36 protein-coding genes and 1 pseudogene (1 of these 37 running past the window's edge) are annotated in these 51880 nt (G+C 53.9%); 14 read left to right on the forward strand and 23 right to left on the reverse strand.

Annotated features, from left to right (window positions below; all coding sequences use genetic code 11):
• The 3 genes from CFLAV_RS37865 to CFLAV_RS16685 form a co-directional block, all read left to right on the forward strand.
• Positions 1-246, forward strand: partial view of a response regulator gene (locus tag CFLAV_RS37865; RefSeq protein WP_202796910.1) — the final stretch only. The gene continues 555 nt to the left of window position 1, outside the view; 246 of the gene's 801 nt are visible here — the last part of the coding sequence; its start codon lies beyond the left edge, outside the window; the stop codon is at positions 244-246.
• A gap of 128 nt (positions 247-374) precedes the next feature.
• Entirely contained in the window at positions 375-1934 is a 1560-nt protein-coding gene (locus CFLAV_RS16680) for an ATP-binding protein (RefSeq protein ID WP_160164599.1), read from the forward strand.
• Complete coding sequence (locus tag CFLAV_RS16685; RefSeq protein ID WP_007415952.1) at positions 1931-2395, forward strand: response regulator; 465 nt, start codon at positions 1931-1933, stop codon at positions 2393-2395. The genes CFLAV_RS16680 and CFLAV_RS16685 overlap by 4 nt, the downstream gene beginning before the upstream one ends.
• Positions 2396-2418: 23 nt before the next feature.
• On the opposite strand, the gene CFLAV_RS16690 is transcribed toward CFLAV_RS16685, so the two are convergent.
• From CFLAV_RS16690 to CFLAV_RS16705, 4 genes are all read right to left on the reverse strand, one after another.
• Complete coding sequence (locus CFLAV_RS16690; RefSeq protein WP_007415953.1) at positions 2419-3351, reverse strand: DNRLRE domain-containing protein; 933 nt, start codon at positions 3349-3351, stop codon at positions 2419-2421.
• 103 nt (positions 3352-3454) lie between these two features.
• Positions 3455-5113, reverse strand: coding sequence for a DUF1501 domain-containing protein (locus CFLAV_RS16695; protein WP_007415954.1), 1659 nt, complete (start codon positions 5111-5113; stop codon positions 3455-3457).
• Between the two features lie 4 nt (positions 5114-5117).
• Positions 5118-7268, reverse strand: a complete 2151-nt coding sequence (locus tag CFLAV_RS16700) for a DUF1800 family protein (protein ID WP_160164600.1) — start codon at positions 7266-7268, stop codon at positions 5118-5120.
• 188 nt (positions 7269-7456) lie between these two features.
• The gene (locus tag CFLAV_RS16705) at positions 7457-7783 is read right to left on the reverse strand and encodes a Cyclin D1-binding domain-containing protein (protein WP_007415956.1); all 327 of its coding nucleotides are present in this window, start codon (positions 7781-7783) and stop codon (positions 7457-7459) included.
• Between the two features lie 301 nt (positions 7784-8084).
• Here CFLAV_RS16705 and CFLAV_RS16710 point away from each other — a divergent pair, with 301 nt between their 5' ends.
• Positions 8085-8399, forward strand: coding sequence for a hypothetical protein (locus CFLAV_RS16710; protein ID WP_007415958.1), 315 nt, complete (start codon positions 8085-8087; stop codon positions 8397-8399).
• 13 nt (positions 8400-8412) lie between these two features.
• On the opposite strand, the gene CFLAV_RS16715 is transcribed toward CFLAV_RS16710, so the two are convergent.
• Positions 8413-9594, reverse strand: coding sequence for a L,D-transpeptidase family protein (locus CFLAV_RS16715; protein WP_007415959.1), 1182 nt, complete (start codon positions 9592-9594; stop codon positions 8413-8415).
• Positions 9595-9886: 292 nt separating this feature from the next.
• Here CFLAV_RS16715 and CFLAV_RS16720 point away from each other — a divergent pair, with 292 nt between their 5' ends.
• Complete coding sequence (locus CFLAV_RS16720; RefSeq protein WP_007415960.1) at positions 9887-11047, forward strand: tetratricopeptide repeat protein; 1161 nt, start codon at positions 9887-9889, stop codon at positions 11045-11047.
• Positions 11048-11053: 6 nt separating this feature from the next.
• Here the strand turns inward: CFLAV_RS16720 and CFLAV_RS16725 are convergent, their stop codons facing one another.
• From CFLAV_RS16725 to CFLAV_RS16760, 7 genes are all read right to left on the reverse strand, one after another.
• Entirely contained in the window at positions 11054-11374 is a 321-nt protein-coding gene (locus CFLAV_RS16725; RefSeq protein ID WP_007415961.1) for a hypothetical protein, read from the reverse strand.
• A gap of 276 nt (positions 11375-11650) precedes the next feature.
• Positions 11651-13501: an alkaline phosphatase family protein gene (locus CFLAV_RS16730; RefSeq protein WP_007415963.1), complete on the reverse strand. Its 1851-nt coding sequence runs from the start codon at positions 13499-13501 to the stop codon at positions 11651-11653.
• 236 nt (positions 13502-13737) lie between these two features.
• Entirely contained in the window at positions 13738-14820 is a 1083-nt protein-coding gene (locus CFLAV_RS16735; protein WP_007415964.1) for an alpha/beta fold hydrolase, read from the reverse strand.
• A gap of 428 nt (positions 14821-15248) precedes the next feature.
• Positions 15249-15575: an immunity protein CdiI family protein gene (locus tag CFLAV_RS16745; RefSeq protein WP_192812802.1), complete on the reverse strand. Its 327-nt coding sequence runs from the start codon at positions 15573-15575 to the stop codon at positions 15249-15251.
• 202 nt (positions 15576-15777) lie between these two features.
• Positions 15778-20019 carry a Calx-beta domain-containing protein gene (locus tag CFLAV_RS16750; protein ID WP_150107459.1) on the reverse strand — a complete coding sequence of 1414 codons (4242 nt, stop codon included), beginning with the start codon at positions 20017-20019 and terminating at the stop codon, positions 15778-15780.
• Positions 19925-23236 (reverse strand): Calx-beta domain-containing protein, encoded by a 3312-nt coding sequence (locus CFLAV_RS32510; protein WP_007415967.1) that lies wholly within the window; start codon positions 23234-23236, stop codon positions 19925-19927. Before CFLAV_RS32510 ends, CFLAV_RS16750 begins: the two co-directional genes overlap by 95 nt.
• 254 nt (positions 23237-23490) lie before the next feature.
• Positions 23491-23760, reverse strand: a complete 270-nt coding sequence (locus tag CFLAV_RS16760) for a hypothetical protein (protein ID WP_007415968.1) — start codon at positions 23758-23760, stop codon at positions 23491-23493.
• Positions 23761-23985: 225 nt separating this feature from the next.
• Here CFLAV_RS16760 and CFLAV_RS16770 point away from each other — a divergent pair, with 225 nt between their 5' ends.
• Both CFLAV_RS16770 and CFLAV_RS16780 read left to right on the forward strand, forming a co-directional pair.
• Entirely contained in the window at positions 23986-26358 is a 2373-nt protein-coding gene (locus tag CFLAV_RS16770) for a hypothetical protein (protein WP_150107460.1), read from the forward strand.
• A 542-nt stretch (positions 26359-26900) separates the two neighbouring features.
• Positions 26901-28550, forward strand: coding sequence for a hypothetical protein (locus tag CFLAV_RS16780; protein ID WP_040549170.1), 1650 nt, complete (start codon positions 26901-26903; stop codon positions 28548-28550).
• A 796-nt stretch (positions 28551-29346) separates the two neighbouring features.
• Here CFLAV_RS16780 and CFLAV_RS16785 read toward each other — a convergent pair.
• From CFLAV_RS16785 to CFLAV_RS16820, 8 genes are all read right to left on the reverse strand, one after another.
• Positions 29347-29697, reverse strand: coding sequence for a nuclear transport factor 2 family protein (locus tag CFLAV_RS16785; RefSeq protein ID WP_007415972.1), 351 nt, complete (start codon positions 29695-29697; stop codon positions 29347-29349).
• A 356-nt stretch (positions 29698-30053) separates the two neighbouring features.
• Positions 30054-34727 carry a LamG-like jellyroll fold domain-containing protein gene (locus CFLAV_RS32515; protein WP_007415973.1) on the reverse strand — a complete coding sequence of 1558 codons (4674 nt, stop codon included), beginning with the start codon at positions 34725-34727 and terminating at the stop codon, positions 30054-30056.
• Positions 34728-35671: 944 nt separating this feature from the next.
• Positions 35672-37525 (reverse strand): GH25 family lysozyme, encoded by a 1854-nt coding sequence (locus tag CFLAV_RS16800; protein ID WP_007415975.1) that lies wholly within the window; start codon positions 37523-37525, stop codon positions 35672-35674.
• 791 nt (positions 37526-38316) lie between these two features.
• Entirely contained in the window at positions 38317-38535 is a 219-nt protein-coding gene (locus CFLAV_RS16805) for a hypothetical protein (RefSeq protein WP_007415978.1), read from the reverse strand.
• 233 nt (positions 38536-38768) lie between these two features.
• Entirely contained in the window at positions 38769-40241 is a 1473-nt protein-coding gene (locus tag CFLAV_RS16810) for a sulfatase (protein ID WP_007415979.1), read from the reverse strand.
• Positions 40242-40314: 73 nt separating this feature from the next.
• Positions 40315-40446, reverse strand: coding sequence for a hypothetical protein (locus CFLAV_RS36965; protein ID WP_007415980.1), 132 nt, complete (start codon positions 40444-40446; stop codon positions 40315-40317).
• A gap of 112 nt (positions 40447-40558) precedes the next feature.
• A complete protein-coding gene (locus CFLAV_RS16815) occupies positions 40559-41569 on the reverse strand; it encodes a sialidase family protein (protein ID WP_007415981.1) in 1011 nt (336 codons plus the stop codon).
• Positions 41570-41586: 17 nt separating this feature from the next.
• A complete protein-coding gene (locus tag CFLAV_RS16820; protein WP_007415982.1) occupies positions 41587-42111 on the reverse strand; it encodes a hypothetical protein in 525 nt (174 codons plus the stop codon).
• 291 nt (positions 42112-42402) lie between these two features.
• Here CFLAV_RS16820 and CFLAV_RS16830 point away from each other — a divergent pair, with 291 nt between their 5' ends.
• Positions 42403-43929, forward strand: a complete 1527-nt coding sequence (locus CFLAV_RS16830) for a hypothetical protein (protein ID WP_007415983.1) — start codon at positions 42403-42405, stop codon at positions 43927-43929.
• 181 nt (positions 43930-44110) lie between these two features.
• Here CFLAV_RS16830 and CFLAV_RS36535 read toward each other — a convergent pair whose 3' ends face one another.
• Positions 44111-44452, reverse strand: a complete 342-nt coding sequence (locus tag CFLAV_RS36535) for a hypothetical protein (protein WP_007415984.1) — start codon at positions 44450-44452, stop codon at positions 44111-44113.
• Positions 44453-44635: 183 nt separating this feature from the next.
• Between CFLAV_RS36535 and CFLAV_RS16845 the strand changes: the two genes are divergently transcribed.
• A complete protein-coding gene (locus CFLAV_RS16845; RefSeq protein ID WP_237712411.1) occupies positions 44636-45523 on the forward strand; it encodes a prepilin-type N-terminal cleavage/methylation domain-containing protein in 888 nt (295 codons plus the stop codon).
• 480 nt (positions 45524-46003) lie between these two features.
• On the opposite strand, the gene CFLAV_RS16855 is transcribed toward CFLAV_RS16845, so the two are convergent.
• On the reverse strand, positions 46004-46285 hold the full coding sequence (locus tag CFLAV_RS16855) for a hypothetical protein (protein WP_040549176.1): 282 nt from the start codon (positions 46283-46285) through the stop codon (positions 46004-46006).
• Positions 46286-46998: 713 nt separating this feature from the next.
• Here CFLAV_RS16855 and CFLAV_RS16865 point away from each other — a divergent pair.
• Positions 46999-47322: a hypothetical protein gene (locus tag CFLAV_RS16865; RefSeq protein WP_007415990.1), complete on the forward strand. Its 324-nt coding sequence runs from the start codon at positions 46999-47001 to the stop codon at positions 47320-47322.
• Between the two features lie 72 nt (positions 47323-47394).
• Positions 47395-48507, forward strand: coding sequence for a hypothetical protein (locus CFLAV_RS16870; protein WP_007415991.1), 1113 nt, complete (start codon positions 47395-47397; stop codon positions 48505-48507).
• 699 nt (positions 48508-49206) lie between these two features.
• Here the strand turns inward: CFLAV_RS16870 and imm48 are convergent.
• Positions 49207-49659: an Imm48 family immunity protein gene (gene imm48, locus CFLAV_RS16880; protein ID WP_007415992.1), complete on the reverse strand. Its 453-nt coding sequence runs from the start codon at positions 49657-49659 to the stop codon at positions 49207-49209.
• Between the two features lie 406 nt (positions 49660-50065).
• Here imm48 and CFLAV_RS35545 point away from each other — a divergent pair, with 406 nt between their 5' ends.
• The 3 genes and pseudogenes from CFLAV_RS35545 (at position 50066) to CFLAV_RS34980 (ending at position 51500) form a co-directional block, all read left to right on the forward strand.
• The gene (locus CFLAV_RS35545; RefSeq protein WP_007415994.1) at positions 50066-50218 is read left to right on the forward strand and encodes a hypothetical protein; all 153 of its coding nucleotides are present in this window, start codon (positions 50066-50068) and stop codon (positions 50216-50218) included.
• Positions 50219-50491: 273 nt separating this feature from the next.
• Positions 50492-50918, forward strand: a pseudogene (locus tag CFLAV_RS16890) (VOC family protein); the annotation flags it as partial.
• Positions 50919-51293: 375 nt separating this feature from the next.
• Positions 51294-51500, forward strand: a complete 207-nt coding sequence (locus CFLAV_RS34980; protein ID WP_150107462.1) for a hypothetical protein — start codon at positions 51294-51296, stop codon at positions 51498-51500.
• Positions 51501-51880 lie beyond the last annotated feature (380 nt).

Raw genomic sequence — 51880 nt, forward strand, 5'->3', positions numbered from 1 at the left:
GTCAATTCACGAGACATTGATATCGTCCTGATGGACATCATGCTTCCAATGATGGACGGCTATGCCACGACGAAGGCCATCCGCGAGATCGCAGGATTCGAGAATCTGCCCATCATCGCTGTCACGGCGAAAGCGATGAAAGGTGACCGTGAGAAGTGTATTGCGGCAGGCGCCTCAGATTACCTTTCAAAACCGGTGGACACAGAGCAATTACGGGCTATCCTACGGTTGTGGCTCCATCGTTAGTAAGTTGTTGATAAGGAATTATCTCCGAAATGTTGGAGCACATGATTAACAACACGACAGGAACACAAGAGTCTTTACACCGGTCGCCGGAGCCTTCACAACGCAACGACGTCCATAAAATATCAATTTTGAAAAAAGCCAACATTCTTATTGTTGATGATCGCGCCGATAAAATGCTGGCATTGGAGGCGGTGCTGGAGCATCTGGGCGAGAACCTGGTCAAAGCCAGGTCTGGAAAAGAGGCTTTGAAGTGCCTTTTGCAGCAGGAATTCGCCGTCATCCTGATGGACGTTTCCATGCCTGACATGGACGGCTTTGAAACGGCTGCCCTGATCCGCAAACGCCAGCAGACGGAGGACACTCCAATTATCTTCGTTACCTCCATCAGCGATACCGAGAATCAAATCGCCAGGGGATACTCCCTTGGAGCGGTGGATTACATTCTTACTCCCATCGTTCCCAGTGTTCTGCAGGCGAAGGTTTCCGTTTTTGTTCAGTTGTTCAAAAAGACTGAGCAAATCAAAATTCAAGCCGAGCAACTGCGGAAAATCGAGGAAGCAGAACATCAGCGCAAACTGGCGGAGACGGCGGACCGGTTGGAAAGGGAAACCAAGCGGAATCGCTTTTTCACCCTTGCGGTAGACATGCTGGCAATCGCTGATTTCAACGGTTACATCCTGCAGTTGAATCCTTCATGGGAGAAAATCCTGGGTTACAGCGAATCGGAACTCAAAGCGAAATCCGGAATTGAGCTTATCCATCCTGAGGATCATCTTCAAATGATCGCGCAAATGGAGAGTCTGAGGGCGGGCAAGACCTGTTCTTTCGAGGGACGCTACCGTCGCAAGGACAACTCCTACTGCTGGCTGGCATGGACTGCGGCTCCGTTCGCTTCGGAAAAGTTGATCTATATTTTTGCCCGGGACATTACTGCGCGTAAAGAGGCTGAAGAAAAGATTCAGAAACTGAACGAAGAATTACAGGGACGGGTGTCGGCGCTTACCGAAATCAACAAGGAGTTGGAGGCGTTTAATTATTCCATCTCGCACGATATGCGCGCTCCATTGCGCTCGATGCAAGGCTTCGCGCGTGCATTGTTGGAAGACTCAGAGAACAAGCTCACCCCGGCCAGCCAGGATTTTGCACAACGGATTGTTAATTCCGGCCGCTACATGGATAACCTGTTGCAGGACCTCCTGGAATATAGCCGTTTAAGCCTGATGGAGTTGAAGCTTTGTAATGTCGATATGGAATCCATCCTCAATGAGGTGTTGGTTCATGTGGAGAATGAGATACAAAGCAAAAAAGCCGAAATTATTATCAAGCGGCCCTTGTTGCCCGTTTTAAGCCATTCAACCACCTTAAAGCAGATTCTGAGCAACTTGGTGAGCAACGCCTTGAAGTTCGTTGAGCCGGGAAAAACGCCCCGGATCGAGATCTGGTCAGAGCAAATTCCAAGTGGAGTTCGCATTCACATTCAGGACAATGGCATTGGTATTTCTCCTGATTATCATGAAAAAGTATTTGGGTTGTTCCAGCGTTTACACTCTTCGCACACTTATCCGGGAACAGGCATAGGCCTGGCGATTGTCCGCAAGGGCATGGAAAGAATGGGCGGCAGGGTGGGGGTGGAATCTTCTCCCGGAAATGGCAGCAGATTCTGGTTGGATCATCAGGATCCTGCATGAGCCGCTCCACTGTTATTCTCCACGTGGAAGACGATACCAACGATGTGACGTTGGTGAATCTCATGCACCGGAAGGGAAAATTTGAATCCGAACTGAAAGTTGTCGGAGATGGTGAGGAGGCAATTTCCTACCTGGGCGGCATGGATTCCTTCGCAGATCGTGAAAAATATCCGTTTCCCAACCTGGTGTTGCTCGACTTGAAACTTCCCAAGAAGTCCGGGCTGGAAGTATTGCAATGGATACGAAGCAATGCGGCCACCCGGCGGTTGCCCGTAATCATGCTTACTTCCTCCAATCAACAAGATGACATCCGATCGGCATACGATCTGGGAGCGAATTCCTACCTGGTGAAGCCGGGCGAATTAAGCAGCTTGGGGACGCTGTTGAAGGTAATTCATGAGTACTGGCTGGGCATGAACCAACCCGCCGTGATGGAAAGCATCCCTGTAACATCAAGCTGAGGCTTTTCCTGATTTGTGTTTGTTCAAGGCGTCCTTAGCCTGTAAAAGCGCTGGGAATCCACAATCGGGTCGGTCACCAAAATGTTGGTGGTCAACGTTTGTGCTGGGAGGTTGGTCAAAGTATTCCACTCGTTATTTCCAGTGAGTGAATTCCGGAATTCCATCGAGTAGGTGTGACCAGCCTGGGCGGTAAATTCAATTTTGCATTGATTACCAGAGTGACTAATCTGAGTTAGTTGCGGAGGCGGATCGTAAGTGATGGTTAGCTGTGGTGAAGAGTCGGGATCCTCACGAGAAGCAAAACGGCGTGCGGTGGAAGGCATTTCTTCGGATTCACAGATCAAAATCCACCCAAAGTTGGCGGCCGGATTGTCCAACCATGATTGCAGATCAGCGATCATCGGGCCATCATCGTCTGCGGGGTCCGGGAAGTAGTAGGGGGACTGGATTGTATCATAGACAATCTGGGAGGCGGTGGTGACGGCTGCATAGTCGTTCGTCGCGGCTGCTCCGGGAACCGTCCAGTAATTGGTGGTGAACGAGAGTGGGCTCAGCCACGTCGCTTCGTTGGTGGTGGCTGCCAATCCCTGACCGGGACTCAAAGCCGAATTCTTGTCTCCTTCGCCCCAAGGACGTAACAACCGGTGCAAATCAAAGTAGGCAATCGCATAGCCATCTGAAGGAATACCTGTTACCGCCAGTGTCAATGAGGCGGAAGTGATGCGCGAGTTCGCTGGGAGACTCGCAGCGATGTCAAACTTGATCAAACCCCGGTTTCGTTGCCCGTGCATGTTGCTGCCGGCATTGATCCAGGCGCGTGCTCCTGCATTGTTGGTGGGGGTGACTTCCATGATGGAGGTGTCAGCGCTGGGGATGAGCGTGATGGAATCGCCGAAGGCCAGGGTTTGGGAAAATAAAAATGCGGCCATCAAAGCATATGCAAGTCGGGCAATCATTGAGCAAATGCTCCGGTGGCAGGGTGGAAATTGCAAATCAATACCTGCACAAATCCTAACGCTGGAGCACGTAGCACCTGAACGCGGGTGATGAGAGTTCCTGCTAGATGATAGGCAATTCGCCAAAGATAGGAACGCCATCGATGGAAGAAGTTCCTCCGCTGAGGAGCCGTTCACCCGCGACCGCATAGCCTGGAATGATTTGATTCAGCTGGTTTTGGGTGGCACCGAGGTGATCGCGAATCAATTTACCCAGTATGGATCGGTAATCCACTGCCCGCTTGAGGTAACGTCCGCTGGCACCGAACATCGAACCGTTTTGAGCACTGGCAGAAGTGGCCGGAGCCCAGCCGAGATTACTGATGCCGTTAAAGGAATCGGTCGGGCTGCAGCCGAACACTCCGGAGGGGTTGCCTTTGTTGTAGCCTTTGACACCGCCACCAGCAACGAACATGACACCAGCTTCGGCATGGTCTGTACCGGCGGAGCCATTTTGGATGGTGGTGCGGCCGAATTCAGAGAGAGTCACGACGACAACGTCGTTCCAGTTTACCTTGGCCGAGCTTGAAGGAGCGTTGTTTCCACGACCGTAAGTCGTGAAATAATTTTGCAAGGCATACATGGCCCAGCCAATAGTTTTCAATAGTTTGGCGTGGGAACCAACCACTCCGCCCTGGGTTTGGTGCAAGTCGAAACTGCCGTATTCAGTGCCGGCGACGATGGCATCCGTCTTGTTCAGAATCAGCGCTGCGGCTTTTAAGTTCAGGAAAAGTGAATAGGCGCTGGTATCCACGACATACTTGGTGGTGTCGTTGGTCCTGCCATTCATGTAGGCTCCGCCGTTTTTCTGGTTTTGCGTGGGGAATAGATAATAGGGGGCATCACCATCCGTGCCTCCTGAAGTATTGTCCACAAAAGTGTTTCCGGTTTCCGAGAAATCAATGCCTGCAAAAATGGCCAGGGTATCGGTCATGTTTTTGTATTGCAGGTTCAACAAGTCGCGATCGAGTTTGTCCGGGAAGGAAAATTGATCGGACGCGTAGATGGCCTTGTCGGCTTTGTAGTTTCCTTGAGTGGTATTGGGAACGCCCAGCAAATTATAACGCGTGGGATCGGTCAGATTGGTCATCGCCGCAGCGCTGCCTCTGAGGGAGAAGGGCAGGGCAGATTGAATCGAGACACCGGTCAAGGGGGCGCTACTGGCCAGGCCGGATTGAACCATGGCGCGATAAAAAATACCGTCTTTCACCAGATTGTTGTTGGGGGCGGCGCTTTCCCAAAAGTTTTGAGAATCGAAGTGGGAGCGATTTTGATTTGGGTATGCCACGCGATGTATCAGTGCCAGATCGCCAGCATTATAAACGGGCGCCAAAAATCTCAGGGAAGGATGCAGCGCGGCAAACTGGTTGCCCAGATTGAGGGCGGTGTCAGCAGCGGAGAACGTGGGATTGGCGGTGCCGGTTGTGGAAAAACCACAGGGACCGGATTGGGTATAGCTGCTGCTATCCAAAGGAATTCCGATGTTAGGGCGATTGTAGATATAGGCCGGGTCCTGGGCTGGAATCACGGCGTTCAATCCGTCATTGGCGCCGCGCAGGAAGATAAAAATAAGTTTTTTACCGTTCAGACCGATGTTGCCTTCGGCCAGGGCGCGCTTTACGACCAGCGGAATGTCGGTCAGGGTTGAAAGGGCTACGCCAAGACCGATCTTAAAGGAGCGATCCAGAAAACCGCGACGGGTGAGGACGTGGAAGTGTTGCATAAGATTATTGTTCCTGGAAACGTTGCAAGCTCAACAGCATGGATACGGCACCGCGAATACGAGTCTCATAAAGCGAAGGGTTGCCCGTTTGCGATAAACCCGACAGAGGAGAAGTCGTAACGCCATCATCTGCCGTTTTGAGAAAATTGATGGTTGCCTGTCGATAAAGTGCCAGATTGCCGGCACCTTCTCCGGGATAGAAAATGCTTAACAGGTAATCTGCCACATTGGCTTCGTTAGTGATGCTGCCAGGAGGACTTTGCAGGGCGAGTTTGTATTTGAGCAAACCGACGGGATCGCTGGTGCTTTTGTTTCCACTGCTGATGCTGTCGTTTTTACTGGAATCATTCGAGGCCATGCAAAATGTCTGTATCCAGCGGATACGTTCGGCCAAGGTTCCGGCACTGATCCAGCCGCCGGCATCTTCCGGATAGCCGTTGGGATCCTGTCGATCAAAGAGCAGGAGGTTACCCATCCGTACCAGCGGGTAAGCGGAACCAGCGCCGCTGATGGAATATCCATCCGTGTCGGAGGCGAAGGTGCCCGGGTTGCCAGTGCCGTTGGTGCTTACTCTCATTGCGCGGATGGCGCTGACAGTATATTCAAGAGGCGTCTTGACCTTCTGCATGGCGGCGGCGTTGCCGCGGAATAGGTCAGAATTGAAGATGTTGCTTAACACCATCCAGATCTGGCCCTTGGGACTGCTGTTTTCCCAAGTGAGCATGCAGGATTTTACCAATTGACCTTCGGGCGAAAGATTTGGGTCGGTGAAGTCGTAACCGATGGCAAAGCCATCATGAACGAACAGGTTGCAAAGTTTGACACTAATGAATTCCTCGGTGAACGGCTGATTGGCAAGATGGTTGATGACCATGTAGCCCTCCTGAATGCCATTGGTATCCGTGTAATTGGCCGCAGCGGGAATATTCAGTTGGTAATTCCTTCCGGCCCAGGGAGCGCCAAACCTTGCGGGAACCGTCTTGGCGGGGAAAATCGTCTTGGCGGTGATGTTGTGGGTATTTGTCTGGTAGTTGAAGGCGCACACACCCAAGTTCGTGTTTACATTGCCGGAAGCCTTAGGCACCAGAGGGTTGAAGGTGTTGGTTGGATCAACCTTTTGGACGAACCAGCCTGTCCAGCAACGGGACAATATGGTGATGTCAGTTTGATCATACCCGTTGTTGACACCCATGGTGAAGAGTTCCATGAGTTCGCGGGCATAGTTTTCATTGGCGACATTATTGTGATCGCCCTTGCTGATGACGGTATCCAGATAGATGATCATCGCCGGGCTTTCCGCGCTGATTCTGAGCAGGTCGTAGAAGGTGCACTGCGGATTAAGCAGGGCATTGCGCCATTTCTCATTTTCCAGGTATTCAAATTCAGTGGCAACTCGGGCCGCCGTGGTGCTGTCCAATCCAGTGCCATCAAAATAATTAACAGATTTGGTATATTGGGTTACAAAGTGGTTTTCCCAAAACTGAAGCAAAATTTCGAGCAGTTGACGTTTCGCGCCGACAGCACGCAGGACATGCCAGGCGCGGAGATCATTAAGACTTGCGTTGGTGCTGGCATTGTTCGTGTAGATTGGCGTGGTGGCTTCAACAAATTTTATCGCGATATTTTGGAGCGCCGGCACGGAATCGACCGTTTCAGTTATGGCCCAAGGCGCAAGCTGTTCGTTAATGTAGCCCTGCGGGGTGATGCCATTGGTTGCATTGAGGACGCGGTCCAGTTCATCCGGGGTGGGACCGTAGGCGAGGCGATTGAGGACAATGGAAGCAAGAACTGCATTGCTGCTCATCGGGGTCACCAGCAATTTAAAGAAGCCGTTTGTTGGAGCATTGGTAAGTCTCCATGCATAGCTGGCGGTTACGTTCGTTACCGTGATGGCGCCATAAACGAGCTTGTTGGTTGCGAAGTTATAACCGGCGACGAAGAAATTTGTGTTGGTGGTGAAACCTGATGACAGATTGGTGGTGCTGAGAAAAGTGTACGACTGGGCTGCAGGGTACGGATCAAAGCTCAAGTTCACCTGGTTGCTGGTGGCGAGAACATTGGTTAGAATCGGTGCTGTTTGGGAGAGGAGGCGCATCTGGGGGAAGATGGCCATGCAAGCCAGCAAAAGGCCCGCATATAATCTTTTGCTTCTCATAGGTAGAGAGGATCGGAGCTGAGAGGAACCATGTCCCGCGATGAGCATAAAGTCAAGTTATATAGTGCTTAACCTTCGTGAATAGTGATGGTCAAAATGCCGCACTTTTACGCAGCATTTTGTTTGCCATCCGTTGCCAAAAAATGGCAAAGAGTCCGACTGCAGTGTTGCCCTGGAAAGAAGAGAATCTAATCGTCCCGGCGGAACTCGACTTCACCGGCATTTTCCCAACAGAAAATAATGCGTTCGGAGTTGAGCAGGGTGAGCTTGCCGGGGATGAATCGCGGATTGCGAAAGCCATGTTCGGCGATCTGGCCCTCGCCGATGAGTGTCTTAAGATCGGCGCGCCAAGTCACGGTGCCGGCGGGAACGTAGTCGTCTCCGGTGATCTTCACTGCTTCAACCGCATCTCCCATCTGGGTAATGTGAATCACTTCGTCGAAATGGCCGGGGTAAAAGCCGATCCATTCACCGTTTAGGTTTAGCTGAGGTGTGCTGTCGCTTACTTCTTCCATGCCAATTTTATTTCTTAATCCGTTTAAGGAAAAAATCAACGTCTCCGAGCAATTATTCGACCGTCGCACAAAGTATTTCCCATGTCTATGGAGGGTGGCATTCTTTTCAGATTTTCCTCAGCAAGCCCATGGTTCTGTACTCACAAACGTTGGGAGGCAGTGCAATGGTGGTGGGGATCATTGTCGGGATGATGCCCTTGCCCGTCATATTTCAAATTCCTGCCTCGAATTATCTTCCCCGAATAAGGTATAGAAGATTTCTTTATGTTGGTGAGCGCGCGGGTAGCAATTATTTTTCAGGATGGTATTGGTGCTGGAGAAATTGAGGGATAAATATTCGGTGCGCGACGCCGCCTGGCAAAATCCAGCCAGTGCTGTCATGTTTCTCCTGGCTGCATTTTGCCTTGGAGCAGACCCTCACGCCTTGCAATCTGCAACTCTCTTTGCCTTCAGCGCCATCATGGGAGCGATCAGCCTGATATTTTTGAAGCGCAAACCGGACGTTGAGATTCCAGAAGCGGTAATGACCCGCGACAGTGTCACGGAAGAAATGCGGCGAGAAATCCTGATCCAATCACCGCAACGGGTTTGGATTCGTTTGTGGACGCGAGCGTAAACCCGGTCGTGAGTTATTCGACCACGTACACGGGGGTGCCGACGGTGACCAGTTTGATGAGGTATTCGGCATTCCAGTTAGCGAGACGGAAGCAGCCGTGAGATTCCGTGCGACCGACTTCCTCCGGTTTGGGGGTGCCGTGAATTCCATACCCTTGGCGATCAAGACCAATCCAGGCGACGCCAACGGGATTGTTGGGGCCGGGAGGCAGGACAAGTTTGTGACCGATGCTTTGCGCTTCGGGTGATTCGGGAAAAATGGCGGGATCGAATGTGTAGTTGGGATTGGGAGCGACCACGGCGACATGGAGTTCACCCACGGGGCGCTTTTCCACGCGTTTGGCAATGCTGCATGGGAAGTGAACGAGCAGATTGGTTTCGGAGTCGAACGCTTCGAGCGTCTTGCCGGAGAGATGAATGCGCAGGAAAGCAGCTTTGGAATGAACTTCAGGATAATAGGAGTTGGGCACTTGAACGAGTGTTCCCGGAGTCACATTTGTCCAATTGATGTTGGGATTCAGTTTGCGAATGAAAGTTGGGCTGGCAAAACTTTTTTCGGCAACGAGTTCGACGATGTTTTCGTAATCGAGGGCGGTTTGCTGCGATTTACCGAGCCAAGTGGTGGCGACGGGTTGCAGACGGGCGAGATCATTGGAGGTGATGAGGTATTTTACGAAGGGAGTGTCTTCCAGAAGGAGATTGGTTTTGGTCAGTGCGTCCAATTCTCCATTGATGGGCAGGTGTGACTGTCGTTGGTAAGCCATCAAAGCGGCCTTGGTTTGAAAGCCGGATACGCCGTCCGCCGAGCCGGAAGAAATTCCGTGGTGCGCCAGGGCCAGTTGCAGCTCGAACGTGTTTTGGACCGGGCGGGGGAAGCGGTTCAGGTCAGCTGAAGAGAGGGGTTGCTCAACAAGGTTGGAACGAGTCACCACCATTGGTGGACTCTGGGTAATAACCACGGAGGCGCGGATTAGTTTGGGGAGAGCGTTGGTTGGTACTGAATGGCGAATCGGGGTGAGATCGGAGCGGGTCAAATGGGAGTTTGGGTCATTGGCGACGGGAGGGTTCTTTGAATGACTTCCCCCTTTCCACCATACCCAGCCGAGCAGGGCGACAAGCCCCACGGCCAGGAGCCAATACAAATGGTTGGAGGAATTACCTCCGGACTTCGCAGAATGTTTGGTCAAGCGCGGCACGCGGAATAATAAACAGGGTTCCTCACGAAATACGACTCAAGAATTTGGTGAAAGATCGAAAAAATGAGTTTTATCGGACTCGGCCTTTCCGCTCAGTCGTCCATGCCGCCGGTTCGAGTTTGGGTGGAAGTAAATGGGGTGTTAAACCGATTTGCCTCCTCCCCGGTATTTGCGGAATATCGAATTACCGGATGGCGGTTTAGCCTTATCATCCGGAGTTCGGTGAGTGACCATCATTGACCAGCAGATAAAGCCGGACGAAAATTTCAAAGCATGTAGGGAGCCACGAAAGATGGAGCCAATCGAACAGCTTTTGGACATCGGGCAATCGGTCATCTGCCGAATAGGTGATGTCAAGATCGCAACGTCGTTACGAATTCAGCTGGCCAGGAAATATCATCGGGCCGGTTTAAGGGCACAGGCTGTCAGAGCCTTGAGCGAGGCCAGGGAATTCATTCCGCTTGTCCGGGAGAATTTCCTGCGAGCCTGTTTCCTGTGTGATATTGCCAGGGAGTTTTTATGGATGGAGTTTAAGCAGGAGGCGCTGGAGATGTTGCGGAGCGCTCATTCCGCTGCCGATCAAATTGTTGAGCAACCATTGAGAGCGATTTACCTGGGCGAAGTGGCTTATTTATATCACCAGACAGAGCAGGAGCAGTTGGCCAGGGAAATATTGTTCCGAATGATCGCTCAGGCGGAGATGGAGGAGATGCCAGTGTTTGCCTATGGTTATTTGGAGCGAGCCAATTTCGGGTTTATCCGCATGGGGTGGGAGGAGGAAGCCTGGTCCGTCATGGCAAGGAATCAAGCATTCCCGTTCTTTAGTGAATTGGAGATGGGGACTTGCCGGGCATACATTGAAACGGGAATGAAAAACAAAGCCCTCGAGATAGCTCATCGAATGGCACTGGAGCGCCAGAATTCCCTGCTTTCGGTTATTTCCCTGGCGGGGATGTTTTTAGAAAGTGGGGATGCCGATGGAGCGCTTGAAATCGCTTCGAAATGCCGGGACAAGGCAACCAATGCTCGAGATGCAGAATTGAAGATGATCGCGAGTTGCAAGCTTGCCCTGGTTTATTTTTTGCTTGGGAACGAGTATGTTGCCCAGGAACTTTTATTTAGTGCCTCCCAGTCCTTCTCCCGGGAAGTCGCGGGCCCCAAAGCTGACAAGTTGTTGCAAACTCTGGCGGAAAGTTTTGCAAAGATTGATCTTTTTAGAACCGCATTGGCAACGGCGAATCGCATTGTTGGAAGCGATCTCAGACAGACGGCTCTGGAAAACATTTTGATTGCGCGGCTCGAAGCGGGGGCGGTTGGTGACTGCCTGCATATGATTCATTCCATTGGCAACGGCAGGGAACGCAGCGTATTTGTGGGTTTGCTTACCAGCGGGTACAAGGAAAGGAGCGTTAATGAAACTGTGGGCCTGGTGGAGGCGCTCAAGGAGAGATGAGCCTCCTCATGATGAATGCCATAAGCCCTGCAACCATTGGAGTAAAATATTCAAACCGGCTCTTAACGCAATTTGTTGACAATGCCAACCAATGAAAACAGCAGCCGTAACCGCCCACACGCCGAATGCATGAAAACCGCTGCGTAATGCCCCGCCATTCCACGCGCGCAGAAGCCAGAAACCGATCGCAACTGGAATGCCTACGAACAGATCCCACACCAGAATGCTACGGAAATCATCGGGACCGTCGATTCGGTAAACTAGCGAAAAAACGCACATAAGGACGCCAAATACCAGGAGCATGATCGCAAAAACAATTGTGATCATTCGAATAACCCTTCGCCTCAAGAGTTTTCTCTCGTTGTTCATGTGTCCAAAAAGCCAAGTTCAGCGAACCGACCTGTAGCACGTGTGGATTTCTATCACGGAGGAATGGCAAGTTCGATGGATTGCCTGATTGGGCGGCATTATCATTTCTTGGTGGATTTCCTGGAACATGGATTAATCTTTCCGGCCCGATTGTGCTCCTGGACAAGCAAAAACGTCAACAAATTGCAGAGTCGTGCAGGTTTTTGGAAGATCGGAGATAAGCGAATGCCGATTTCATCCTCTGCTTCCCGTGATCATCGGTTGGCCTCGGTTGTCGGTACGGAACGTGAAATTGAAAAGAGGGATTTTTTTAGTCCCGTCGGATATTTGCCCTGAAATGCGATAAGTTGTTCTTGGGCGCAGGCTCAGGTTCTCAGGGAAGGCGTAATCGCTTTCGCAGGAGGTGCTCCTGGCACTGGAGAGTGGGCGAGTGATCGTCAGATGCCGTTCGAAGCGATTGCCGGGTTCGTAATCTCCCCGGCGAATTTGCACGGGCTGGATTTTCTCAATTGTGATCTCGAGTGGAGCATTGCTATCGATGTTGGCAAAAGCGGACGTCCAAACTCGCAGGCAAACTTCCTTGCTTGGAAGCAGCTTGCAATTCGGGGTCGGTAGCTCCGACGAGTTTGTCGTCGTCGCAACAGTATTTGCGGGAATCCATTCGACACCGTTTTCCCCACGAGGATCTCGCCGTTCTTTAAACCCGTCAAAGAGCGCAGCCACCCGGCTGGATGACGTGTCCTGAGTTGGCGCAAAACTGCTCAGCAGAATTCCGTTTGAGTTGAGGTCATCGAGGGCGCCATGAGTGCCGCCCGAGGTTGTCAGGGCGACGCCTCGTTGGATGAGCCATCCGTCGTGAACGTAGCCGTTTTTCAGACTGACAATGATTGAGGCCGGGTTGAGCACCGCTTGTGTGTGACCGTGGACAATTCGCTCCAGTGCCAGCGGATAGCGATGGGCGAGGGTCTCAGTCATCCAGGCATCGGCTGTGGCAAAGCCGTCGGAGTCGAGGGCATTCCTTTTTGCAAGGGCTTCGATCACTGGCCGGTAACCGATTGGGTCACCGATCTCGGTTGAATAGCGAAACGAGCTGCGGGCGGGATTCCAGTCGATGGTAGCCCTTTCGGCTTTCGAATTCATGATGAGAAAGCGGTTGGTCTGATCGGGGATGCGAGCCGTCACAACATCGACGCCTTTCAGATGCGAGAGCAATTGGACGAGTGTTTCAGTTTCGCCTGGTGAATTATGGATTTCCACCCAGGACTCGATCCCCGCGGTTGGCAGGACAACGTCTTTTGAGTTCCTGATGGAGGTCGTGATTCGGTAGCCGGCCTTGTTCAAGAAGCGCCGGACGGCGACGCGGTTGCCGTCGGTGGCGTGATTATTTCCGTGATCGGACAGTAGCAGTATTTCGAGTTCCCGTCCTTCGCGTAACCGATAAACATCGCGCAGTTGCTGGAGTTTTGCATCGAGCGCGCAGAGCATGGCGAAGATATCGCCGTATAAGTGTTGCGCGCTGTCGGTCGAATGAATCAGGGCGTAGTAGTTGGTCGGGCCGTCATGCGTTTGAAGAAAGTCTTCAACCATGGCGTTCAACTCGTATTGAAATGCGCGTTGCGGAGCGATGTAGCTCAGGAACCGGCCGAGACCGCCGTCCATTTGCCAGGTCATCTGTTTTTCGTAATCCTCCGAGGTGATTACGCCGTTGAGGGAGATTTCGGAGTTTCGGATCGCATCGAAATAAGTGCGTTGATAACCGGGCGGCGGTTGGTTCGCCAGAATCTCGCTCCAGGAGGGATCGCTGATGGAGGGAAACGTCCCGACCATGCGACTGACCGGGAAGTAACCATGATCAAAGCCTTGTCGATGGAACTGGCGACCGTGAATATCTTTGTAAGTGACGCCTTCCTGCAACGCTTGCATGTCGCGATAAGAAACTCCGTCCACCAGCAGGATCAATCGCCTGGGCGGCGCGGCCCCGCAGGCTGTGGGAAGTATCTGAAAAGCCAACACGCAAAGCAGGACGAGCCAGCTCACGTTTTTGCTCAGGTGATACGACATTCCGAAGCCCCGAAGGAAAGTCATGTGACAGTCAACATCGGATTCGGTGTGGGTGTCGAGGGGGAATACTACCCATTGTGGGGTGGGATGCAGTTGAACGAGCGGACGACGTCCCCTTCAGAATGGTGGTGGGTACTGACCAAAGGGAAAGGTTTTTAAAGGCGATTTGTTTCTGGAAGCGAGAGGTTGTTCCGATCGGACGTTGGCTCGTGGTCCTACTTCGATATAAATACCAGGATCGGCCTCTTTTCGGCGGCTTACTATTCTTGCTCCTGTATCCAGCGCACTATTGCGGGCCATAACGTCCGATGCGCTGTTCTGCCCACCAACATGCCTACGTGCTGCAGGCACACACCCACATCTCCCTCGTACCAGAGCCAGCGTTTCCGCCGACTGCCAACGGCCTGATAAAACGGGTGCATGCTGGCCGGCGGAGCCACCGCCGATTGCCGCTCGGCCACGTTCAGGAGCGGCATGGTGACGGAGGTTGGCTTCGCCCATTTTCCCGCGATTTCCAATGTGCCACGCAGGAAACGGTCCTCCCTGTAGAGCAGCTCAACAATTTCTGCAAAGAACCGCCGCGCCAGGGGCAACTCATCATCGGTCCAACGTTCCACGCGGAGATGAGTGCGGCGGCGTTGCGGCTCCGGCAGACTGGCCAGCCCATCCAGCCACCGGGAATACAAAAAAGCGCCCGGAGCAGCCAGCAGACTGGCGACATCCAGCACGGAACCAGGCACGTTGCCGGCACGCCGGGGTAAAGCAATTGCCTGCGGGAGGTTGGCCACCATGGAACTGAGGCAGTCCACCCCGGGACCAAAGTGCAGCGGTGCCCCCAGCAACACCAGACCGGCAACCCGTTCGGGGTGCAGCGCGCAAAAAATAGCCGCCAAGGTACCGCCCAGGGAATGGCCAACCAGGAAAACCGGATGCGACCCGATTTCTCCCTCGATGGCCTGCAGGCATGCGAGGATTAGTTGATGACCATACTCAGCCAGGCCGTAGTCTTGCTCGCCAACTCCAGGTTCCTCCCACTGGGCCAAATAAACAGACAGATTGCTGCGTATCAATTGTTGGATAACGCTGACGTCAGGGGCCAGATCCCAAATATAGGACCGTTTGATGGGGGCTGGCACAATCAGGACGGCGAGCTTTGCGTCTTCAGGTTGGGTATAGGCGCGTAGCGTCAATACGGGCTTGCGCAAGAGCACATGCGACGGGCTCTCGCAGGGGCCTCCTCCACAACGCTCGAGCCAGCGACCATGCCATCGACGCCATTGGTCCATCTGCTCGAAAGGAGCCCAGGGCGATCCGCACAGCATGGGAAAGGATGAATCTTCCATTTTCTCTCCTGATCTGGGGCACACAAACCAACAACGATCCCGTAACCCGCTGTACAAAACTTCGACCGCTTTGGTTGGGAAGCAAGCAGTGAAGGAGATGTTTACCCGGGTTGCAAACAGAGCCTATCCAAGCCGAGTGCCCGGCCTGGGAACATCAGCGTGGGTGAATGTAAAGGTTTCATGGTGATGCTTGGCTACGCCTATTGAATGACAGCTGTGGCACACGAGTAGAAAAAGGAAGGGAATCAGCGACTTGCTGGCAAACCAGAAAGGCTATTCTGCGTTGACTACGTCAATTTGTTTCTGGAAGCAGGGAGTTGTTTCGATCGGACGTTGGCTCGTGGCCCTACTTTAGTGTAAATAGCCAGGATCGCCCTCCTTTATCTCCGGCTAGACTGTTACCCATCACTCCGGTTCATACCCCTCATTTAAAAGAGTTCCCATGTAATGCCTTTTTCGTGAGGTTGAACTTTGACATCAACCGCAAAATCTTTACAAAGTTCCTCTTTCAGCCGCCTTCCCAATTCCTCCCCCGTGCGCTTAAACTCCTCTCTTATGGATTCGTTCGGAAAGCCAGATTTTGCCGGATCATCAAGATTGAGGGTGCTGTCGTACCACTCAGCCCATTTCGCTAAGTCTCGACGCAAATTATTTGAAAGGGGCAAATCCTTTGGATTGATGTTTCCCACAGTGCCGGGTGGTGCCTCCCACAAAGGGAAGCACTGATAATCTGCCATTAGTTTAATTCTTCTCATGGATGTCCCGCCGGGTTTGCTCCCACAATATAGCTGCCTACAGCTAAAGGTTGTTCCATAGTATTTACACTACTTTCCAATCTTCTCATTTTCGTTTTGGTTTTCTTTGGGCCCAGTATAAACGGTGCTGACGTGGGTCCAAGTGCCCATGTCAGGCGTTAGGCACCACTCAATCCAAAGGCCCGCTGTGAGGCGGCGCGGCTTATTGTTGCGGTTGCCAGATGCGCAGGTTGATGAACTGGTTGGTGGAGGTCGAGTAGGGAGCGATTATTTGTAACTTTACCGTTTCCGTCAGGCCGTTGCCATCGTCCGTCACCTTTAATTCTTCGAGGTAATTGGTGCCGGTGTTCCAGGAAAACAGGTCATTGGATATGAAAATTCCGTACAGCACGTCGGTCGGTTGGAAGCGACGCTGGTAGGCCACGGTAATGTGGGGTTGTCCATCGCGGGGATCCACTTCGATGGCGGTGGCTACGGGTGCGTTGGTTTCGCCGGCCTTGGGATCCCGGTTCAAGGCATATTCGCCGAAATTAATCAGGCCATCGTGATCGAAGTCCGCCCTGGCGCCGCTTAGCAGCGGGAAGGTCAATTCCTCCAGCGAGAAATGTGCGATCGTCCATACTCCATAAGGCGAGTCGTGGATGGTCACTGTGGCTGTGCCGCTGACGATGGTGTACGCCACATTGCTGACCACGTTTGCTATCAGTGGTTCATCGCCTTCGGTGCGATCATCCAGGAACGGCGTCACGGTGAGAGTAACCGTATCCACGTCCTTCGGAAGCGTGACGATATTGGTTAGGAGGACGCAATCCACGCCGTTGCTGGCGATGCCGCTGTACTCCAGATAAACGTTGAGCGGGAAACCTGTATCGCCAACGCGCTGAATTGTGAATTGACCTTCATCCGGCCCCAACTCGGAGGCGTCGGGATCGGATGCGTAGAGGTAAATGGAGGTGGGCTCGGTGACGTTCACGATGACATCATCGAAAACCTTGACCTGTCCATCATCGGAAATGAGACGAATAATGTTGGTGCCCAAAGTCTGGAACACAAAGGTATTGGTCGGGCTGTTGGGATTGGTGAACACAACTGGGTTGGTGGTAACAACGGTCCAGACATTACTCAGCAAGGCGGGTGGATTCGGCTTTCCGTCATCACTAACAGTGGGATCGATCTCAACTGGCAGGTTGATTTGCACTGTCAAATCGGGGCCGGCATCCACGACGGGAGCGAGGTTCGTGGGCGGCATGGCGGCCAGGATGGCCACTTCGCTGGCATTCAACGGACGTGAGTAAACGCGGATATCGTCCAGCAAACCGTTCCATGAATTGGTGCCATCGGCCGGGCCTTTGCCGGCGATGAATTGCAGACAGTTCGTCAAAAATCCTGCGCCAATGAGAGGCGGGAAGGTGGGCGTGTCCTGGCGGCCATTGATGAACATGGTCGGAGGACTGCCATTGGTCCAGGTCAGGGCAAGGTGCTGCCATTCGTTTGTCGTGACGTTGCTGGCGCTCACGTAGCGCGCAGCTCCCTTCCTGCCGGGAATCGTTGCTTCGATGACGTTTGTTCCGTGGCTGCGGGCATCGAACGTCTTCGAGCGCAGGCCAAATGTTTTGTTCGTGCCGCCGGAGTCGTCAGCGGAGATGAAGCCACGGTCGGAATTTGTGGTGGCCGATTTGATCCACATGGAGAGAGTCAACGCCTTTAGACCGTTCAGGAAATGGGAATTGGTGGCTTCCGTTACGAACGCGTTTGTGCCGCCAAAGCCGAGCGCGCCTTGCGCGACCCCGTTCGCCACCCAATTGGTGGTTCCGAACACGACGCCGTTGCGGCCTGAGCCGGAGGTGTCGAGCGCGTTGGTACCACTGCCATCGTTCAAAGTCCAATACAAGAGATCGGGCGCCAGCGTGGTGTCCGCATTCACGACCACGGTGATGTTCGTGCGAGTTCTCAATTGTCCGTCGTCCGCCGTCAATTGCAGTACGTAGACGCCGTTGTTATAGAAGTGCACCGCCGTGCTCGCAGCGTTCGTGTTGTCGAACGCGTACGTGTCCAGGCGGGTCAGGTTGGTCCAGGTATAGGTCAATGCGTTTGTGCCGCCATCATCGGTGGCGGTGGCTTCGAGTATCATGCCCGCATTGGTGCCAGTCATGGTAAGGAAAACGATGTTGGTGGTTGGACTGTTGAGGTTCACGACGGGGAACTCGTTGGTGCCCACATCATCGATGGTAACCAGAACATTGCTCGTGCCGATAATGGTGTAGGTGGCTGGATTGGGCTGCAAGGTGGCGGTAACGGTTTCGGTACCTTCGATGACAAGGTCATTGGTCGGGGAGATGGTGAGATCGATCGAGGTGACGCCGCAGCAGAAGAGCACGTTGGTCTGGAAGGGGGGATAATCCACGCCAAAGGTGGCAGTGCCACCAATGGTCACATACGCAGTGACATCAATTTCGGGATCGCCGCGTCTCTTGATCGTGATGATGCCTGGTTGTTCGCCATTTTCGGAGGCATTGGTGGAGGTGCCGATCAATTCCAGCATGGGCATATTGTCATCGATAATAACTGTTCCGCCCGCGGGAGAACTGATGGTGTAGGCGGGGTTGCTGAGCAATGTGAGTGTCAGAGTAACGGGGCCTTTGGGCACGTAATCCGAGTGTGGAATGATTGGCAGCGTGTTGGTAAGCTGGCCGGCGGGGATGATGAAGAAATTGGTGATGGCAAAATAATCCACGCCGTTGCTGGCCGTGCCGCTGATGGCGTAGAAGACCTTGAGGTCAGTGTTGGTGGAGCCAAAGCGGCTGAAAGTGAATTCGCCAGGGTCCGGTCCCACTTTGGAAGCGGCAAAATCAGTTGCCTCCAGGCGCACGCTTTGTTGGTTGTCCTGGATGATGACTGTTGCACATGAAGGATAGAGGACCTGGTAGCTGCTGTTGTCGGTGAGCGTCACGATGACGGATTCCTCGCCTTCGACCAAGTTGTCGGTCAATGGGGTGACTGGCAGAGTGAAGGTGGATTTGCCTACAGGAATGGTTATGACGTTGGGGAGCGTCGCGTAATCCACTCCGTTGCCCGCTGTGCCTGTGACGGTGAAGGAGACTGGCAACGCAGTGGCGGTTGAGCCGGTCCGAGTGAAGACGAACTCGCCGTTATTCGCGGTTCCTTCGACAGCATAAGGCTTGTTGGTTGAGCTGATGGAAACGATTGGGAGCGTGTTGGTGTCGTTGTCTGTTATCGTGACGATGGCAACCTGAGGCGTTGCGAGACTCGCACCGGGGGCACTGGTCAGCGTGACGACGACCGTTTCGGCGAGTTCGACCGAGGCTTCGTTCACCGGCACGACCGGGACGTCCACGAAGGTGGCTCCGGCGGGAATCGTGACGGAATTGCCAATGGGCGTGTAATCGGTCGGAGCACTGGCGGTGCCGGTCACCTGGAAATTCACGATCTGGGCATTCGTCCCGCCAACGCGGGAAAAGCGGAAGTTGCCGGGAGTGGGACCGGTTTCGGAGGCAGTAGGAACTGTGGCAGTAACACTGATCGTCGAAGCGTCATCGTCCAGAATCGTGTACGTGTGGACTTTGATGGCATCGAGGGTGGCATTGGTGGGATCAACCAAAGCGAGACGTATGGTTTGGTTGGGCTCGAGGATGGTGTTGTTAATGATCGGCAGGGGAATGGATTTTGCCTGTTCACCGGGATTAAACGTCAGTGTGTCGGGTACGAAGGCGTAGCGGCTGGCTGGGGCGGTGCCGCCGATGCGGATGTAATTGACCGTAACCGGCACGGAGGAAGTTGCGCTGAGGGTGACGCTCACGCCGGGGGAGAGGCTTTCCGGCGCACTTGAGGTGGCGAAGGAGAAGCCGACGGCAGGGACGTTGTAGGTATCGTCGTCGAGGATGGTCACTTGCGCGGATTGCTGGGAGCTGAAGTTGTAATTCGCGCTGGGGACAAAAGTGATGATTACGGTTTCATTCGTTTCGAGGTGCAGATCGTCGAAGGGAATTACGTCAATGGTCACCGAACTCGAGCCGTCGGGAATCACGATGAAATTGTCGATCGGGACGTAATCCGAGCCGTTGACGGCGGAGCCGCTGATGGCGAGGTTCACGGTCAGATCGCCGTTGACGACGGAGCCGCGTGAGATGAGAAACTCGCCGGTGTCAACGCCGGGCTCGGAGGCGGTGTCATCCACCGCGGTTATGGTCAGTGTGGGTTTCTGGGCGTCGCGGATGACAACGGTGGCGTTTCCCGGCGTGCCGACGCTGTAGTTGGTGTTGCTGGCCAGGGTCACGATAACGGATTCATCGCCTTCCAGCAGGGTGTCGGCGAGGGGAGTTAACGTGATGTCAGCGGAGGTGCGTCCGGCCGGACTGGTTACCGTACCGCTCAGCGCCGTATAGTCCGTGCCGCTGGTGGCGGTGCCGCCGACGGTGTAGTTCACCACGAGATTGTCCGGCGATATCGCCGACGCGCATTACGGTGAACCGGCCGGAAGTCGAAGGTTCAGCTGCGGTGCCGGTCGGATAAATCGTCACGGTGGTAAAGTCATCGTCCACAATCGTAATGGTGGCTGGATTACCAGCGATGGCGTAAGTGGAGTTGGCGCTGATGGTGACGCGGACGGTTTCGTTTGATTCCACCAGGGTGTCATCGATGGTGCGGAAATTGACGGTGGCGGTGCTGCTTCCCGCTGGAATGATCACCACGCCAAGGAGAGTTTGGTAATCCACGCCCGGGGTGGCGGTGCCGCTTACTGCGTAGTTGACGGTTAAATCGTTTTGCGTGCTGCCGGTGCGGGTGAAGGTGAACACGCCGCCGTTCGGATCGTTTTCAATTACCGTATCGCCACCGGAACTGGCGAGGGCGGTGACGGCGACCTTGGGCAAGGGCGTGTTGTCGTCGTCGAGAATGGTGATGGTGGCTTCACTGAGCGAGGCGTTGACGTAATTGGTGTCTTCCAGGACAGAGAAGGTGACGGTTTCCGGACCTTCGACAGTGTTGTCGTTGACGACGTGGAAGGCGATTTGCACCTGATTCGAACCGGGGGGGATGTCAACGAGGTTTGTTCCAGATTGCACCGAAACGAGGTTTGTTCCAGATTGCATCTGGCCGAGTGTGTAATCACTGCCAAGGGTGGCGGAACCGGAGAGGTAAAAGTTAACCAGCAGGTTGGTTGAGAGGTCGCCGGTGCGGGTGAGGGTGACGTATTGCAGGGAACCGTCGCTTTCGGAAATAACATTGGTAGTGGCGGCAAAGCTGACGGCTTGCACGGGAGTGGCAATGAAATCGATGTTGTTCGTGCCTGCGGTGACCGGGTTGGTCCAGGTGATGTTGGTGAAGGCGTAGCCGTATTTAACGGCGTAGAGGGTGAGATCCTGGGTGACATCAACGATGGTGTAACGTCCATCGCTATCCGTGTAACCGCCGAAGTAAGTGCCGTTGGTGAGGGTGTTATCGACGCGGACGCCTTCGATCGGCTCGCCATTGGTGTCAAGGACCAGTCCGCTAACGCGGTAGCCGAGCGGCGAGCCGATGGTGACGACGGCGTTGGCACTGGCGATGCCGCCTTTCATGTCGCTGACGACGCAACGGACCACGTGTTCACCGGGGGCGGACCATGACTGGGAGGTCCAAGGGAGATTGTTGGTACTGAATTTCAGATCATCGAAGGACCAGGCGTAGGCCAGGATGTCGCCATTGGGATCGGAAGCAGTGGCGTGGAAGTGGACGAGTTGGCCGGGTGCGGCATTGGTGGCATCGACTTCAATGGCGAGAACCGGCGGCTCATTGGTGGGGAAGGTACCGAGGTTCACCTGCACATCGATCCACGGATTGGTGCCGGTCTGGCCGCGGGCGATGGGCGTGATATGGACTCCGGCGGGAGCATCGGTGTAGGTGCGGCCAACTACCACGGCAGCATCTTCCTTGCTGTCGTCGCCGGTGGGAGTGCCGGGGGTGGTGTCGAGCAGGTGAGTGCCGCCGGAACTGCCGGCCCAAGGCGACCAGTTGAGCAGGACACCATTTTGGAGCCAGGGATTGGATGTGAACTTCTGGCGGAACTCGATCCAGTAGTCGCGCTGGAAATCCTTCCGGACTTTGGCGGAGTAGAATTGGCCATCGACACGGTTGGGGATATCGAACGCATAGACGCGGTAAAGGCCATTGCTCTTGATATCGTGGACGTAGAGATCCGGCAGCCAGTCGAGAATGTTTTTATGCATGGCGTTGAACTGGTTGTTGCCGGCGGAGGCGCGGCCCATGGTGTCGTAGATGTTGCCGTATTCGACATGGTTGCCGGGGCCGATGATGCTGTCGCCATTGGTGGTGGAGGTGTCCCAGAAGTTGGCGTGCCAGAGGCCGTAGTTATGGCCGAGTTCGTGACTCGTAACGCCGACGCCGGGGCTCTGCAGCCAGACGCCCTTGCCGCCAACATAAGCCAGGCCGCCGAAATTGAAGCCGGGAACGGAGGTAAAAGTAACGATGTCGCGATCATAATTGGCGGTGTCGTAACCGGCGGCGCGAGCGACGTTGCGGGCATCGGTCAGGAGGCTGACAGCGCCGGCGGTGGAGTACCAGGCTTTGGATTGGGGAAGGGTCAACAAGGGAGTGACGGTGGGTGTGAGCGTGGTGGTGTTGTAGGAGCCTTCGACGTAGAAGGCGTTGACGGAGTCCATGGTGGCATAAGCGCCGGTTTCGGAAATGGGCTCGGAGAGGTCGTCAGGAAAATTGACGCGCATGTAAAGGACGTTTTTGGGACCTTGCGTCCAACCGACCACACCGGCACCGGTGCCGCCGGGGATGGTGCCGGAGCCGCCTTCGGCGGCGGTCAACCGCTGGTTGACGAGCAGGGCGTGGTCAACGCCGCAGAGATGGATGATTTGCCCGCCGATGTCCGCAGTGACTTGCTTGTTGCGGTAGGTGGAAGGCTTGCCGGAGACTTGGCAGATTTCGTCGGTGGGGACGAGGCCGGCCTTCTCGGCCGCGAGCACTTCTTCGGGTTCCAGAATTCGCACGGGATCTTCATGGACTGCGATTTTGCCATCGATGGCAATGCCGTGGATGGGAATGGAAGCCTGTGAGATCTGCGTTTCGCGCCGGCCGTAAACATAGGCGTCGAAACTTTTCCCGTCGACTTGGACGTCGCGGAGAGTTTTGCTGGTGTTTTGATCGAAATCAGTGGCGACGGCGACATTGAGGGAGCCGAGCGCGTCCACGCGCTGTTCGAAATGTTGAGTGACGGAGGCGGGCAGCTTCGTTCGCCAAACGGCAGGGACGGTCCATTCGAAGGCTTTCCGGGGGTCGGTCTTGATCAGGTGGAGCATGATGGTGCGGCGGGCGCGAGCGAGGTTTTCGCCTTCGGCGAGGCTGGCACCGCTGCCGTTGGTGAACTGGTTGACCCAGTTGGTAAATTTCCCGAGCACGGGAAGGAAGAGGGGCTCGGGCGCGGCGGCGGCGAGCTGGATGGGTGCGGGATTGGTCGCCGGCGGTGGAGTTGTGACCAGTGTCGCGGGAGGCGGCGTGGGAGCGGCAGGCTGGGCGACAATTGGGGGGGGAGCAGCGGCGGAATTTGGCTTGGGCGGAGGCGTTGGTCTCCAGAAGAGTGCGAGAGCGATTACCAATAGGACGAAAAGAACCAAATAAATCTTAAGCTGTTTCACATGTCTCCTTCATTGATTACTTTGCTGAGTTACTTCCGAACTTTCTATTAATCGGGAGGAGCGTATTCAAAGACGTGTGTAGGCGCAATTCTTATTTGTCAGCCGGCCGCATGCAAAGGTGGGCGTTTGGAGGCACACCCTTTGTGTTTGGGGGCACAGGTGACAGATGCAGGCCTTCGGTTGGCAGGACGTGGTTGTGGAAAGCTCCTAAGGAATTGTTGGCAAAGCAAACTAGATCCCGCTCACGCGGTGAGCTACCCAGTATTGATTTCCTGGCGGTGGGATTGGAGTTCCGGGTCCCGTGCGCGGGTGAGCGCCGTGGGTTGGGTTGAGGCAATGCCGATTGTAAATCGGCGATACAGCAAAGTCCGCGCTACGGGGCGGCGTTTCCGGATGTTCAGGCTAATCGGGCGACGAAAAAGCTTTTGCGGAAAATCTGCGGGTGAAACGATTGTTAGCCAGACCAGTGCAAAGTAAAACCACCTACGAAACATGAAAGGAACGCTATGCGCCGTTGGTTTCATGCCAGGCCAATTTTTCTGTGCCGAAACAAAATTTGCTGCCGGGTCGAATATTTTCGACGCCTTTGCGTCTGAATGGGTTGCACATGAAACCGCGTATCCGAAAAAATGCAACGCCACAATCTCGCAAACCCTCGTAAATATTGCGTGAAATCGCGTGGCGAACCTGCGTCCGCCTCCATCCGACGGAACTTAGCACCTTTCGAACGTCCGTACCCGAAAAACTCCATGAAATATTTTCATCGAAAAGCCGCTTCCTTTTTCAACATTGCCGTTCTCGTGTTCGCTTCGACTTTGGTGTTTTCGCAAAAGTCGCACGCGCAGTTTTTTGACTTCGTCCGGGCCATTCCTCAGAATGACTCCACAGGCGCCCCGCTGGCAGGTGGCAACACCACCTTTGCCGATGGTTCTGCCTTCGTGCCGGACACCGACGTAGCACGCTCGAGTAAATGGGCATGGCGTTCATCCCAAGGGATCGGCGGCATTCTCAGCAGTCTCGGCCCAACCAGTTCGACTCCTCCAAGCAATACGAAAGAGTTGGTGACCACCGTCTCCGGTCTGAAACCCAATACGCCGTACACTGTAAAAGTGTTGTACTGGGAGAGTTCAAACTGGGGCGTTCGCGCCGGGCTTACTTATGCCAACGGCACACGGACCAACGCCTGGTTCGATACCAATTCGACCGCTGTGGTCAGCGCTGATCTTTTGCCATGGAAAACGCTGCCTTCCATTTGGAGCGAAAGCGGCCGAACTCTCTACGCGGGATCCCTTGGCACTGCGACAGCCAATGCCAACGGTCAGGTTAAAGTATTTGTTCACGACCTGCCCAGCGCCGACTCGAACACTCGCACCTGGTATCAAGGCGTGGCGATAGCGGAAGTGATCGCTGCGGCACCGCACGTGGTCGACACAGCCTCAGCCGGAACCCATTTCAGTCGTGGAGTCCATGCCCAGGCTCTCGCCGACATCACGATTGATCGTGGTGAATATTGGGTCGGCATTCCGAAGGCTCTGGAAGTGGCGCGTGGAGCGGCGATTCGTGGCGTGGCAACCGGAATTGCGGCCGAACTCTATGACTGGCGCGTACGCAACGGACAAGCTCGTCCTCCAACGCTGCAGTTCCTTCGCTACAGTCGCGATTTCGATGCGGAGCTGTTCATGGGCGTGAACATGCGCGGTTTTGTCCAGCCAAATCCTGCCGGCGGATTTCTTTACTACGACACAAATGCCACTTCGCTTGCGACGGCAGCGGCCGATTGGGTGCGTTATGTGAATCACATTGTTCCCACGTATCGACAAGGCGACTCGATTACGAATTCCCGTGATGCCGCGATTCTCAATTCGTTAACCTGGAGTTCCACTGTCCCGGGTGATTCTTTTGACACATTGTTGAATTCCGCCGAGCCGGCTGTGCCGCAGGTCAAATACTGGGAAATCGGCAATGAACCGACCGTTGGAACGACTGCTTACAACGTGAGCAATAGTTACACGCTGACGGCCACGATCTATTACCCGCGTTACAAAGCCATCACTCAAGCGATGAAGGCGGAGAATCCGAATGTGAAAGTCGGCCCGACCATAATCGATGGTTCCCGTGAAGGATCGCAGCTGACCTCGATTGCTTCCGACCTTTCGTGCCCCATTGATTTCGTCGCTTATCATCCCTATGAAAGGATGGGACAGCTCACCGATCCGACTCAACTCACCCGTTACCTCGGAAGCGTGTGGTCGCGACAGTCGCAATTTCTAAACGGTATTAAGCAGGTTCTGTCGGACAACGGTCGCGATCCTTCCGCGACCGAATACGCAGCCACCGAAGTCAACGTGAGCTACTGGGATACAAACGACACCGAGAAGGAAGCAAGAATGGCCCACGCGCTCGGTACGGTGGAGACGGTCTTTACTCATGCGCGCCTGGGTTTGGTCGCTTCGCATTATTGGATCTGGCCGGCGCACCGTTACGATGGCACCGAGTACCCGTCGTTCAAAGCGTTTCAAAATCTGCGCGATCACATGGGAGACACGTTGGTTTCCACCTATGCGTTTCAGGACATTCGGCTTTACATTACGCGCGACAGCCGAACAGGTGAGTTGGCGGTTTGGATTCTGAATTTTTCCAACGATCAGGACTCAACGGTTCAGTTGAAATTGCAGAACTTGCCCACTGTTCAAAGCGCAACCTTGCTGCGCCTCCAGGATGTCACAGCTAAAACGACTCTTTTTTCCTCCAATCTTGCCAGCGACATGCCCGGTGGCCCAAGTGCGCACGTTGATTGGACCTCCACGGACATGACTGGTCAAAACGTCAGCGACATGTCGTTAAATCTTCCGGCGGCTACGATCTCATTGCTGGTGATTGAACCCGGTGTTGGATCACTCAAGCCAACTTTTGTTGATCAAACCGGTGAAAAACATTTTGGGGTGACGTTTGAAGGTTTGCCCCATGCGTCGGACGTGCGCTATAACCTGTGGAGCAGCGACGATCTCGTAACGTGGGAAGTCGTCGGTGAGGCTGAACCTGGTGAGGTTTCCATCACGGATAATCGTCCTGCAAATGCATCAACCCATAGGTTCTATCGAGTCGAAGCCGTGAATCAGTAAAAACGCTTTCCTTAATCTCGCGAAGAACTTTCGGTTTACGGGGTTTTCTATTCCACCGAAAACAGCGAGGGACCTCAATTCGTGTCCCTGGCTGAAGCGTCCCGGCAGCGCTCAAATTAAACCGGGCAATTTACTTTGGGAACGCGCCCGAATAATCGGGATAAAAACTGTGAGAAGAGTACCAGTGCGCGTGCTGAGATTCCCAATTTATTGCGCTGCTTCAATGAAGCGCCGCGAGCCCGTCAATGGCTCCGCAACTTCCGTGCGTCCAAACATCGCCGAGAACTGGTATGAACCGGAGTGATGGTTACACTTCCGAGCACTATGGCTTGGAAAATGACAACCCCGATGGACGAGATTATTCGCTTTGTGGATCACTTTGAGTTTCCGAGCTGCGCACAACCATCCTCTCAACACATTTATGGCATCGCCAATCGGCTTATCCTCTTTTAAGCTCCTTCCGAACGGGCCGGAAAACATGCCCTTCCACTGGAGTCGGCGCGGTTCAAAACAGTATAGTTGCCATAAACAAAACTGGAAAAGTGATACGCAGAATCGAAGGAATAATTGCAGTGGCCACCACGTTATTGGTCGTTTGGCTGCATGTCGCGTTCCTGCTCCATGCGGGCGGACTCTGGCGAGACGAGACAAACTCGGTAAACCTCGCCACTCTGCCCTCTTTATCGGATGCCTTGAGGCATGATTCCTCCCCCCTTCTCTGGACTGCCGTCCTGCGACTCTGGACCGGTCTTGGCGGGGGAAGCGATTCCGGAATGCGCGCACTCGGGTTCCTGGTGGGACTGGCTCTTTTGGGATTGCTCTGGTTCAACGCGCGGCAATTAAAGATTTCTTTTCCGCTCATCTCGCTGTTACTTCTCGGATTCAGTTCCACTGTGATTCGGTGGGGCGATTCGATAAGAGCCTGGGGTTTGGGGGCTTGTTTCGTGCTGCTTACCTTTGCGCTGATCTGGAAAGTGATTGAATCACCAACCAAATTGAATGTGCTGATGGCAACTCTGGCCGCGTTGGGAAGTGTGCATTGCACATACTATAATTCTGTGCTGCTGTTTGCGATTGGCCTGGGCGCAATCGCCGTCGCCCTACGCAACCGTTTATGGAAACGTGCCGCCCTGGTGGTCGGAATAGGCACCATCGCCGCAATCTCATTACTGCCTTACCTTGGAACCATCCGGAGCGGGGTGAAAGATTATGGCAACTCCCAGATTTCGCAATTCAGCTTCGAAACATTCTCCGGCCAGCTATTCAATGCCTTGGCTCCTCGCGGAGAACTTCCCACCAAAGTAGCCGACGCTCCAATTCGCATCTGGATCGCGCTTTGGGGCATTGGAATCGCGATTGCCCTCTGGTGCCAATACCGCCCCGCAAGGTTCGATGCGACACCCCGGCAGAAGGATCTGCTTTTATTTTCTGTCACGTCGCTGCTCGTGGGTTTGGCCGCTTACTTTCTTTTCCTGGACTACCTTAAGCTTAGCCCACAAGTCTGGTACTATCTGGCCTTGATGACCCTGACGGCCATAAGTCTGGATGCCATCCAGTCCGTCATCGCCAACAATGTTTACGGCAGAAATTTCCGGTTGCTGTTCGTTGTCTTGCTCATGGTCATAATGTTTTTCTCCGCCCGGCAAACCTTGAACATCCGGCAAACCAACATTGATCTCGCCACCACCCAATTGAATAAGATCGCAACCAAAAATGATTTTATTCTGGTCAATCACTGGTTTTACGGCGTTTCATTTCAGCGCTACTACTCCGGCCCAGCCCCCTGGCTGACCATTCCAGTCATGGACGACCATAAATTCCATCGCTACGACCTGTTTGCCGCCAGCATGGAGGAACCTGACCCGCTTAAACCGATGCAACCGGTGTTGGATAAAATAGCGCACACTTTGCAGTCGGGAGGAAGTGTGTGGGTGATAGGCTGGCTGGAAATCCTGCCTGAGGATGTAATACCTGCGCCGGCGCCCATCGCATTTCATGGCGAAGCACCCGGATCCAAATACTATAGATTTTGGTCCGAGCAGACCGCTCATTTCATTCGAACCCATTCCCTGCATACGGAGGAGCTGAACATTCCGTCTCCGAATCCTGTTAGTGATTTGGAACACGTGGGCTTGCTACAGGTGACGGGATGGAAAACAGATTCAAAAATACAAAAAGCCTCAATCAACTGATCACCACCTGAGACTTTCACCTCAGGCCATTGCCTAAGAAATTACATGGCCGGGCGATCACATCAGAAAAAGAGAAATTTTCAGAGCAGCGCAAATCAGAATTGAACTTTCTCTTAAAACGGGCTCTTAGTCAGGATGATGCTGCATCAACGATCCTCTGCGATACCTCAAGACGATCTTGCGATCAGACCGCGAAAGAAACGAATGCCTCCAAATATGATGGCTCCCCATGCCACGACATATGAGCCCCCTCCTGCAGCAGAGCTGTAGCTGATGGCGGTGACGAGAATGCCTCCAATGCACCAAAGGCCACCTACCAGCATGTACCTGTTAGCAACGGCCCTCGTTGCCTCATCGAACGTTGCAGCAGTGGATGCTGGTACATCATGGGCGGGTTGTGAAAGTGCCTGCGGACCTACACTCACAAGAGATTGTTGGTCGAGGGCGCATACCGTCGCCTCATTAGTATATTCTCTGCCGCAGTAGGTGCATTTTTTCATAACTTATATGCCGTCTAAAAAGAAAATTAGTCATCCGAAATTATTCAAGGGCTGTCGGTGAGCAGGTGGAGGGTGCGCGCAGCAGAAGGTGAATCACTTCGCCGTGGACTGGACGGCAAATGATGATCGGATTGACCTTCGGGTTTCATTTCTGTATCGGCGCATGGAAGCCCTGGCTGTCTGCACCGCAAAGTTTCGATTACTTAAGCCGAAGCCTCTAAGAAAAGAAATGAAAAGCTTTACTCAAAAGGGGAACAGGTACGGAGAAGCGACCCTCCCGGCGTGAAGGTGTGTTTTCAGCGCTTGGGCGTGATCTTGCCAGTGAATGACTGGGCCACGATTTTGCCGTCACGCATGACGAATGTATCCGTGGCCAGCTCGTACACGTTGTCGGCAGTCCCTGCGGTCCAGAGAATGTAAGCATATTCCCCTTCGACAAACTGCTGCTTCATGTTGAACGTTGCGCCAGGCTTTGCAAACTCAGCAATCAACGCCTGGAAAAATGGTTTTATCGCATCGGCTCCCTTCAGCGGTCCGTCTGGCGTGAACAGGATGGCACCCGGCGCATAGTCAGACAGGACGCCCTGGAGGTCGCCCTTATCAAAGCTTTGCAAGTGGTGATTTAAAATGTCTTTTGTTGTAGTCATTTTCGGTCCTCCTTTTTGGTTCTGGTTGTGCGACTCAGTAATCCGTGTTCGCTGGACCGGCCAAGACCGACTGCTTCAGCACACGCTACCAAGTAAGGTTAACTCTCAAACTGCGTAACTCAACCGAAAGATTAAGATGGACCGGTCATTGAAATATTGAGTTATAGCAAATGCCAAATTTTTGAATTGGGCAGAGCGAGGAAAGCGAGGGATTTAACGAAGAAATACGCGAAAAAGGAGCAAGGAAATGTCCAATGACGCAATGACCAAGGCCCAAAGAAAAACGGATTGCTCGTGGTCAGTAATGAGGCTGGGTGTGCTTCGGATCGTTGGTCGGGTACGCGTGTTTAGACGACCTAAGGAGTTCCGGCGCGATAAAAGCGCTGGGGGGAATTTGTGGCAGCGTCGGTGAATAGGTATTGACCGGCGCTTGGTTCGGTTGCCGTGCCGAGCTTTGTCCAGTCGACAAGATTTTCTGAGGTCCAGATGCTGTAGGTGGCGCTCGGGCTTCCAGTGAAGTGGAGGCTGAATCCGGCGTTGGAATCGTTGGCGGATTGATAGGACCAATCGCTGAATTGCGGCTGCGCAGGGTAATTAATATTGAGGGTCACCTGGGCTGAACCGGAGCTGTAATAAGCATCCTGCGCCATGAAAGCAAAATTCGCGTATGGATTTCCGACGGCATCGGGCGCGGGTGCGAAGATAAGGCGTCCGGCGGGATCTATGACTGACGCAGTGGGGGAAGCAATCAAGGCTCCACGGGTGCCGGCGTCGTATTGGTAGAGCGAACCATTGGCGGGCAGGGAAGTGAGCTTGAAACCTAACGGATTGCCGTCCGGGTCAACGCCCGGCAGGGCAAATGTCAGATCATGATTGAGGAAGCCCGAGAAACTGGCGTTGTTCACGAGCGGCGTTTGATTGGCGATGGCGAGTGCGAAGTTCAATCCACCTGCTACCGTTGCGACATTCGTCAAGCCGGGCAGGAAGCCGGTCTGGCCGCTGGCATTGTTGCCCCATCCGAGGAAACCGCCGTCATTTTTTATCGCGAGATTGAAGGCGCTGCCGCTGGCTGCGCTGGCTATGTTTACTCCATTGGTTGGCACAGTTGTTTGGCCGCTGCCGTTGTTGCCCCACGCCACCAACTGGCCTGCTGCGCTACGGATACCGTACGTCGAGGCCAGGTTTTGATTGATGCTGTTCAGTTCCATCGAGGAGAGCCCGCGATCGAATATCTGGATTTCGGCGATGTCGCCATTGAAGAAAAGGGAACTGCTGGTCATCGCCCCGATCTGAAATGGATAAGCGCCGCGCGCCGCGGGGCAAAGGGAGGATTGCGATGCGACCAAAACGCCGTCGACGAACAGCTCGATGGTGCCACCGGTGCGAACGTAGGCCCCGATGTGCGGGTTGCCATCGGTTACGGATCCGCCGTAAAGGCCGAGATCTGAACCGCAACCACTGGTGCCGCCACCCAACCCGGCTCCGAGTTGGCTGCCGTTCAGGCAGAGCGCCCAGTCTTGAACGACGCCGGATTGTTCGCAGCCAAGCAGTCCTGTGTTTTGATAAAACAAACCTGATGAACTGCCCGGGGTCGAGGTTTTGAAAACGACCAACAAGGTAAAACTGCCCATCGCCGAGACCGGGCTGTCGGTGGCGCTGACTGTCAAATACTGGTTCGCGGCGCTATTGAATCGAACGGTCTTGTGGTGGTTGATCACATTTGAAAAGAGTTTGGGCTGACGCGCGCTCGTGGTTTGCCCGGCGTTTCTGCCGGCCAATTTATCGGGCCAACTGCTAATGGCTGAACCATCGGAACCGCTGAGAGTATCCGCCACCCACCGAGTGACCGGCACGCCACCAAAACCGCTGAGAGCGTAAGTGTTCGCCAGCGTTTGATTCACGGCTGTCATTTCCCAGCCATTGAGCGCGCGCCGGTAAAGTTGAATTTCAGCAATATCGCCATCGAAAAAACCGCTGCTCGTTGTCATTGCTCCGATTTGAAAATCGTAATTTCCACGCGGGGCGGTGCACAATGTGTTTTGCGCGGAGACGATTGCGCCGTCCACGTAGAGCCGCGCGGTGTCAGCCGAGCGGACATACATCGCGATGTGTGGCTTGCCGTCGGCCACGCTGCCGCCGTAGAAGCTTGAATCGGCAGAACAACCGCCTGCGCTCGCACCTAATCCGCCGCCCAATTGGTTTCCATTGAGGCAGAGCGCCCAGTCTGCAACAATATTCTGTTGCTCAGCGCCGAGAATTCCGGTGTTTTGGAAGAATGATCCAGAGCCGAGTCCTGGTGTGGAGGTTCTGAATAGCACAACCATCGAAAAATCACCAGCTCCGGAAATGACGCTGTTGCCGGAAGTGACGGATAGAAATTGATTGTTCGCGCTTGAGAAGCGGAGAACATTATGTCCGCCAATTGCGTTGGTGAAAAGTTGCGGCTGATTTGCTTGTGAAGCTTGCACAGCGGTTTTGAAGCCAACCGAATCCTGCCAACTCGCGATGCTGGCACCATTGGTTCCGGCGAGGTTGTCGGCCACCCAGCGTTCGTCGGCGGGAACGATTGACGAGCTGTTGCCGTCCGCTTTCAATGCGAGGCTGTGATAATCTCCAGCGGAAATGGCGACCACGTTTTTAAGCCCGGCCGGAACGTTCGTTTGATTGTTGCTGTTATCGCCCCAGGCGGAAATGGTGCCATCGGCCTTCAGAGCCAGGCTGTGAAGGCGGCCGGCTGCAATGCTTACAACGTTGCTTAGCCCTGCTGGAACATTCGTCTGGCCTGAGGTGTTTGAGCCCCATGCCGTCACGGTACCGTCTGCTTTCAACGCCAGGTTGTGATAGCCGCCTGCCGCCACCTCGATGACATTCGTCAATCCATTCGGAATGGTGGTCTGGCCAAGTGTTCCATCACCCCATGCGGAAACGGTTCCCGAGTTGTCGAGCGCGAGGCTGTGTTGGATTCCGCCTGAGACCTGCACGACGTTGGTCAAACTTGCAGGCACGTTTGTCTGGTTAAAACTATTGTATCCCCACGCTGTGACCGTGCCGTCACTTTTCAGTGCGAGTCCGTGATTGGCTCCGGCGCTGATCCCGATTGCGTTGGTCAATCCGGAAGGAATATTCGTCTGCCCCAGGCTGCCATCGCCCCACGCTTTCACACGCCCGCCGGTTGAGAATGTCTTTTCAGCGCCCCAAACCACACCCAGGGCGTTGCTCGATGCGACGCGGTAATGATAAACCACGCCAGGCAATAATCCTGAGACTTCGGAAGCCAGAGGCATGCCGGAAGTTCCCGATAAATTCGTGCTTGCCGTGCGGAAACCATAGTTTTTATTCTTGCCCCATTCGAACCAGCCGATCGCGTTCGCTGAATTCGGGTTCACCAATCCTTGCAAGGTTGCTTTGCCTAAAGAAATTCCGGTGGCGGATTTCGTCACGGCAGTTGGATATCCGTAGACCTGATTGTTCAACAGAAAGAGATGATCCGGTCGCACGAGGACATATTTGTTCGTGTCCAAAGAATTGGCGATGTTGACGAGATCCGACGGCCCGAGACTCCAGACCACAGCTTGCGCGGCGATGAACATCGGCGCGGTTCCGTTGAAACTGGCGGCTGCGTTGGTGATGCCCGAAATGATGTCCGACGCGGTGGAGGAATAGCTGACGGCCAGCCCGCGCGTTCGCAAGCCGAGATTCACGGAGGTGTAATTGCCGCCGCTTTGGTCGGTGAGGCCGAGCAAGGTTGGACAATTGGTTGCGAAAGCGCGGGCAACGCCTGTCGTCACCTGATCCCAGACAGTAATCACCTTTATTCCGGCGCGCTGGAGATAGGCATCGGAAACCTTTGTCAGTGCCGCGAGATTAGCCGAACTCCAGTTTTGGATGTGACAGTAACCAGCGCCTGAAGGACCGGAGATCAAGCAATCATTCGTTGTCGCGCTGCTCCAGTAGTGGTTCAGCATGACTGGATCGAGATCGACGGCGAGGGGCGAGACCGTCCAGCCGATGGGAATGGTTCCGCGGGCTGGCTTGTCCCAATCAATCTTCATTACGTGTTGCATGTACTGGATGTTGTCGCCGTCGCTCAAGATCAAGGAGACGTAAACTTTATTGGTGAGCGGCGGTGGCGGGGGAATCGAAGGCACGTTGATCTGTCGGGGAATGCCACTGAAAACTGAGGCATTCCTGAAGAAGTCACTCGCCAACACCGGAATGCCATATTGAGCGATCCAGCCCAGGCCATTTCCTTCGCTCGGCCACCAACCCACATAAATGCCGCCCAGTGGTTTCATATCGTTGAGAAAAGGGGTGAGTGTGGATTTGTCGGAGAAATTCAAAGTTCCGGGATCAAGCCAGACAGTCGCGCATTTGGTCGCCACGAGATAATCCCGAAGCTCGCCGTGCAAGTCTGGTGCCAGGCCGGCGATCATCCGGTGGGTGCATTGAGGCCAGTAATTGGTGTAAAGATAGCCGTAAATCTTGTATTTGTCGGTAAAGTGCAGAGTGCGTAAGTCCTGGGCGATCGGCAGGTTGTACGGAGCGTTGGTTAAGGTCACTAAAAGACTTGGATCACAAATCAACAGGTTGCTCACTCCCGCAATGGTGGTGGCCAGGTTGAGCGTGTCCGGTTGGTTGGTGTCGGTAACGACCAGTCCATTGAAGTTCGTCCGGTATTTGGTAATCGCATCGTAGCCGTTGATGAGCGTGTAGGGAAGGTTATGCAGCGTCAGCCAGATGAACTTGCCTTCGGAATCAACGCTGCTCACATTGGCCACCCGTGGCTGCGTGCGGTTCACAATTCCCTGGAGCGAAGCAAAGAGGTCGATCTCCGCGCCGGTCGACGAACTCACGTCGATGCAGTCGATGTTGGTTGCGGGAGTTGGGAAGGTCGGCAGGAATTGGTTGGTCGGCCAGTTTAACTCCTGCGCTTGGAGTATCGGCTGGTGTGCGAGCAGAATAACGGCGAACCAGAGCAGGATCCGTATGGAACTGTTCGCAAAAGCGATGGCAGAAGATTTATGCGGCATGTCGATTTGTGAGGTGTTCAGATTCTAAGCATAGCGTGGATTTATGGCCAGCTGTCATGTGGCAGAAAATGGCCACATAGGGGAAGAAAAAATGTTGGCCACAAAAGGCACAAGAAACACAAGGTTTTTAACCACGGATGGGCGACGATGGATGCGGGTGGGAAGGAAGCATGGCGCGTGATGCCGCTTAATGGCCAAGTATCGAACCGCGCAGTGGAACTGAGAGCGCCGATGGCGGTTGGCTCCGGTGATGTGTCAGGCCACGCCAGGTGTTTTCCGACGTCGCCACAAAAAGGAACCAACGGCAACAGTGATAATCAAACTACAAATGCCAGCTGGAAACAACATTTCCGAAGCAAACCGCCTCCAAGCCTCCAGTCCGGTGGACGTGACCGAATCAGGGCCGAGTCCGTCGCGGAGCATCCAAGTAAAAAATCCAGCGCAAGCGAGTGCTGCCAACGTGAAAGCGAAAACGGAGACCAGAGCCGCGCGCGATGCGGAGCGGAAAATCCAGATGGTTGAACAAGCGGTAGCCAGAATTAGAAACCAAAAACCAAAGATAATGATTAAGTCCATGTGCGTTGAGTGGATTAACTATTCAATTATAAGGAAAGGATTGCTGCCAAGTTGATGATGGTCGACAAAGATGGATTGGCTTCCTCGTTTCATTTCGAAGGTAGGAATAGGAGTTGGAAGGAACGTGGTCAAGGGGAAAGGAGCGGAGGGATTATCAGGCTGTCGGATGTTCGAATTGTCAGAGCGGGCAGGGGACGACACTCGTAGGAGATGCTCGCTTTGCTCCCGCCGCCGGGAGCTGCAAAGTGTGGGAGAAATGGGGGCGTGGTACCCAGGGCGGCACGCGCGTTGCGCGTTTGCCCTGGCTGGTTTAGGCCGGGCCTACAGCCCGTGCGCTGACGAAGCCAGCATCATTTGGGCCAAAGCTTTCAGGGTTGTGAGAGGCGGTAAAAAGTCTGCGCGTTGGTGGCCGCAAAATCTGTAAAGCTATTCGTGCCGGCGGGATTTGAAACGAAACCAAGGGTTGCCCAGGCAATCAAATTGGTTGAGGAATAGACGGTGTAGTTTTTGCCAGTCTGACCTTTAAAATTGAGTCGAAATTGTCCTGGGCCGGCCAGTTTCATCCCCGTAAAAACGGGTGCGCGCACCAATCCGCTGCTTCCTGCCAGGTAGATGGAGTTGATCTCTGCGGCATCGAGCGCCCGGTTGAAGATCATGAATTCGTCCAGACTGCCAGCCATGAAATCCACAAATACGCCGCGTGAAGCCACATATCCCGCGCCGATGTAAGTCCGCGGAAGCGAGAAGGATAGCGCCAGCGTGGACTGCAAAACTCCGTTGACGTAAAGAGAGGTATTGGTGCTGGTGCCTACAAATGCCAGATGGGTCCATGTATTCGTGGGAACGCTGTAGACCGGGGTGAACTTGTTGTCCGCCACGCCGAATTGCGTCACCCCGACATCCCGTGTGCCGTTATATTGCTCCAGTTTTATTTCGAACAGGCCATCGCCGGTCAAAGCTGCGCCCGCCTTCGGAGCATCCTGGCGGTTGACCCACATGCAGGCGGTCCATGGCACGGGCAGGCTGGTCGCTCCATTGCTGCAATAGCTGTTGCCATCGAAATAAAATGCGCTGCCTTGTTCTCCACTGGTAAAGCTGACCGAATTAAAAGGAGTCAAATTGTTGGATCCGAAAATATCATTGCCATTGCCGTCTCCCGGCCACCAACTGACCATGTTACTGGGAGCCAGGGACGCGCCAACTGCGTTCGTTAATGGTGAAATAACCCCCAGCCAAGCTGTCGCGGTAAATATAATTCCGTTGGTATTGGCAACGTTGACGGAATACGGGCCGGTGTTGACCGGTTGCGCATTGGAAATGGTAAAGTTTGAGTTGGTTGCGTCCACAATTACCGCCTGGTTGAACGACCATTGGTAATAGAGCGGGCCAGGCTGACAAGCTGTCACGGTGAAAGTCGCATTGGAACCAACCGGTACGTTCGTGTTTTGCGGTGGAGTGTTGCCGACGATGTAGGAACTGAGCAAAAGATCGGTCGTGCCGTGAAACACATCGCGATCAATATCTCCCGATACGCCGTCAATATGGATGGTTGTGGCGTACTGAAGAAGGGCCCAGTCCGGCCATGGAGATGTTGGTGGAGCGATATTCTGGGGGTTGGTTGCCTGGGTTACGTCGGCCATCCAGAGTGTCCACTGGGTGATTGATTTGTTTTTTAAATAATTAGCGGCAAAAGTTGGGTTCGTATAAATGATCGGATGCACGGCAACGCCAATGCGTGCTGCATTGGTGATCATGCGATAGCACCATTCATTTGCCCACGCTGTCTGGTCTGTGGTCGTGGAATGCTCCAGATCCAACATCGGCGATAAGGACATTCCGTCGTTGGTGATATAATTGCTGATAACGCTCCAGCAGAAGTCAGCTTCTGCATCTGCGCCAGCGAGGCCGGGATTCAGATCGTAACGCGCGAAATGATAGGAACCGATGACGATCCCGGCCGCCTTGGCATTCGTGATGTTGTAGGGGAAGTCGGGATCGAAATAATTTATGCCTTCGGTGCTTCTGGCGAATGCGAAGGTTATGCCTTCGGCCTTCGCGCTGGGCCAGATGATGTTTGTCACTCCGTTGACATTGCCGGAACCTTGATACTTGGATACGTCAATGCCGAGCGGCCGCTGGGCCGAGGCAAACTGCGGGAAGAGAATCGCCAGCGAACAAATGACGACAGGCCTCCAACGGGACAAAAGCTGAAAAACCTTCATGAACCGGAGGAAATTACGGCCCACGGAGCCGATCGTCCAGTTCAAAAGGAGGTGTTTAAAGGGAGTGTTTGATTTAGCGCATTTCTGTCCTTCGGTTGGGCTTGCCGAAGGTTGTTTATGGACTTTTACCCAAGGTGGGCTTCCCAAGCCCGCCACTAGTTAGGTTCCCGATATGAGATTTTCGCTTCGCGAATCGTGGTGCCGCGCCAGGACGAAAGAGGCGCGACAACCATTGGGCCGTGAGCCGAAACCACTTTGTGGTTTTTTGAATTGGGAAAAGAGGCGGAGGATGGGATGAATGCGGTCAAGGGGAAAGGGGCGGAGGAATTTTTGATTTTGATTGGTGATTTTGAATTGGGGTAACGAGGCAGGGATTATCAGATTTTCAAATTGTCAGAAGGGAACAAGGGAGATGCTCGCTGGGCTCGCGCCGCCGGAGGCGGCAAAGTGTTTGTGAATCCGGAGGACGATTACCTGGGGCTCAGCGCTATGCACTTCACCCCAGGCTTTAACATGGCGCGCTTACAGCGCTGAAAAGGTATTTTCTGAATCCCGGGTTTTTGATTGTTAAACGTGCGGGCTTGATTTGGGTAAGGCCACAACCCCTCCAAATCATAAAACATTCCCTCCGTGAAAAGTGGAAATAATCTCAAAATTCCCAGCTACTTTTTCTTTTTAAATATTAAATAGAGAATCACAATAACGACTAAAACCCAAAAGGTTGCCCTGCCAATCAGGCCTGGCATTGCGTCGGGAGCGATGGCTACGAATGCTTTCATAAATTTAGTGCATTAGTTGTGGGTTAGTGCTCTTCCGCTGGCAAGATCGCAAATCGCATCAGGAATAGACGTTTGCGCGGCGCCGTGTAAAAGCAGCAGCCCATTGGCCGCGTTCTCATGGTGCAAAACGTGAAACGGAATGAGGTGCAGAATCGTGCCCGTGTGTGTGCGACGGGCCAGCGCAACAGGATCGCTGACACGAACCTCTGAGCCATCTGGATAATCAATCATGCTTTAAACGCATAGGGTTAGGCCAAATCGGCCCGCTCGAACCAATCAAAGATGCTCTGCTCATCATCAAACTCCTGTAACTGACCGTTGACTGTTGACACCAGCACTGCCGGATGATTTTAAGGTTGGATATTCCAGAGAGGTCGGTTGTGCGATGTAGTATAAATAAACAGGACCGACCCTTCTGGAATTAAGGTTTCCAAACTGATAAGTCTTCAGCTACCAAACTCTGATTACTCTTTCTCAGGATCTGCCGCTGCGACCCGGTTGGCTTTTCTGGCTTTTTTTCCCTTTGGTCCGGGATCCGGATTTTCGGGAACGGGCTGGGCGTTGACTGAAGGCAGGGACTTGGCGAGTTCCATTTTTATTTTGGCCAGTTCGGGTTTGGCAGCCTGGTTTGTCCATTCGTTGGGGTCGGCTTTTTGGTCGTAGAGTTCCTCGGAACCATCTGCGTAACGGATATAGCGCCACTCGTCGGTGCAAATGGCATGATTATTCTGCAGGAAGGTGGTGACTGCCGGTTGTTTCCATTTAGCAGATGGATTCTTAAGTAAAGGTTTGATGCTGATGCCTTCTGCGTGCTTCGGGGTTGGAATTCCGGCAAGTTCACATACGGTGGGGAAAATGCTTGTCAGATCCACGGCGCGATCACATTCAGTGCCGGGTTTGGCCACGCCGGGAGCAACCCAGATCAATGGCACATTGGTTGCCCGACGCCACAAAGCAGATTTGGCCCAATGCTCCTTCTCGCCGAGATGCCAACCATTGTCCCCAACGAAAATGATGATGGTGTTGTCGCGGTATTTGGATTTGTCGAGTGCGTCGAGCAAGCGGCCAATTTGGGCGTCCGCAAAAGAGATGGCGGCAAGATAGGCCCGAACGCGATCCTGCCAGACACCGGCTTTCAATATCGCTTGATGCACTCCATTGGGTTTGGCGAACGCGATGCCGGCGGGAGGTACATCGGCAAGGTCATTGGTCAGGATGGGCGGGAGCTTGACGCTTTCCAACGGGTACATATCAAAATATTTTTTGGGCACATCCCAGGGTACGTGCGGGCGATGCACCCCGCAGGCCATGAAGAAGGCACCCTGCTGCTGGCCGAGCTGATCGATGCACCAGGAGACACTGCGGGCATCCACGAGTTCACTTTCGGCGCGTTGCTCGTTGAATTCCGCGTCGGGCTTGTCTTCGGTAAACATGCGGTAACCAAAAGGTCCGGGGCGGCGTTTGGCCGGGTGATTGGGAAGGGTATCGTCAGCGTAGAAAACGACCTTGTCCCAATCTTCCTCGCGGTATTGGTGATAATGATAAATCTTGCCCGCGCCCAGCGAGGTATAACCGAACTTGCGGACGTAATCGTTGAGGCAGACACCGCGCGGCAGGTGCGGCATGGCCGGCTGTTGGTTGTCATAGATGCCGGTCGTGGACGGGCGCTGTCCGCTCATGAATGAAGCACGTGACGGATTGCAGAGGGGTGCGGAAGCCTGGGCATTCTGGAAGGTGACACCCCGGGCAGCAAGTTTATCCAGGTTTGGCGTTTTGACCTGCGGGTTGCCTTTATTCGGCCCAATCCAGTTATTTAAATCATCGGCGATGATGAGCAAAATGTTTGGCTTGGCCGGAGCAGCTGCGGCCATTAACGGCAAGGTCATGGCCACGATGAGGAATGTGCCGAAAAGATATTTTAACGGGGTTGATTTCATGGGTTGCTTTGAGCCAGACGGGTTTGCATGAGAGATGGTTACACTGAAGGTTTGAGTTTAACAAGTTGTGAGATCATGGAACTATTTTGATACGATAATAGCGGATACCGTTGGCTGGGGATGAAATTTCGGTGAATGCCGGTTGTGACGGATTTTCAGCGGGACCGGGATCGGTTTCGCTGGTGGCATCGCGCGGGATATTCATCCCTTGGGAAAAGCTAAACTGAAAAGTTGCGGTGTGTGAATACCCTTAAATGAGAGGCAGATCATCATCGAGTGTTTTCACAGGTTAGTGTAAATAACAAGCACCCACCCCTTTACGGCCAGTGTGCACGATACATACGAGCGCTATACGCAGCGTTCGTCTCCCGAAAAAACAACACCCCGTTCGTGTCAGTGATACCGGAGCCGATGTTGCTCCAGTTGACCAAGTCCGTCGAAGCATCAATGCGGAAGTTGAACATTGGCGTCGAGGTCAGTTTCAGCGTGAAACTCGCGTTGGTGCCAAAGCCAACAGACGTCAACACCGGCACGGCCGGAACAACGGTCACGGCGGCCGTATAGAAATCCAGCTCGCTGGTGCCATCGGGATTGTCGCCGGTGGAATTGGAATCGTCGGCCCAGCAGGGATGAAACATGCCGCCGTAAAAGTCCAGGCCAAGGTAATCGCCCAATTCGTTTCCGCTACCCTTGCCCACACCGCTGGTCGAGCCGGCGCTGATCTTCACTTCCGGCAGAAACGTCACGCCGCCATCGAGGCTCACCGTGCCCCAGAGTTCCACGAGATTGTTCGCCGCGCTGTTGCGGCAGTCATACCAGACCACGGCGATGAAACCCGTTGTCGGGTCGAGCGCGATCTTGGAAAAGAACTGGCTGTTGGTGCCGGCGTCAGTATTGACACGATGCGGGCTGCTCCACGTCGCGCCGTTGTTGTCGGAGTAGCGCGTGAAGATGTTCAAGTCGTTGGATGTGGCATCCGGCGCATCGGTGTAAACCAGGTGCAGCCGCCCACGATGCGGGCCGTTCGAGATATCGTAAACGAGTCCCAGTTCGGCATCCACCGTGCGGCTCGGCTGCGCCGGAATCGCGCGGAAACCGCCCATTTGCGTCGGCACCGTGCTGGTTGCGAGCGCGAAACTCCCGGAGGTGCTGCCGGTGGAATTCAACGCGAATTGAATGGTGGAAGGCCCGGCAGTGCCGGACGGCGTCTGGTAAGCCGCAACGACCTGTCCGTTCGGGCCGATGGCAATGTCGCCGAAATTGCCCGAGCCGGAGCCGGGAATCGCCAACTCGGCGCCAAATGCGCCAATGGCATTGAAGCCGGTCACCGCCGCGCCGCGCGCCTTCAGCCGGTTTTGTTAAAATACAAGAGCCACACCGCCTGATCACCGGCGATAATTCCCGGCCCGGCTTTTACGGTCGGCTGGTCCAGCGCCTTGCCCCCCGCCGAGATCGTCAGCAGCAAATTGGAAAATGTCACACCAGCGTTGGTGCTGGCGCGCACTTGAATGGCCCGGAAGGTGGAATCAAAAGACGCAGCAAAAAGATTTCCGAAGCTATCGAAGCTGCACGTGGGATCGCCGCCCAGCGCCGGCCAGCCATCTGAACCGGTGAACCGCGAGGTCCAGGTGACCCCGCCGTCAGTGCTGTAACCGGCGGAGTTGTCCGCCGTGCCGCCACGGACGTCGTTGGCCCAGGCGAAAAGCCTATTCGGATTCGTCGGATCAATGGCGATCGCTTCCTCCGCTTGATAGCCACTCTGGCGGTTGATGTTCACATTCGGCCCCACCGACAACGACTGCGCCGATACGGAAACGGCCCCCGCCAAGGCAATGAGTACATAAACCGGCCTTCTGAGACAACATGACATGACCAAACCCTATCAAATCTGCTTGAAATCCTTCAATCACGGTTTGATTAAAACCGAATTGGCTCAAAAGGGGTGTTACCGAGCAATGGACACCAAAATGGGTCAACAAACGAAGAAGGAAGTGCTGGAGAAATTGCGTGGCCGGTGGGCAAGGAGCACAAGAGCAAGATCATCAATCAGGCGGCGGAGTTATTTGGCCACCACCGCAAGGCGGTCCTATCGAAACCTTGCCTTGATAAAAACCGAGTGTAACCGCGTCTCATCGAAACACGTCTTTCGAGAGCGAGACCCATGAGAATTTCTACTTATCCAGCCGTTGTCCGCAACATGATGCTTGTGGCAATAGCGTCAATGTTCGCCAACCACGTCCAAAGAATTCTGGCTGCGGACCAAACGTCGTCCACATCGAAGTTGGAGCAATTCGATCACGATCCTGGTTGGGAAGGTTACAACAACCATAACGTGCCGAAAGATGCGCGGATGGTGAAACAGGACTTCGGCTACAGCAAAACGCAATTCGCAAACAAGAACCCCGGCGAAATAGGCGGGTGCATCCAGCGCGCCAGCACTCCGGCTTCTTATGCCGCCCCGTTGACGCCAGCCAGAACACTTGACGACAAACTCACTGCCTCCGGTACGTTCGCCGCCTCTTCCGGGAAAGGTGGCGGGGTGTTTTTTGGCTTCTTCAATTCGCAACAGCCGGGTGGGAGTGGACGCCCAATCAGCTCATTGGGACTGGATTTAGGCTTCAAAAGGAACGGCGGACGTCTCGCGGTGCGGCTTATCAGCAGTGGCAACCAATCATGCGGGACCTTCATCACACCCTTCCTTCCCGGCAAATTCCGACCCACACCCATCAAGTTGGACGGCACCCGTTATCACTGGACTTTGGATTATGACCCACAGGCCGCAGGAGGCAACGGCCGCTTCACCTTCACGCTGCACAGCGATACTCACAAGACGGAAGACTACGGCCCGCTGCCGGAGAATTTCCAACAGGAGGCCCAGGCTCGCTTTCCCAATACCACCACGTTCACGGTGGACCTCCCGCCGGAATTGCGGAAGGAAGGCGCGACCTTTGACCGCTTCGGCCTGTGCAATATGACGAAGGCCGGTGGCGCAATGAATATGTTTTTCGGCGATCTGGAATATGACGGGCAGGTTCAAGATCTTTCCAAAGACCCGGGATGGATTGGTGTGGGCAATCGCACCAACTTTGAGGATCATGAAATGGTCGGAGCGCATGAGTACGGTTACAGCGCGAAGACAAGCTTCGCAGGAGGGTCGCCGGGAGAAGTTGGGGGCATGCTCTGGCGCGGCCTCCCTTTTAGTTTTTATGCAGACCGCGTTGGGCCGCTCAACCTGGAGCATAGGCTGGAAGCAAGCGGCAAGGTAAAACTCGTCACTGCCGGACCTGATTCGGACATCTTTCTTGGCTGGTTCAACAGCAGCGCCAAGGATAAAAGCGCGGGGGTTGCGGAGAATTTTGTCGGCATCCACGTGGGCGGCCCGACGCGTGTAGGCCACTATTTCATTCCGGTGTTAACGACCGCGAAAGGAGAGAAAAGTGTGGTGAAGCGAGGCCCGGTTATAAAACCAGGAAAGACCTTCGACTGGTCGCTGGTGTATGATCCGGCGGCAAACGCCGGAAATGGGGAGATGCGGGTGACGTTGGGCACTGAGAGCGTGACGCTCGCGTTAAAGCCAGAGCAGAAAAATCAGGGCGCGAGTTTGGATCGTTTCGGTTTCTTCACCTCAACTACCGGGGGACAAATGGTGAAAATCTACCTCGACGATTTGAAATACACCGTCCGATAAAGTCATCAATTGAAATCCTCCGATCAATCGAATTATCCTTAGTGATTACCTGGGGCTGCGCGGTCCTTCCGGACTGGTATCAGCGCTTCGCCCCGGGCTTTCACATGGCGGACTTTCAGTCCTGAAGAAGTATGTCTTGCATTCAGATTTTGCCGTTTGCGGTCCTGGTTGGGTTGTCTCTTTACTTTCTTCGATTCTTTTTCCTAGTTATCGTTGGCTCGCGCAACCAGTCCAGAACTGCGCCAACAGCAGTGAGCGCAAATCCTGCAAAGAACCCCTGCGCCACCAACTCTCCCGCGACCTGGTTCCAAATCATGGGCAATGACACGCTGCCGATGAAGATGGCGTTCCCGAGGCAGGTGATCATGCCCATATGGGGCTGGAGAGTCTTCGTATTCACTCCGTACCTCAGGCCCCAGCGCATACGAATACGGGGGAGGAAAGCGGCGATAAGAAAGTATGCGGCGATTAAGAGAGGGATGAACCCGATACAGTCAAGATGGCTGGATTCGCTGCCGGTCATATTAAAACGCCATTCGGCTTTGGTTTGAGAGAGGAGGTATCTCCTGTGCCTTGCCAAAATTCATCTGGCATCTGTAGATCTGGCTCCCTCATTTCATTTCGCAGGTAGGAATAGGAGTTGGAGCACATGCGGTCAAGTGGAAATGGGCGGATGTGTTTTGGGTTTTGATGTGTGTCATTGAAGATGAAGAGGGGATGGCTTTTGTTCGTCATACTGGGGATGCAAGGGACATTTTATCCGGCCGAAAGGGTTCGCCCGGGAAGGTTGAGGCAGGGCTTTACGTTGGTTGAATTGCTGGTGGTGATTGCCATTATCGCGATTCTGGCAGCGCTGTTGCTGCCCGCGTTGTCGATGGCCAAGCAGAAGGCGTTGGCGGCGCATTGCCTGGGGAACCAAAAGCAATTGGTGCTGGGCTGGATGATGTATTGCGATGCCAACGAGGATAGGATGCCGAATTTCAATACGGTGCCGAATGCGAAGGGAGACCGTCCGTGGCTGTATCGGCCGCTTCCGGTTGCGCCGACGATTCCTCCGGGTGCGAGTGCGCAGGAGGTCCAGATGTTGATCGATACGGAGGGTTATCGGCAGGGGTGTCTCTTCGATTATGCGCCGAACCCGAGCATTCTTCACTGTCCGGCGGACAGTCGTTCAAACAAACCGGTGGGCGCGGGGTTTGCGTATGGCAGTCTGTCGCCGGTGGCGTCGCTCAACGGGGAAAAACCTGAGCTTTACAAGCGCACGGAACTGGAACATCCGAGTGAGAGGTTTCTGTGGGTGGAGGAAAATGATTCGCGGGGGGAGAACGGGGGATCGTGGGGTTTTAAATCATCGGGGCCGCCGGATTTTAAATTGTCCCAGTTGGTTGATTCAGGGGCGGTGTTTCATGGCGCGAGCGGGACCTTTAATTGGGCGGATGGACATGCCTCGAGTCACAAGTGGCTGGATGCCTCTGCGGTCGCCTTTGCGGCAAGCGCGGATCCCAAAAAATACCTGAGCGCGCCGGCTTTTGCGCAGGCACCGCGGGATGCGCTGTTTTTGGCTCAAGGATACGCCACGGCGAATAATCCGTAGCGGCGCTTGGAGCGTGGTGGGCAGGGGACTTCAACACAGTGTCGGTCGAAATAGTCATATCGCTCGAATCGCATTGTAAATGCCATAGAGGAACAAGATCAGACTCGCACTTCTCAGCACGTGTTCGGAAAGTCCCCTGGCACGTCGCGCCAAGAAAAGAGTAAGGCACAACAAGGCAATCGCAGGAAGATAGGAGAAGCATGCAAGCTCCAGGAGCGTCTCGTTTAAGCCCAGATGGCTGCAGATTGTCGGTAAGATGGCAAGGATGGAGCAGCTCAGCGGGATGAATCGGCGCCAGCTCCAGTCGCGGAGAGTAAACAGCCCGACGACGGCAGCGAGACTGAACGCTGTAAAGACGGAAATGATAAACGCCAGAAGTAGCGGTGACGGGCCTGGGGGAATGGTTATTGTGGATATGATGTGCGAATGGGGCATGAGTGGTGAATTACGAGGAATGCATTTCTGTTGAGTTGATAATCCTCACTGGTTTTTCATTTCCGGTGGAGATTCCGCCACATGTGAAGGCTTTTCCAGTTCTTGTCTGATTGCGCGTGCCTTCTTGTTGAAATGCCAGGATAATCCCAGTATGGGCAGAGAGAGCAGTGTCGGCACGAGGAAGGACATTCTTGGCGAGTACTCACCGGTCTGGTTAGCATCGACGAACCCGGGATTAATAATCGGCATCAGCCCAGAGACCAGCACGAATGCTCCCACGAGGCCAGCGCACACTGCGACTGCTTCATAGGCATAGGTTTTTTTCATAGTGTCCAACTGGGGGGGGCGGCATGAGTTCCCCGTTTCATTCTGTAGGTAGGAATAGGAGTTGGAGCACATGCGGTCAAGTGGAAATGGCCGAATGCGTTTTGAGTTTTCTTTTTGGTGCCAAGATGGTTTGCTGATTTGGCAGCCGAGTTGCGTTTATGTCCTGGAATTCCAAAGAGCCGCGATGGCATGGCGACAAGAGGTCGAATGCCCAGCCTTTGTTTTTCATCATCAATTCGCAGGAGTTCGCGCGACTGCCGTATGGAGAACATGAGGATGATTTGGAGTTTCCCAAATGCGATGATTGCGGAGTGCGGCGCGGGGAATTGCACCAGCTTGGTTGTGATCTTAAGCCGTGTCCACGGTGCGGTGGGCAGGCGATTACTTGCGATTGTTTTTATGAGGATGATTAGGGGTGGAACGCGCGAGGGTACGGATCTTATTTTTAACAGTGCTCTACGATTTAGTGTAAATAACAAGAACCGCCCCCTTTTTTTCATTCTTGAGCAAGTTGAAGAGCAAACCCTCTCAGTTTTGCCTTCCCCTGCTGACCAGATCGGCAGGGGATTTTTCGTGCCCACTAATCATCGATAAATTAGTTTACGTTGACAGTTACTTAGAACAAATTATCGTCCTTAAACCGATAGCAGACCGGCACGTTCTGCTCGTGATGCGCTACGCATGCCGCCAGCAAATCAAAACAAGATAAAACTATGCAAGACTACACACTAGTTCGTCAGGGCCTCCCGCCAATAAAATTCACCGGCAAATTGCTCTCCGAAGCAGAAACGGCAGATCAATCTTTTAAGGTGCGTATTTATCGAAGCAAAGGAGATCGATTTATACCCGAAATTGAGCGTTCTTACCGCAACGAAACAGTTTACAAGAATGCCAGCGCCTTTCTCTATGCTAAGGATGCTATAGAATGGTTGAAAGAAGGAGAACCCACGCTCGGCAAGATTTCTCAAGAAGCTATCGAAAAAGCTTGCGCAGTCGATAATGAATTTGCGTCTGCCTGGGTGGAAGTCGTTGAGTAGCGCATTGAAAACATATCCCCTGTGAGGCCACCCCGGCAGGGGATTTCGTTTTCATTTTAAACACAGATTGCTATGCCTGAGAGCAAAGAGGACCATAATGCGGATCACGCCTGGGTTGTGTACATAAATCCGTTTTGTGTAATCCAACCCGATAACGAACCGGAGTTTAGAGTTCCACTCGAAGAGATTAATTCCAATACCTACAATCACGGAAAACTTTGCGAAATAGTTACAACTCTCCCGTTACCTCAACAAGATGCACTTTCAATTCTTGTCTGCTTTGATGGGGCACTGGCTATTCCAATCATTCCTGCGTTCAAGTCAGTGGATAAGGTTTTGGAGCACTTCAACTTGATTCTCTGCAGTCTGTTGTTAGGTGGGATAACAGCCGAAGCCCTTGACCGAAGAGACATCGTTTGGGGAAAAATTCATAAGGAATGCCGCTTATGGCCTGTTGACTTTGGGCAAAGCCTTAGTTCTCATACTCACAGCAAATTGCGCACCCGTTTAGCAAGTACGATTGACACCATAATTCTGGATAATCCGAATAGTATTCGAATCTCTAGATTTCAAGAAGCCTATATACAGGGAAGCACTACTCTCGCTGCACTATCAAGTCTCACCCCAACGTTTTTGTTGCGCGGTTTTACGGAGCTTCGTTACCACTGCTGGAGCGATGCTCTAGCGAATCTTTGGATTTGCGTGGAGCAACTCACTGTCATTTTGTGGGAAAGATTTTTTCTCAATGTTCCAGCATTCCAACCTCAAGAACTAATCAAAGCCCGCCAAAAATCGCTTGGCGAAGATAACAGAACTTGGTCCACCGCAGTAAAGCATGAAATATTGTTTCAGATTAAAGTGATAACTGAGGAACATTTTAACGGTCTAATTCCAGCGCGGAAGGCCCGCAACGATCTTGTCCATCAAGGAAAGACTCCCGAACCCGCAATAGTCCGAGGTCTTTACGCAGTGGTCTTGGGCCTGATTGAGAAAGCTGCAAGCTGTGAGCAACTGAGCATTCGTAAACTTGAGATACGAGTGGAAGATCGATGGGAAGCAAGGGAGGCTGCGTTCCCTGGAAAGTTAACACATTTAGGTTGGGAAAAAGTCTCAAAGAGGCTTCGTTACAAACAACTTTCTGATTCATCTAACATGGGACTCTCTAAAAGCAGCGGTGGCGTATAAGCTGCGCCATGAGGCCGGACCCTCGACCTCCTAGGCAGCCTCTTTTGTATGCAATGGATGAGTAAATGCTGAGCCGGCTTGTTCCGGTTTCCATCCATTGGACAGCGCATGCTTAATGGATGCAGTGATCATCCGGGGAGTGATTGTTCCTGCCGCATGGCCGAGCCAATTGTCGGGCCGAGGAAATGCTGCTTTCAACAAAAGCACGCACCGCGAAGGTGGCTCCGAACGCTCAACCACAATCGAAAAGTGGCAGGCAAAGGCACCCTCACAGTATGTTGGCTGCCGACGGATGCGCCAGCGGAAGCGGACGCCGTCCACTGTCACGGTTCGAGAGCCTTTTTTGGGGATTGCCATGTTTGGTGGATGGTGCGCTTAAATAATAATTCTCAGATAAAATTATGCTCTGCGTTCAGAGCGAAGGCACGAAATTCACACCTTCCAATCTCTTCTAAGTGACCGAAGCGTCTTGTTCCGTCTGGCATGTGTCCCGTCGGGATTTATGAAAACGACTGCGTTGGCTGGAAGGCCTAATGCTCGTGCCCACCAGCGAGCTGCTTCGCCAAGCCTCCATGTGCTGTTAGGTTTGCGAAGGTCTCCAATGTTGCTCCAAAGACTCTTCTTTTGCTTTTTTGCCATAATTATTCCTTTTGTGTGCGATGCAGCCTAGCGTCCGATAATGACTCAGTGATCAAACTTTCAGTTTTTAGCCTTTTGGAAATGGGCCATGATTTCGGCGAAATCCTTTGCTGCTCCGTCGTCCGAGTGCTGCTGCCAGTGTATGAAGCCGTCTGCGCCTCGGTGAACGATCCCGTACAGGTGAGATGTCCTGTCTGGTGTCGCAGTAATCACAGCCTCGGCCTTGTTTGCGGCGTCTGCTTGATCGAAACCAAAGAACTTGGTCAATAGGGTGAGGCAGACGGCGTGTGCCAGCGGCGGACTCATTTGGTGCTGAAGCGCAAGCGCAGTGATGCCACCGAAAGAATAAACTGAAAGAACTTCCCTGGCCTGCGCGTCACCCTGAAAACGTGCATCCCCATAGTGAGCAATGATGCCGCGTAGATACTGCTCCATGGTGGCGACTGATTCGCTGACGTGCTCTGGTGGGGCGCCCTGAGACTTCTTTCCAAATAAGCGGTTGAATAATCCCATATGTACAGTGTGGGCTAAAGGTTTCAGTTCTGTCCCCGTTTCATTCTGTAGGTAGGAGTAGGAGTTGGGAGGGGTGGAGTCAAGGGGAAAGGGCAGGAGGATTATCAGATTGTCAGGTTTTCAAATGATCAGATTTAGGAGAGGTGAATGTCCAATGACGCAATGACCAAGTTCAAAGGAATGTCCAGTTGCTAATGCCCAATGGTGAGGGTGGTGTTTTTGGGATTGTTGGTCGCGTACGCGAGTGGAGGCAAAGGAACGAGTAGCGAGGGGAAGTATGAGTCTCGTTGCCCCGGCTGCTACGCGATAGAGGATGGTTGCTGGGACGGATTGGATCGTGGGCCACTTTCGTGGGAACGTTTTGGGACATTGGTTGCGAGAGGAAATCAGATCCGGCTCACGCCAGATGCTGCGTAGGTGGATGTGCCTGGCGGTTGGATTGGGAGCGTTGGCCGCGTACGCGGATTGGCCTGATGGGTGGGGTAAAGTCGTCGATGATGTCAGGGAACGCGCGGCAGCGCATCCTTACCGATTAGAACGTGCCTGGCGGTTGGATTGAAATCGTGAGTCGCGTACGCGGGTGGAGGCATGTGCACGAATGGAAGTCGTGGGCCGAATTTGGGCGGCCACGGAGGTCTTTCCAGACGGGGTGTTTCCACACGGGTATAAAGCCCTACCATTAATTGATTGCTCGCGCGGGGAATTGAATCGTGTCCATGGTGCGGGGGCAGGCGATTGCTTTATGAGGATGATTAACCGGTTTTGTTAGTTAACCAACTTGTGAGAGCAGTCAACGTGGACAGTCGCGCGTTGCCGCTGCTAAATTAGGGGCATGACGATTAAAAGAATGGACCATGTCAGTGTCGTCGTCGACGACCTCCCTGCTGCCATTGCCTTTTTCACCGCGCTGGGCATGAGCTTGGAAGGCGAAGCAGCGGTCGAGGGCCCGTGGGTGGACCGCATCAACGGCCTCGAAAGTGTCCAAGTCGACATCGTTATGATGCGGACCCCGGATGGGCACGGGCGGCTTGAGTTGACGAGGTTTCGCAATCCAAAACTAGCCAAAATCGAACCAGCGATCGCACCACCGAACACGCTGGGTCTCCGGAGCGTCATGTTTACAGTCGAAAGCGTCGACGACACTGTCGCCCGCCTGCGCGCCCATGGCGCTGAACTCGTCGGCGAGGTGGCCCCAGTACGAGGATAAGTACAGGCTCTGCTACATGCGAGGCCCTGCGGGCATCATCGTCGCTCTGGCCCGAGGAACTCTTCTGACGCGTTCACAGCGGTCGGGAAGCGAATTGAGAATTGAAAATGGACAATTGAATAACGGGGAGAAAATCCAGGTTCGGGAGTTGGCGATCGTTGGCCGGGTGCGCGGGTGGAGGCAAAGGAAACGAGTAGCGAGGGGAAGTATGAGTCTCGTTACCTCGCCTGCTACGCGATAGAGGATGGTTGCTGGGACGGATTGGATCGTGGGCCACTTTCGTGGGAACGTTTTGGGATATTGGTTGCGAGGGGAAATTAGATCCGGCTCACGCCAGATGCTACGTGGGTGAACGTGCCTGGCGGTGGGATTGTATCGTGGGGTGCGTACGCGGGTGGAGGCAAGGGAACGGGTCGTGTCGGGAAGTATGAGTCTCGTTACCTCGGCTGCTACGCGATGGAGGATGGTTGCTGGGACGGGGTGGATCGTGGGCCGCGTGGCTGAAGGGCAGAATCCAGAAGTCAGAGGTCGGAAGGTGCGGGCGGCGGGAGGTGGAGTCGTAGATCGCGTACGCGGATGGAGCAAATGGAGGGGGCAAGTCGCTGGCCGTGTCAGTGCGGCGCGCACGGAGTGACTCGCCCCACCTACGTGCCTGGCGGTTGGATTGGATCGCGGGGCGCGTACGCGGGTGAGGCATCTGGAGGAATAAAAGTCGCGGGCCGAATCAGGGAGCGCGCGGCAAGTCTTTGCAGACGGCCACTAATCCTTACCAGCGCAAGATGAACGTGCCTGGCGGTGGGAGTTGGATCATTGGTCGCGTACGCGGATGGGAGGTACCTGGGTTGATGAAATCGCCGGCTCAGTATGGGCGGTCGCAGAGGTCCGTCCTACCAACGCATGGTTGATTGCTGGCGCGGGGATTGGAATCCCATGTGCAAATGGGCGCTCTGGCTGCTTCCATATTCTAACAATTAAGTTAAAATAATTAAAATAGGTGTTGACAAAGTATTGCTA

The organism is Pedosphaera parvula Ellin514, from assembly GCF_000172555.1.
Taxonomy (GTDB): Bacteria; Verrucomicrobiota; Verrucomicrobiia; order Limisphaerales; family Pedosphaeraceae; genus Pedosphaera.

What these genes read in the sequence shown, in the direction of transcription:
- CFLAV_RS16705 (WP_007415956.1), bottom strand. Translation starts at nt 7,783, where the DNA reads ATGGAAGAAGTAAGCGACAGCACACCTCAGCTAAACCTAAACGGTGAA.
- CFLAV_RS16870 (WP_007415991.1), top strand. Translation starts at nt 47,395, where the DNA reads ATGCCTGAGAGCAAAGAGGACCATAATGCGGATCACGCCTGGGTTGTG.
- CFLAV_RS16770 (WP_150107460.1), top strand. Translation starts at nt 23,986, where the DNA reads ATGAAATATTTTCATCGAAAAGCCGCTTCCTTTTTCAACATTGCCGTT.
- CFLAV_RS36965 (WP_007415980.1), bottom strand. Translation starts at nt 40,446, where the DNA reads ATGAATATCCCGCGCGATGCCACCAGCGAAACCGATCCCGGTCCCGCT.
- CFLAV_RS16810 (WP_007415979.1), bottom strand. Translation starts at nt 40,241, where the DNA reads ATGAAATCAACCCCGTTAAAATATCTTTTCGGCACATTCCTCATCGTG.
- CFLAV_RS16700 (WP_160164600.1), bottom strand. Translation starts at nt 7,268, where the DNA reads ATGAGAAGCAAAAGATTATATGCGGGCCTTTTGCTGGCTTGCATGGCC.
- CFLAV_RS16720 (WP_007415960.1), top strand. Translation starts at nt 9,887, where the DNA reads ATGGAGCCAATCGAACAGCTTTTGGACATCGGGCAATCGGTCATCTGC.
- CFLAV_RS16745 (WP_192812802.1), bottom strand. Translation starts at nt 15,575, where the DNA reads ATGAGAAGAATTAAACTAATGGCAGATTATCAGTGCTTCCCTTTGTGG.
- CFLAV_RS16730 (WP_007415963.1), bottom strand. Translation starts at nt 13,501, where the DNA reads ATGACTTTCCTTCGGGGCTTCGGAATGTCGTATCACCTGAGCAAAAAC.
- CFLAV_RS16695 (WP_007415954.1), bottom strand. Translation starts at nt 5,113, where the DNA reads ATGCAACACTTCCACGTCCTCACCCGTCGCGGTTTTCTGGATCGCTCC.
- CFLAV_RS36535 (WP_007415984.1), bottom strand. Translation starts at nt 44,452, where the DNA reads ATGACCGGCAGCGAATCCAGCCATCTTGACTGTATCGGGTTCATCCCT.
- CFLAV_RS16685 (WP_007415952.1), top strand. Translation starts at nt 1,931, where the DNA reads ATGAGCCGCTCCACTGTTATTCTCCACGTGGAAGACGATACCAACGAT.
- CFLAV_RS16865 (WP_007415990.1), top strand. Translation starts at nt 46,999, where the DNA reads ATGCAAGACTACACACTAGTTCGTCAGGGCCTCCCGCCAATAAAATTC.
- CFLAV_RS32515 (WP_007415973.1), bottom strand. Translation starts at nt 34,727, where the DNA reads ATGCCGCATAAATCTTCTGCCATCGCTTTTGCGAACAGTTCCATACGG.
- CFLAV_RS16710 (WP_007415958.1), top strand. Translation starts at nt 8,085, where the DNA reads ATGGTATTGGTGCTGGAGAAATTGAGGGATAAATATTCGGTGCGCGAC.
- CFLAV_RS16845 (WP_237712411.1), top strand. Translation starts at nt 44,636, where the DNA reads ATGAAGAGGGGATGGCTTTTGTTCGTCATACTGGGGATGCAAGGGACA.
- CFLAV_RS34980 (WP_150107462.1), top strand. Translation starts at nt 51,294, where the DNA reads ATGAGTCTCGTTACCTCGGCTGCTACGCGATGGAGGATGGTTGCTGGG.
- CFLAV_RS16725 (WP_007415961.1), bottom strand. Translation starts at nt 11,374, where the DNA reads ATGATCACAATTGTTTTTGCGATCATGCTCCTGGTATTTGGCGTCCTT.
- CFLAV_RS16760 (WP_007415968.1), bottom strand. Translation starts at nt 23,760, where the DNA reads ATGAAACCAACGGCGCATAGCGTTCCTTTCATGTTTCGTAGGTGGTTT.
- CFLAV_RS16830 (WP_007415983.1), top strand. Translation starts at nt 42,403, where the DNA reads ATGAGAATTTCTACTTATCCAGCCGTTGTCCGCAACATGATGCTTGTG.
- CFLAV_RS16805 (WP_007415978.1), bottom strand. Translation starts at nt 38,535, where the DNA reads ATGATTGATTATCCAGATGGCTCAGAGGTTCGTGTCAGCGATCCTGTT.
- CFLAV_RS16855 (WP_040549176.1), bottom strand. Translation starts at nt 46,285, where the DNA reads ATGAAAAAAACCTATGCCTATGAAGCAGTCGCAGTGTGCGCTGGCCTC.
- CFLAV_RS16800 (WP_007415975.1), bottom strand. Translation starts at nt 37,525, where the DNA reads ATGAAGGTTTTTCAGCTTTTGTCCCGTTGGAGGCCTGTCGTCATTTGT.
- CFLAV_RS35545 (WP_007415994.1), top strand. Translation starts at nt 50,066, where the DNA reads ATGCTGCGTAGGTGGATGTGCCTGGCGGTTGGATTGGGAGCGTTGGCC.
- CFLAV_RS16785 (WP_007415972.1), bottom strand. Translation starts at nt 29,697, where the DNA reads ATGACTACAACAAAAGACATTTTAAATCACCACTTGCAAAGCTTTGAT.
- imm48 (WP_007415992.1), bottom strand. Translation starts at nt 49,659, where the DNA reads ATGGGATTATTCAACCGCTTATTTGGAAAGAAGTCTCAGGGCGCCCCA.
- CFLAV_RS16735 (WP_007415964.1), bottom strand. Translation starts at nt 14,820, where the DNA reads ATGGAAGATTCATCCTTTCCCATGCTGTGCGGATCGCCCTGGGCTCCT.
- CFLAV_RS16690 (WP_007415953.1), bottom strand. Translation starts at nt 3,351, where the DNA reads ATGATTGCCCGACTTGCATATGCTTTGATGGCCGCATTTTTATTTTCC.
- CFLAV_RS16820 (WP_007415982.1), bottom strand. Translation starts at nt 42,111, where the DNA reads ATGTCATGTTGTCTCAGAAGGCCGGTTTATGTACTCATTGCCTTGGCG.